Here is a 54,103-nt window from a genome sequence, read left to right on the forward strand (position 1 = left end):
GACCATGCCCCGCCCCCGCGCGCCCCGCAATTCGGACACCAGCTTGTAACCGGTCACACGATGGTGTATACTACCGTGTTAACGGTCACAAAAGACTGATGCCGGGTTCTGTCGGTGGTATGCGATCCACTCGCGTGCGGCCGAAGGAATCCGCGAACGAACAGACGGAAATCCCCCGTTCCGCCTGGATTCTCGGCGCTCTGCAATTGACGCATTGCAGAGCGCTTTCGTTTGTCGCAATCCCCCATCCATGACGCTCGATTCGTCTCTGCGACGAACTCGTTCCCCGCGATGCTGGGTGAACCGCCGACCGCGCCGAGGCCGATGAGCTTTCTCGCGAATCAGCCTTCGCCGGCCGCATTGGCGGCGACTCGTCATAAAACGTCGGCTGGGTATGAGGCTCGTGCAGAGTGACGGTGTCTCAAAGGCCGCTGCTGCCGGCGGTCTTGCTGACGGTCCGCTGATTCGCCGATGGTTTGAGCTTGTGACCGTGGTGCCGTCGGCTGCCTGAGTGGTGGTTTGAGGACATTCGGCGACTGACCCGCGCCCTTCACCACTGTGCGCCGCAGCGCGCGCAGAACCGTTTCGTCAGGCAACGCCGCGACCCGCAGACCGTGCAGAACATGGACCGCCGCCCGGCCTCTCCCCCGTTGTTGATTTCGGCTGATGTCCTTGCCGCCGGCGTGACACCGCGGCCGCCAAATGATACTCGCCATACCGTCTGCGCCGTTGCATAGGTTCCGTTCATGATTGCCTCCCGTGAGTCCGTCGCGGCCAATGCCGCACTCGACGGGAGGTATGTCGGGGAATCCGGCTGTTGGGATGTGAAACCGTGCGGCGACCGTTCACGATTTGCGCGGCCGAGCAAATCGTGAACGGCAAAGCGCACAAAACCACACATGCGCATGATGCAGAATGGCGGAATCAAGCGCTTGTGCATGTGCGAACGCACATGCGTCCGTTCACGATTTGAGGCCGGGAGAAAATCGTGAACGACCTCTGACCTCGCCATCCCTCGATGTCCCCTCCCTCTGCCTCGCGCATCTTCAGGTCGAAAACGACCGCCAGGAAAGCTCCCCCGATCCCCGACGCAGTCCATACAACAAGGCCGCTTCCGGAACATCTCGCGGATATTCCGACAGCGGCCTTCAAGAAGTGCGGATCCGAGCGCGCGACCTCCGCGGCATGTCATATGCTTCAGCGCCCAACGTCACGCTGCTCGCCCGAGCATAGTGACGCGTCGCTGAAATCCCTTGCAAATACTGGGTTTTCATACCTGTGTCACCATGCTCGAGCGAGCAGCGTGACATAGTGGGGCGCCTGGGCCCGATGGTGGTCAGAGTGCCCTGTCTGCCGGTCGGGCAATCCCAGCCGGTGGCTAGGCCGTTGCACGAGACAGCCCCTCCGGATCGTCCGTCCGGCTAGCCGCCTACGCGTGGGCTGGGTTGAGGATGCAGCCGGCCGACCGTCTGCTCGCGGACAGTGCGGCGGTCATTTCCGCGTGATCCGTCCGCGCTCGCGGACGCCGCGCAGCGCGACCGCGCCGCCCATCAGCATCGCGGCCATGACCGCCACGACGGCGGCCACGGAAGCGCCGGTCCGGGCCACGCCGTTCACGCCGCCGGCCTGATGATTGGCAGCCGGCTTGGTCGTGCCGCTACCGGCATTACCAGCGGCGCCAGCACCCGAGCCCGCACCAGACCCGGCCCCGGCACCCGGCTTCGTCTCCGCCGCAGCCGTCACGGTCACCGCACCTGCCGCAGACCAGGCCGACGCCGAATCGCCGTCCGTCAGCGCGCGCACGGTCACCTCATACGACCCTGCCGGCACGCCCTTGAACGTCGCCGTCAGAGTGTCGCCGTCCGTCTTCACGGTCAACGTCTTGCCGTCAGCCGCGCCGCCGTCGAGCCGCACCTCATACCCGGTCACGGCCACCAGCGGATCGTCGCCCGCCGACGTAGCCCACGTCACGGTCACGTCGCCGCCACCGCGCACCGGCTTCGACGTCGCCGAAACGCCGGTCGGCGCAGCGGCCGTCGCGCTCGTGCCCAGCGGCAGGGTGAGCCGCGCGTCGGCGGTCTTCACCGTGAAGTCGGACAGTGCGGTCTCGGCCAGACGCGACGACGTGTTGAAGATCACCAAACCCAGGCGATGCCCGGCCGGAACCGTGTAGTCGGTTGCGTACGCATCCCAGGAGATCGGGTAGTACTCGTTCACCGCGGTCGGGGTGAGCTTGGTCAGCGAATCCTTGTGCGCGGTGTTCACGTAACCACGCGTGATCACGTACGCGTCGGATGTCACCTTGCGTTCGGAACCGGTCGGCGAGCAGCCGTCGTCGTACTGGCCGACGCCGCCCACGCACAGCAGGTTGTTCGAGTCGTACTCGACGCTCGACAGTGCGGGCGTCGGCGTGATGCGCGTGCCCTTGCCGTAGTCGACGAGCGCGAACGAGAGGTTCGTGTCGGCGGCGCTCGCCTTGACCTTGAGCGACAGCTTCGGCGTGCCGGAGATGTGCGCGTCGGCGGTGAGCGGCTCGGTCAGGTACGCGAGGCGGTCCTCGGCGGGGATGGCCTTGGCGTCGTCGAGCGTGCGGCCGAGCTGGTCGGTCGACTCGTCGGCCGTGCCCTCGTCGACGCTGTATCCCTTGAACGACTCCTCGGTGCTGGCGGCCGAACCAGCCGCAGCCGTCGTACCGAGCGTGCCGGACGTCGACCCGTCAGCGGCCGCGCCGAGCGTGAGCGTCACGTTCTTCGCGTCCGGCGTCGGCCAGGACTGGTAGTCCTTCCACGTGCCGTCCGCCGACTCGACGGACGCCTGCGGCTCGTCCATGATGCCGTTCTTCACGCCGTACAGCCAGTAGTCGAACCACTTGTGGATGGTCGACCACCACACGTCGTGCCGGTAGTAGCTCGGGTTGTCGTGGCCGTCCTGCGTGACCCAGATCTTGCTCGGCACCTTGTACTTCTGCAGCAGCGCCCAGTAGTTGTCGACGTTGTTCATCTTCGTGTTGAGGTCGTTCACGCCCTGGATCACGAAGACGCTCGCCTTGAAGTCCTTGACCTTGTCCTCATAGTTGCGCTCCGCCCAGAAGTCGTTGTAGTTGCGGCTGGCGGCGTCCGCGCCCTTGTTCATCGAGTCCCAGTGGCCGGACGCGGCGCACTGCGCGTTCTGCTTGGCGTCGGTGACGAGCGAGTTGGCGAAGGCGTCCGGCTCCCACCAGTTGGCGAGCCGCGCGCCGTTGTTGCGGTACCACTCGTACTGGCTGCTGATGGACTCCTGCGGCACGATGGTCGTCAGGCCGTCCACGCCGGTCGCCGCGAGCGCGTTCGCCGCGGCGCCGTCGTACGAGCCGCCGATCGCGCCGATCTTGCCGCTCGACCACGTCGCCTTCTCCTCGTCGCCGGCCGACCGGTCGGTGAGCGAACGGTAGCCTTTCGTGCGGCCGTTCAGCCAGTCGACGACCGCCTTTTCGGAGGCGACGTCGTTCGGGCCTTCGATGTCGGTGCAGCCTTGCGACAGCGCGGTGCCTGTGATGTCAAGCATGATCCAGGCGTAGCCGCGCGGCACGAAGAAGTTGTCGAACTTGCCGCCGAACACGGTCTGCTTGCTGTTGGCCGGGTCGTTCATGTCCTCGTACTGCTTGGCCTGCAGTGCACCGTAGTAGGGGCTCGCGTCCATGATCGAGGGGATCTTCTTGCCGTTCAGCTGCGCGTCGCTCGGGCGGATGAAGTCGGCGCGCACGAGGTCGGTCTGGCCGTCCTTGTCGCTGTCGATGCCGGTGTCGATGTACACGTAGTCGCGCGTGGCGTCCTTGTAGTCATACTGCGCGGTGGTGCCGCCGTCGTAGTCGTATTCGGCGTCGCGGCGGGTCTTGGTCGGCGCGGGCGTTTCGCCGTCGTCCTGCGGCTTGGCGGTCGACTTGGTGGTTGCGTTGCCGTTGTTCTTGAGATAGTTGTCGGACAGCTGCAGACCGGTTTTGCCGTTCGCGTCGTTGCCGGGGCCGACGGTCAGCTGCGTGGGGGCGGATGTGGCGGCTGCGGGTGCGGTGGGCGCTGCGGTTGCTGTCGCCGCGGGGATTGCCATCGTGGTGCCGAGCATCGTGCAGGCGGCGATCAGCGACGCGGCGGCTGCGAGCCGGTTGTTGTGTTGGCCGTGTTGGCTGGTTTGCCGGCGGTTCGTGTGTTGCGGATTGCCGGGAGACTCAAGAGATCCCATGTTTCCTCCTCTGTTGCGGCGCTGGGTGTGGCGCGTGTGCGCTGAGGGGATGCGTCGTGTGTGGGGCGTTGCGAATTCGTGGGGCGTGGCTGGCTGACGGTGCGGTTGCTGGCAGTCGGGCCGCACCTGGCTGGCGCGCCGGGTCATTGACTTGGCAGGTTGCCCGCTGGTGGATTCGCGCGTTCCGGTTTTCTCCCTTCTTGGGGTCGGCAGTGTAGTGCGGGTCGCGTTTCCGGTGTGTTATCGCTGCCGTATGGTGAAACGATATAAATCGGAGTGGGGGGTGTTGTGCTGGGAGTGTTGTGTGGTTCGGCTTCGCTGATGTAGTCAGTTATGGCGGTATTGTCGTGTTTTGAGGCTGCGGGTTGCCGCTGCGCCCTGTCTTCGCTGAGATGTGGGTGTTTCGTTTTCGGGACCGTCGTCATGCGTGATACGCGTTTTGGCCATTTTCCAACGATTTCGCGTGTGCGAACATCGGACTGTCCTCGAAAACCGTCAAACAAAACACCCACATCTCGAAAAGTGTGCCCTCTGAGGTCGTTTTCAGGGTCATTCCATCGCACAGCGGGATTGTCGTGTGACGTATGCAGGGGGCGTCTTCCCGTCACTCTGCTCGCCCGTGCACGGTGACGCATCGTCGAAACCCCTTGCAAATACTGGGTTTTTGCGCCCGCGTCACTGTGCCCGGGCGAGCAGAGTGACGGGAGGCGTGCCTGTAGCGGTCTTGCCGTCGGCCCGGCCGCCGGTTCCGCCGCCGGGCCGGTTCCGCCGCCGGCCGGCCCCATGGACCACAGTCGGCAGACAAGCCGACCGCACGCGTGACGAGACGGTTCATACGCAACGGCCGCCGTCGGGGCGTAATCACCCCAGCGGCGGCCGTCCACATCAGTCGGTCATCGGCGTAATCGGCAGCCGGGCACTTAGTCGGCAGGTTGCCTTGCAGCCGATCGGCTGGGTGCGCTTAGTCGGCCGAGCCAGCTGCCCAAGCCGGCCATCCAGTCGGCCGACCGTATCACGCCAGCGTCACAGCACGCCCTGCGCGACCATCGCGTTGGCGACCTTCACGAAGCCGGCCGCGTTCGCGCCGAGCATGAGGTCGCCCTCGTGGCCGTACTCCTTGGCGGCGGCCAGCGACTCGGCCACGATCGTCTCCATGATCGACTTCAGCTTCGCGTCCACCTCGTCGAACGTCCACGACAGACGGTAGCTGTTCTGGCTCATCTCCAAGCCGGAAACCGCCACGCCGCCGGCGTTTGCGGCCTTCGCGGGGCCGTACAGCAGGCCGTTCTTCTGGTACACTTCGATGGCTTCCGGCGTCGACGGCATGTTCGCGCCCTCGACCACGACCGTGCAGCCGCCGGCGACGAGCGCCTCGGCCGAAGCGCCGTCGATCTCGTTCTGCGTGGCGCACGGCAGCGCGATGTCGCACTTGACGGTCCACACGCCCGAGCAGCCCTCGTGGTACTCGGCGCCCGGCACGCGCTCGGCGTACTCCTTGATGCGGCCGCGCTCGACCTCCTTGATCTGCTTGACCACGTCGACCTTGATGCCGTCCGGATCGTACACGTAGCCGTTGGAATCGGACATGGTGACGACCTTCGCGCCCAGCTGCTCGGCCTTCTGCGCGGCGTAGATCGCCACGTTGCCGGAGCCGGAGATCACGACCGTCTTGCCTTCGAACGAGTCGCCGCGCAGCACACGCAGCGCCTCGGCCGTGTAGTAGCACACGCCGTAGCCGGTGGCCTCGGTGCGGGCGAGCGAGCCGCCGAACTCGAGGCCCTTGCCGGTGAGCACGCCGGAGTATTCGTCGCGGATGCGCTTGTACTGGCCGAACAGGTAGCCGATCTCGCGGCCGCCCACGTTGATGTCGCCGGCGGGGACGTCGGTGAACTGGCCGATGTGGCGGCACAGTTCGGTCATGAACGCCTGGCAGAAGCGCATGACCTCGCCGTCCGAGCGGCCCTTCGGGTTGAAGTCGGAGCCGCCCTTGCCGCCGCCCATCGGCAGCGTGGTCAGCGAGTTCTTGAGGATCTGCTCGAAGCCGAGGAACTTGATGACGCCCTCGTTCACGGTCGGGTGGAAGCGCAGGCCGCCCTTGTACGGGCCGATCGCGGAGTTGAACTGCACGCGGTAGCCGCGGTTGACCTGCACCTTGCCTTCGTCGTCCACCCAGGCGACGCGGAACTTGACGATGCGCTCGGGCTCGACCAGCCGTTCCAGCACACCCGCCTTCTCATATTCCGGATGCTTTTCGACCACGGGCTGGATTGTTTCGAACACTTCGCGCACGGCCTGCAGGAACTCCGGCTGATCGCCGTCGCGCTGCTCGACCTGGGCGTAGACGCGCTTGACGTACTCGTCAGTGAGCATGGATACTCCTCTTTGGGTTTGGTTTACCGATAAGACGGTTTCATTGTAGGGGCGACGGCGTGGGCTGACAAGGGTTTTCCCGGATAGCGGCGGGGTGGTGCGGCGGCGCGGCGGCGGGGTGCGGCGGCGGGGTGCGCTGGCGGGGTGCGGACGTGCGGCGCGTTCGACTCCCCGGCGCAAGGATTTACGGCAATCAGCGGCGTCGTCCGTAATTTCTTGCGCTGAGCAGTTGTCAGCGCAAGGATTTACGGCTGGTGGTGCCATCGTCCGTAATAATTCGCGCTGAGTTGGCCGCAGCGCAAGAAATTACGGACGACGTGCGCGCGTCCGCGCTGTTCGGATACGGCCGGTTCCATTTGTTGAACGGACCGTACTCGTGGGGGTGTTGGAATACGGTCCGTCGATTATCGTCGACCGACCGTATCCGAGAGGTGGTTTTGAGTACTGTCGGTCGGGTTTTCTGACCGACCGTACTCGCGTGGTGCCGTTCGAGTACGTTTCGTTGGATATCGGTTGACCGACCGTACTCGGAATGTGCCGGTTGAGTACGGTCCGTTGATACTGTTGCCGGCCATAACCGGAGACGGAAGCCGCGGGGTCGAAAACAGGGACCGCGGCGCGGCCTGCGGGTAGGATTGGGCGTACGTCCCGGCGGCGAAGGAGCAAACATGATCGACGGATTCAAGAAATTCATCTCACGCGGCAACATGATCGACATGGCGGTTGGTGTCGTGATGGGCGGCGCGGTGACGGCGGTGGTCAATGCGATCGTCAACCATCTCATCAATCCGCTCATCGCCATGATCTTCGGCAAGCCGGACATGGACGGCCTGCTGGCGTTCACGTTCAACGGCGCAACCGTCTCGTTCGGCGCGATTCTCGGCGCGCTGCTCAACTTCCTGATCATCGCGGTGGCCGTCTACTTCTTCATTCTGGTGCCGATCAACAAGTTCCGTGACATGACCGAGGCGATGCTGGTCAAGGCGAAGCTCAAGGAGGCCGCGGACGCCAAGGCCGAGGCGGACGCGCAGGCCGAAGCCGCGCAGCCCAGCGCCGAAGAGCAGACAGTGGCGCTGCTCACCGAGATCCGCGACGAACTGGCGAAGCGCGGCGCGTGACGTTTGGTCGCCGTTCGCGCGGCGTCGGCGATTGGCCGGCGGGCAAGAGAAAAGCCCGGCGGGTTGGGCCGGGCTTCAACAGAGAAAGGAGAAGAGAAGAAGGGGGTTCAGTTATGGTTTTCGGCTTCCGGACCGCTTTCCCAGTGGATTGCGTTCCTTCCGTCGTTGACATCCATATAACCGCCTGATGCTTGGCGCAACGATGCGTTCGGCTGAAAATCCCGTGACAATCCATGCAGAGTTTGCCCCGAAAAACGGTTGCGCGGTTTCCGGAGGCCTGAATCTGGGCGGCACATGTGGCCGTTGGGGCGATTGCTGCCTTCCGCAAGATACACAATGTGCATCTTGCGGCAAACAGCAGGCAGATTGTGCGCCTTGAGGTACACAATCTAGTGTCATTGCATACAAGTTCTTCACAAATTTTCCCCAAGATACACATTGTGCATCTTGCGGACTCCGGGGATGCAGGATACGGGGCGGGACTCCGGGACTCCGGGGATGCGGGATGCGGGATACGGGATCGGCTCGGAAAGCGGTATTGCATCGGCTACAGCGCACTTAGCTAAGAAGTTAGCTAACTGGCACCATAACGGGACGGCCGGGCCGCATCGTCGCCGCCGAGTGCACCCTTCGTGCACCCCCCACGCGCCACTAGCCGCTCCAAAAACCCGCCAAATCAGCCGAAAATCGCCCGTTGCCCAGATAAACAAAAACCCTCGGAATCGTTGGAATTCCAAGGGTTTCATGAGTGGAGCATACCGGATTCGAACCGGTGACCCTCTGCTTGCAAAGCAGATGCGCTACCAGCTGCGCTAATGCCCCGAGCGCTTGCACGTCGCACGCCATCGGCGCGAGCCGCACGTAGGGAAAAAAAGAGCGGCTCAAATATGGCCGCTGATTTTTCCTGTGGGCCCGGGAGGACTTGAACCTCCGACCTCATCCTTATCAGGGATGCGCTCTAACCACCTGAGCTACGGGCCCGATTCGCACGCTTTCAAAAGCGCACAATCGACTAGATTACCAGAAAGCTTATAAACGTCAAATCGTGCGTGTCATCGGCGTGTCGCGCTTGATTGCCGCGCGCCTCCGCCGCCGTTCGACTACCCTGAAATGAGGTTTCATACCGCCGCCCGCGCAGGGACGGACGCCCGGCAGAACGTCGCCTGCCGCCCCGCTCCCGCGCAGCCGGCCGTCAGAAAGGGATACGATGCAGTACCAGTCCGATAACGGTTCCATCCAATTCGATCTCGTCCCCCAGCCGACTTCCGTCACGCTCGACCCTGCCGCGCCGCCCGTCGCGCTGCCGTCGCGCGACCGCATCGTCGAAAGCCGCGCCGTCGACGATCCGTCCGGCCTGCTCGCGACCCAGCTGGCCGACGACATCCAGGCGGTGACCGGCCTGCGCTGGGACGTCGCGAAAGACGGTCAGGCCATGCCGCCGGCCGCGTCGACCGGCCGTGGCGGCGTTGGTGAGCACGTTGCCGCCGCGCCGTCTGCCGCCGAAACGTCTGTCGCCGTTGCCGCCGCGACGTCCGCCGGCCTGCCGACTGCCGGCCTGTCGGCGTTCGCGTCGCCGCGTCACTGGCGTGCCTTCATCACGCTCACGCTGGACCCGGCCGGCACTCGGCCGCTTGCGTCGCCGGACTGCCGGCGTGCGGCGTCCATCGCCGCGCCGGCCACCCCCGTACCCGCCGCCGGGTCGCCTGACGTCGCTGAATCATCCGCCGCTACCCAGCCCACCCAAGCCGTCGCCGCGCAGGCCGCGCTTCCGCTCGCTCCAGCCGCAACCCCAGCCTCCCTCGCCCCGCAGTCGTACCGCCTGACCATCGCCCCGACCGGCGTCACCATCGTCGGCGCGGATGCGGCGGGCGTGCGCAACGGCGTGCAGACGCTGCGCCAGATCATCCGCCAGTGCGGCGCCGCGCTGCCGCAGCTCACCATCGAGGACCGCCCGGCGTACGCGGTGCGCGGCTACTATCTCGACGCCACGCGCGGCCGCGTCCCCACGCTTGCCTGGCTCAAGCAGTGGGCGGATCTGCTGTGTCTGTACAAATACAACCAGCTGCAGCTGTACATCGAGCACACGTTCATGTTCGACGGCCTGAGCGAGGCGTGGCGCGGCACGAGTCCGCTCAAGCCGGCCGACATCGTCGCGTTCGACGACTACTGCGCCGACCGCGGCATCGAACTGGTCCCGTCCGTCTCGACATTCGGACACCACTACATGGCGTTGCGCACGCGCGAGCTGCGCCGCCTCAGCGAGTTCCCCGAGGACGCCGACCGCGCGTACAGCTTCATCGAACGCCAGCGTCACCACACGCTCAACATCACCGAGCCGGACTCGCTCGCGCTGTCGCTGAAGCTGATCGACGACTATCTGCAGCTGTTCCGCACGCGCAAGTTCAACATCTGCGGCGACGAGACGTTCGACCTCGGCCGCGGCCGTTCGCACGCCGAAGCCGAACGCCGTGGCGTGGCGACCATGTACGCCGAATACGTGTCGACCCTGTGCGAGCATCTTTCGGAGCGCGGCTACGAGCCGATGTTCTGGGGTGACATCGCCGTCGAGCATCCCGAAATCCTCACTATGCTGCCGGCGAACGTCACGCTGCTCAACTGGCTGTACGCGCCCGCAATCGGCGACGACAAGGTGCGGCTCGTCGCGCAGTCCGGCGCCACGCAGTACGTCTGCCCGGCCGTGTGGTGCTGGAACGCGCTGCTGCCGCGGCTCGACGACGCGTGGAACAACATCTCGCGGCTCGCGCGCTACGGCGTCACGTACGGCGCGGCCGGCTACCTGGTGACCGACTGGGGCGACTACGGTCACGTGAACGACCCGCGCATGGCGGTGCCCGGCCTGCTGTACGGCGCGCAGGCCGCGTGGAACCCGCTCGCCGACGTGCGGTCGGGCGCGTGTGCGTGCGGCAGGGATGGTGCGTGCGGTTGCTGTGCGGCGGATGCGTGCGGTTGCGACGTTGCCGGTTGCACGTGCGCGGACGCGGCTGTCACGTCGGCGGCCGAACCTGTTGCGGCGACTTCGCAGACCGTGCCGTCGGCCGCTGTTGCCGCCGCCGCGCAGGACACTGTGACGGAGTGCGGCCGCGACGTGGACGGCATCGCCGCCGATGCTGCGGTGACAACACCCGGCGAGCCGGCTGACGACGAAACATTCGACGTCGGTGATGATCTGGCCGCAGCTGACCCAGCTGCCGCTGCCGACGCCCCGACCGCCGCGGCACCCGCCGGCGCGGTCGCTGACTCAGCCGCCCCCGCCACGAACCCGTCCAGTTCCGAAGGCGACGACTACACCGGCGGCACGGCAGACCAGTCGGCCGGCGCGCCTGACGGTCCGGCAGCTGCCGGCATCGTCGAGATGAACCGCCGCGTCGCCGCAGTCGAGTACGGCGACCGTTCCGGCGACCTGCTCGCCGCACTGCGCGACGCCTCGTGCCGCGTCGCGTTCGGCTTCGACGACATGGTCTGGTACTGCGAACTTGACGAGGGCGACGGCCGGTTCAACCGCGACGCCGCGTCCGCCGTGCACTTCAGCGTGCACGGCTTCCCGGGGAGGTACGCCGGCGAGTGGGGTGCGCGGCTCACGGCCTGCGAGGACCTTGCCGCCGCCCGGCGCACGGTGATGGAGGGGCTCTCGCCGCACATCGTGCGCGTCGGCGAGGCGAACGCGGCGTTGCGGGCGGACGCGCTGCGGCTGAGCGTGGCCGCCGCCCGCGCGTCGCGGCTGGGTTCGGCCGCGCGCGACCTGCCGGCGTTCTCGACCGCGATCGACGGGCAGCGGTGGTTCAACCTGGCCGGCCTGTGCCTGGCCGTGCGCGAGGGCGTGATGTCGTTCACCGACGTGGACGTGGCCGCCGCGACCGCGGGGCTGGTCGATGATGCCGTCGCGGGGCTTGGCGACGCGGGGCTTGGCGACGCGGTTGTGGAGCCGGTCGCCGTCCATGAACATGGAGCGCGTCCGGTTGCGGGCAGTGCGTTCGTGGACGGCAGGACGCTCGCGCGTGAGACGGCGCGCGGACTCGAGCGCTGGTTCGAGACGTATTGTGACGTGTGGCGTACGGTCAGCGCCGAATCGGAGCTGCGTCGCATCGCCTCGATCGTCTGGCGGATCGCCGACTTCCTGCGCGCCTGACGTCGGGTGTGGCCCGCGCGCGTCACCGTGCCCCGGTGATGTCACGTGGCTCGCCCGTCCTGCGTGATGCGGGTGTGGGACGGCCAGATGCAGCGCATCGTCGTCGCCCGCGCCGCCCGTCCCGAGTGATGCTCCCGCTGGCGGGAGCTGGACCGCGTAGCGGGACTGAGGGTGGTCGCCCGTGGTTGCGGCGTTTGACCTCGACGGTCCCTCCGCCGAGGGAGGGGGCCTGTGCGCGTCACCGTGCGCGGGTGCGATGTCACTCTGCACGGGTAGTGCGTCACCGTGCCCGCCCGTCCCGCGTGACGCGGATGCCCGACTGGAATGCGCTCTCGACACGCACCGAGAAAGTCCCCCCCCCGACGGATTCTGAAGGAGTTCGATATTGCCTATCAGAGGAGAGCATATGGCAAGGGGAATGAAGATGATGGCTGCGGTCGCCAGCGTGTGCATGCTTGCCGGCCTGGCCGCTTGCGGCGAACAGGCGACGAACGGGAACAAGACGGGTTCCAGCGGTTCGAGCAGCGCGAACGCGTCGGCTTGCGTGAAGCCCGAAGACGTGAAGTTCGGCAATGTGACTGGTGCGGCGGCCTCGCTGAGCGGCGAGAGGTGCTTCACCGAAGGTTCCGGCCATGTCGACAAGGCCGGCAAGGTGACTGTTACCATCACCGATGAGGCGTACAAGAACGATTACCTCGCCGCGGTCAAATACACGGTCAAGAACGACACCGATTCCACGCTGACCACGTCATCGACCGAATCGCCGGCGTACCCGGTGCCGGTGGTCCGGTCCGTCAGCCCGGATGCGTCGAAGTACTTCGATCTCGCCTCCACATCCATGAACAAGCCAGAAATCGAATCCGAAAGTCAGGAGGCTGATTTCGACAATGGCGACGTGACCATCCCGGCCCATTCGGAGAAGGAGCTGTGGGCGTACGAGCCGTACAAGAGCTCGGACGAGGATTCTCAGGGACTGGAAACGAACGCCACCGGCCTGTACGTTCTGGTCGCTGGCGCGGACACCCCTTACGTCATCTACAAGACCGTGAAGTTCTGAGCGGAGACTTGCGTATTCGTACCGGGGCGGATGTGCGATGAAGCGGGTGACGCTCCCCCAGTCGGCTTCGCCGACAGCCCCCTCCGCCGAGGGGGCCAAGGGAGTGGGATGATCGGCTTCGGCGGGTGACACTCCCGCTGGCGGGAGCTGGACCGCGTAGCGGGACTGAGGGTGGTCGCCCGTGGTTGCGGCATTTGGCCTCGACAGCCCCCTCCGCCGAGGGGCCGAGGGAGCGGGATGATCGGCTTCGGCGGGTAGCGCTCCCGCTGTCGGGCCACCCCACCCGCTTCGCGGGAGCCCCCGCCAGCGGGGCGAAATCATCACCTTTACCCGCTGCTCACCCCGCGCTCCCCGCGCCCCCGCGCCTAGCCTTCGTTGAAGGCGGTCATGTCGCTGGAGCCGAGGCGCGGGCTGCTGGTCGACTCGCGTTGCACGAGCTGCGGCGGGAACGCCACGTGCGCGGGCAGCCAGTGCTTGCTGCCGCTCACGTCGATGAGCCGCAGCGTCTCGTGCGCGATCAGGTGGCATGGCGGCCGGATCGAGGTCAGCGTGGGCCACGACGTGCCCGCCGCCGGCGTATCCCCCGACCCGATGATCTTCACGTCACCCGGCACGTCCAGACCCAGCCGCGCCAACGCCATCATCGCGCCGATCGCCACGTCGTCGCTCGCGCAGATCAGTCCGTTCGGCCGCGGCCCACGCCGTCCGAACAGCTCCATCGCGTCACGGTAGCCGCGTTCCGCCGTGCCGTCGCCGAACGTCGTCCAGCCGGGCTCGGTCATCATGGTCATCATGCTCACGCTGTTCTGGAACGTGCCGAGCAGCTGCGCCGCGTCGGACGAGTCGACCGCGCGGCTGAGGAACGCGACCGACGTCGAATTGTGCGCGGCGAGGTGCGAGAGCACGAGCTTCATCGCCGCGCTCTCGTCGACGCCCACCCAGTTCGTGTGCAGCGAAAGCGAGTGGCCGGATATCTGTACCAGCGGCACGTCGCCTACGTAGTCGTCGAGCGGCAGCGGCTCGCCTGCGTCGCTCGGCGGTATCACCGCAAGACCGTCGACGCGCCGCGCGAGCATCGCGTCGATGCGTTCCGCCTGCGTGGCCGCGTCCGCGCCGACGCCGATGAGCAGCTGCTTGCCGTCGTCGCTGACCATCGGCTCCAGTTCGGCGACCATGCGCGCGCAGAACGGGTCCAACGGATCGTGGATGACCAGGCCGATGATGTTCGTGGTGTCGCTGCGCAGGGCGCTCGCCGCCGCGTTCGCCTGATAGTTGAGCTGTTCCGCGGCCTGCCTCACTCGCCGGGCGATGTCGTCTTCCTTGTTGCGGCGGCCGGACAGCACGCGCGAGACGGTGGCTTTCGACACGTTCGCCTTGACCGCCACGTCGGTGATGGATGCCGCGCCCATGTTCGCCTCCTTGCTGCCTTCCGTGTTGCGGAATCGGGCTCTACCACTATACCCGGCTACGTCGGCGCCGTTTCTCCCGCATGTTCTCCCGCATTGCCTGCCGATGTTCGATTGACTGCGTCTGGCTGACGTATGCCGGTTGTGCAAGTGTCCAGTATACCACCGTTTCAGAAATTTTGAGAAATCGGTTTCCCGGCTTGACACATGGTTTCATGGGTGTATATTGATGAATTGAGAAACGATTTGCTCGCAACGGAGTCGACAAATCAGCAACCGCCCGGCGAAGGGCGGCGAGACGAAAGAGAGGCAGCATGGTCGCCGATATCGACGGGTTCCTTCCCGACAGCGCGTTTCTGCTGGACGTGCCCGCTTCCGATTGGAAGGACGCCATCCGACAGGCAGGCAAGGGTCTGGTCGCGGCGGGGTTCACCACCGACGCATACACGGATCAGATGATCGAGACGGTCGAGAAACTCGGCCCGTACATCGTCATCGCTCCCGGACTGGCCCTCGCGCACTCGCGTCCGTCCGACGCCGTGCTCAAGACAGGTCTGAGCTGGGTGCGCCTCACCAAGCCGGTCGAATTCGGCAACAAGGCGAACGATCCGGTCTCGCTGGTCATCGGCCTCGCCGGACACGACGAGAACGAGCACATCGCCGTGATGTCCGCCATCGCCGGTGCGCTCATCGACCCCAAGAAGACGGCCGCGCTCGCGGACGCCCCCACGCCCGAAGCCATCCGCGCCATCCTCAAGGGATGAGCGGCCGCTCGAGCGCAACGTCACCCACCATTCTCAACTCCCATAACTGAACATAACTGAACATCGATAACTGAACGTCCACCATCAAAAATCACGGAAGAAACGAGGAATCATGAACATTCTGTGCGTGTGCGGCAACGGCATCGGCACGTCCGTGCTGCTGAAGGTCAACGTCGAGTCGGTCGCGGCCGACCTCGGCATCGACGTGAACGTCACCACTTCGGACGCGGGCAGCGCCAAGGGCACCGCCAACATGAACGACCTGGTGCTCACCTCCGCCGAGCTCGCCCCCGAACTCGAGGGCACCACCACGCCCGTGGAGATCATCACGAACTTCATGGACACCAACGAAATCAAGGAAGTCCTCGAGAAGTACGCGGACTGAGCCGCGTGGGTGACGCCGCCGGAGTGGGCGGGCGTCGCCCAAGACATTCCCCAAGGAAGCAGTTAGAAAGAAGGGAATCATGAACGTAGTCGTTCAAGTGCTGAACTTCATCAGCCAGGAGATTCTGAACGTGCCGGCGTATCTGATCGGCATCATCGCCGCCATCGGCCTGATCGCACTGAAGCGCAGCGCCGGCCAGGTCATCTCCGGCGGTCTCAAGGCCGCCATGGGCTACCTGATCCTGGGCGCGGGCGCCACGGTCGTCACCTCGGCGCTGGCGCCGTTCGGCGACCTCGTGCTCAAGTCCACGGGCGCGCACGGCGTCGTGCCGACCAACGAGGTCATCACCGCGCAGGCGTCCAGCCAGTACGGCGCGTCGTCCGCGTACATCATCGTGCTCAGCTTCATCGTGATGCTGCTGCTCGCGCGCTTCACGCCGCTCAAGTACATCTTCCTGACCGGCCACCACATGGTGTTCATGTCCACGATGCTGGCCGTCGTGCTGTCCGTCGGCTTCGGCACCGACCACCAGCTGCTGATCGTCATCATCGGCGCCATCCTCATGGGCGTGATCATGGTGGTCATGCCGGCGTTCGCGCAGCCGTTCATGAATCGTGTGACCAACAGCGACAAGCTGTCCATCGGCCACTTCAACACGCTCGGCTACATCGTCTCCGGCGCCGTCGGCACCGCGGTCGGCAAGAAGTCCAAGTCCACCGAGGACATCAACTTCCCGAAGGGCCTGAGCTTCCTGCGCGACTCCATGGTCTCCACCACGCTGCTCATGGTCGTGCTCTACCTCGTGTTCTCCGTGTGGGCCGCGATCGTGCTGCCGGTCAAGACGCTGTTCAAGATCTTCCCGTCCGGCCCCGATAACTACGGCTCCTTCTTCATGGCCGCGTTCGCGCAGGCCCTGCAGTTCGGCATCGGCGTGAGCATCATCCTCTACGGCGTGCGCATCATCCTCGGCGAGCTTGTCCCCGCCTTCCAGGGCATCGCCAACAAGGTCGTGCCGGGCGCCAAGCCGGCCCTCGACATCCCGATCGTGTTCCCGTACGGTGCCAACGCCTCCCTGATCGGCTTCCTCGGCTCGTTCGTCGGCGGCCTCGTCGCCCTCGCGATCATCGCCGTGTGGCTCGGACCGGTCTGGGGCGTCGCCCTGATCCTGCCCGGCATGGTGCCCCACTTCTTCGACGGCGGTGGTGCCGGCGTGTTCGGCAACGCTACCGGTGGCCGTACCGGCGCGATCGTCGGCTCGTTCATCAACGGTCTGCTCATCACCTTCCTGCCGGCCGCCCTGATGACCGTCATGGGCAGCTTCGGTCTGGCCAACTCCACCTTCGGTGACGCCGACTTCTGCTGGTTCGGCACCATCACCGGCAACATGGCTCACCTCGGACCGGTGGGCGGCGCCATCTGCCTGCTCATCTTCGCCGCGGTGCTGTTCGCCGCCGCCTGGATCTGGCAGGTCAAGGTCGTCAACGCCGGATGGACCCCGGGCGCCAAGCACGCCGAGTTCATCGAGCAGGTGAAGGCCGAGGAGAAGGCCGCCAAGGAGGCCGCCCGCGCGGCCAAGAAGACCGCTGCCGCCAAGGCGTGAGTCTGGTCTCCGGCTGGGGTCTGATGGGTTTTGGGTCTTGATGGGTCGGATTTGGTGGTTCGGCCCGATGACCTGGCCCGGAGGCCTGAGTCCTGATAACTGAACAATGTCCCTCATCCCCCTGAGGAGATACGCGCCGGCCGGTGGCTGGCTGGCGGCCCTTACCTGGGTCGCCGGTCGGTCGCCGGCCGGCGTTTTTTGCGTTGGTGGGGTGTGATGTTGTGTGTCGGGGTGTGGCGTGAGTGGGGTGTGTCGGGGTGGTGACGCGTTAAGTGTTCCCTACCGTCACTCTGCTCGGGCGAGCAGAGTGACGCACGTTCGAAACCCCTTGGAAACGCTGGGTTTCCAGATGCGCGTCACTGTGCAAGGGCGAGCAGAGTGACGTGGGATGCTCCTGAGGAGGGGTTATTTGCGTCACTGTGCTCGGGTCGGGTGTCGCTGTGCTCGGGTTGTACGTCACGCTGTGCGGGTTGCTTGTCACTGTGCCCGGGTGCGACGTCACGCTGCTCAGGTCGTGCGTCACCCTGCCCGGGTGCGGCGTCACTGTGTGCTCGCCCGTGCAGAGTGACATCAGTATGCTGGCCTGGCCCACGTGACTAGGGAGCGCGACAAGGGGCGGGTGCCCCGACGCCGTGGCACAATGGCGTCTATGCCGAATCACCCATCCGCCCAGCCGGCCCGCCGCCCGGCCGCCGCTCCGGCCTCGCAGCCTGCCGTGCTGGAGGTGGACGGATTGACGTTGCACGTCACGCGCAAACCAATCAGGAATCTGTATCTGCGCATCAAACCGCCGACCGGCCGCATCGAGGTCTCCGCGCCGAAGCGTATGAGCGACCGCCACATCACCGAATTCGCGCGCGAACGCCACGACTGGATCATACGTCAACGGCAACGCATGGTCGACGACTACACGCGCTCGATGCGCGAGCTCAGTGCGCTCTCGCCCTCCGGGCAATCCTCGCCCGCGGGGCGCGCGATTCACAACCCCGCAGCCGACCGGCCGAACCCCAACGTCGCACCGGATCGCGCCGCCATCTGGACCGACGAGCGCAAGCACCAGGCCGCCGACGCCATCAATGCCGCACTGCCCGCACTGCTCGCCAAATGGACACCCGTCATCGGCCGTTCGCCGAGCCGCATCACGCTGCGGATCATGACCTCGCGCTGGGGGTCGTGCACGCCAAAGACCGGCCGCATCCGGCTGAACCTGCAGCTTGGTCTCATGGATCCGCGGTTCCTCGAGTATGTGCTCGTGCATGAGATGACCCACCTGTGGGCGAGCGGCCACGGCGCGGAATTCCAGCGGCGCATGAGCCTCTACCTGCCTGATTGGCGGCGGTTGCGGCGCGAACTCAACCGGCACGTCGTGTGGTGAGACGGTTTGAGATGCGAGCTGCGGCTTGAATGCTATTGGGTGGAGCCTGAAATCAAAATAATGCGACATATTGATTCACTGTGATGGGCTATTTGTCGCTATTGTCGCCGTCGTCTGCCCTATCCGGTGCCTTGGCTCGAGATGTGGGTGTTTTGTTTGGCGATTTTCGCGGATATGCAATGACGGAATATGTCCAAAACGGCGGAATGAAGCCGTTTCTTGATTTTAGTCTTGCGGTGATGTCGAAACCAAAACACCCACATCTCACGAATTGGGTTTCTTGGCGGCGTCAGGGCGGCCCCTTGCCGGCATAAAACAAGGCGGTGGATACTCGTTTGTCGAATATCCACCGCCTTGTTCTATGCCGTTCGGCGATTAAACGGCCCAAAGATCGCCCGCAGGCCCGCCGACCCTGTGCTCACGCGAGGTGCGAGCGCATGAACCACTGGAACTTCTCCAGCTCCTGCACGTGGTCCTGGATGATGTTGGAGCTGACCAGATCGAGCTCGTCCAGCTCGGCGATGGCCTTGCGGTCGTCGGCGATGAAGGCGTCGTAGTACTCGATGAGCGCTCCGAGATACTTTTCGGTGCCGGCGCGGCCCTCAAGGTCGAACGGCTTCCACGTGCGGGTGCGCACGATCGCGTCCGCGCGCCCGTCCGGCGTGCCGCCCAGCGTGGCGATGCGCTCGGCGGTCTCGTCGGCCTGTGCGAGTACGACCTCGACCTGCGGGTCGAGCATCTCGTGTACGGCGATGAAGTTCGGTCCGGTCACGTTCCAGTGCGCGTGCTTGAGCACCAGCGCGGCCTCCTGCTCCTGTGCGAGGCGGTTCTGCAGAATGGCGACGGCCTTCTCGGAGGCGGCTTCGTCCAGTCCGGGGACAATGAATGCAAGCGTCATGTTCGTTCCTTTCGACTTGCTGGCTCCTTGTGGGAGCCGGGTAGTCTCAACCTACCATGCCCACGCGATCGCCACCCGCGGGGTGCGTCCCGCGCCGGCGATCCGCGGTGTCGGTTGCATCACATGATCGCAGGCGGCCGCTCTCGATCGCACTGTCACAGCGTCGGCATCGCATAAGCGGAACCCTTTCTCGCCTACCTATAATCGGAGATAGCTGAGGAAGGATCCCGCATATGCATATGCCCCTTATGAAGTGTCGCTTGCGATTTCGCGCTTGCTCGGGAATTAGGCGCCTTGTATCGTTGCTGTTCGCCGCTTTTCTCGCATTCGCTTCCTGCTCTGTCCTCCCCCTGCCCGCGGCATCGGCGTCGGTGATCAAGGAAAACGGAATGACCGTCGTCTACGGAGACCCATGTTTCCGCGATTATCCGCCAACGGATTTCCTCGTAAGTCCGGATGGTTCCACGGCCTTTGTATTTACCGCAGGGCCGGTTTTGTGCGCAGTCGATACTGCGTCGATGAAGCCCAAGGCGGTGTCGCTCTCATGGCCGTTGACGGTTCCGGGCGATGACTATCAGCCTATGTTCACCGTGGACGGGTCTCGGCTGTTTTTCTCCGTCACGTATGCATCAGGCACCACAGGGATTGAATCGATAAATGTGCATAGCCTGACCGTGAAGGAATACCCGGAAAGCGCCTCCCGCACCATGGTTTCCAGCCCGGACGGGAAAACGTTGTATTCCATTGAGCAGAACACCTCGACGGCACCCAGTGATTCGAACGCCACGCTCATCGCCGTCGATGCGGCCAATGGTAGCCATTCATCCAAAACCACCATACGGATGGGCGGTCAATACGATCAGACGATACTGTCGAAGTATATAAAACCCTTGTCTGTATCGCATAACGCCCGGTATCTTTACGCATATTCGTCGGAGGAAGGTCTTCTTCTGTCCATTGACATCGCCACCGGCGCTGGCAAGGTCGTCACGGATGTCTCAGGGATGTCGTTTTCGGTCACCCGTGATTTTCGGATGATGTTTGCGACCGGTACGTCTGGTCGTGATATCAAGCAAATACAACTGGATGCCGGCACGGCGCAATCCGTAGATGTCGGCGGTTTGGCGGTCGTCCGGTCTGCGTCGGATGATGGCTCGCTGCTGCAGCTTGGCGACGGCAGACCTTCATTGCATGGCATGGGGAAGTCGGTGTTCGACGTGCGCTCGAAGCGGTTTATCTCATCTTTGGCGACCAATATCGCTCCTCTTCCGAGGCTGTCCGCCGACTATGTTTCGCCGGATGGGAAGCTGAAGGTGACCGTCACGACCGATTCTGGCTCGGACGGTGAGCCTTGGGATGGCTTGCTGCGCCTGTACGCCGGCAGCGAAGGATCGGGGAAGCCGGAGACAGAGCGGTCGCTGGATTTCGGCCGATTGCCGATGCGGTTGCGTACGCCGATGATGAAGTTCTCACCGGATGGGCAATCCATGTTCTTTCTCGCCATGTCGAACGATTCGAATACTGAATCATCCGGTTGCGGCGCGGAGGACGGGAACACATTCTCCTGTGCATCTACGCCGTCAGAGCATGATGAGGGAGTGTTCGCCAAGGCTCAAGTCAGCTGGCTGCTGCATCGGGATTCCTCTCAGCAGAACGATACCGTCGCGTCTCACCCCTCATGGGGAATATACGTGGTGCTGTTCCTGCTTGCTGTGTTGATCTCTTCCATCGCCACTTTGACGATATGGTATAAATTCGGCGGTCGTCGGTAGTGCGCCTCGCGCTGGTGGTCTGGTTCCGTCGCGGTGACGAGTAGTCGCTCCCGCGCGGGCGGCCGCGCCCTTCCTCGCCTACCTATAATCGGAGATAGCTGAGGAAGGATTCCGCACATGCATATGCCCCTCATAAAGTCATGTCGCTTGCGATTTCGCGCTTGCTCGGGAATTAGGCTCCTTGCGCTGCTATTCGCCGCTTTCCTTGCATTCGCACCCTGCTCTGTCCTCCCCCTGCCAGCAGCCTCGGCCAATCTGATTCGCGAAAACGGCATGCAGGTGCTGTACGGCGACCCCTGCTTCGACACCGAGCCGCCGATCGACCTTGCCGTCAGCCCGGACAGCTCCACGCTCGTCCTGTTCAACGGCTCTTCCGTCGACACGACGCTGCAGCTCCCCAGCGACGGCCTGCCGACGCCGAACACGCAGGCGTGCGTCATCGACGCGGCCACGATGAAGGTCCGCGGCGCCGTCGACCTCGGTTTTCCGCTCGATACCAGCCGTCCGTACCGCTTCTCCCCAGACGGCTCGCGCCTGTATGTCACGTCGTCGGCTCCCCGCACCCCGGCCGTCATCGACGTGCGCACGCCGTCCGTCCGCTCGCTTGGGCAGCTGGGCGCCGCCGAACTTGCGCTCTCCGCAGACGGCGCGCAGTTGCTGGGATTGCGCAACGCCGCCGCCACTCAGCCCATCCAGAGCGGCTCGAAATCCTGGGTGCTGTCGACGTTCACCGCCGATTCGCAGCGTCGGCTTGCGGACGTTCCCGTAATGTTCCCCTACGCCGTGACCGACGTTGACCTGGCGACCGTATCGCACGATGGCCGCACGCTGTACGCGTTCGCTGCCACGCCCATATCCACGTCGGCAACGCAACAGAACAGCTCGGCGGACATTTACCACGGCCGTCTTGCCGCCATCCGCATCGCCGACGGCTCGGTGACGGACCTCGGCCCGGCCGCATCGTCGCAGGCCGCCGTCACCGCCGATCGCACGAGTCTGTTCTACGCGGCCGGCGACACGGCTCGCGACCCTGATGACGTCGTTTCCGACGACACGCATCACCCGATCACGGTGACGTTCACGCAGGTGACCGCCGACACTCACGCTGCGCGGTCCGTCATCGCGGTGTCTGACGTCGACCCTGCCGACCTGACGCCGCTGAGCATCACCGACGACGGACGGTTCCTGTCCGGAGTGCCGGGCATGCGCGGCAACCTTGCCACGGCGCTTGTCGACGTGCGCGGCAAACGGTACGTGCACGCGCTGGACAGTGCGTCTTCGGCGAAGGACGACACGACCGCTGCGTCTGGCGGTGGGAACGTGCTCACGCCTGACGGTACGTTGCAGCTGTCGGCCAGTGCCGGCGAGTGGAAGAAACGCAAGGTGATACGCCTGAGTGCCGGGAACGTGGGCGGTTCGACGGTCCGCGGCCGGTTGTCGTTGGATTTCGGTCGTGTGCCGGTGCGTCCGAAAGAGCCGGTGATGACGGTCGCTCCGGACGGCAAGACCGCGTATTTCATAGCCGGCTCGGCCAAGGATGACGATACGGATGAGGACGGTACGTTATCGTCCGGCAGTCAGCAGGGATGCGGCGGTTCGGTCGGCGGCGGCGACTGTCAGAAGGTTGATCCGGTCAATCGTGGTTCCGGTTTGCTGGCGAAGGTGCCGTTGGACGGTCTGCGACGGCAGGTGCGGCAGTCGTATGCGGCTGCGTTGCAGCGCGGCATTGGCGTGGGGACATGGCTGAGCGGCGCGTGGGATTGGCTGCGTGGCGCGGTCGGCCGTGTGCCGGATCCCTTTTTGCTCGCGGTCGCCGGAGCGCTGGTCTGGGCGGTTGCGGTCACTGTCGCGCTGGTGGTCTGGTTCCGCCGTGGCGGCGGCCGGGACAACGAGTAGCCGCCCCAGCGTCGGTGCCGGCAGACACACTGGAAGCAAAAGCAAGACCTCGCGGCGAAAAGGAGTACGCATTATGGTTGGTTCGCGTCGGAGCGCATCGGGGCCGGGATTGACGGGCCGGAACTGGAGCCCCTCGGTGCGCGCCACCATGGTCGGTCTGATGGCGATTCTGCTGTGGAGTCTGATGACCGGTCTGGTCCGTGTGGTCGCCGACTCGTTCGGCGCGACGTTGGGGTCGGCGTTGATCTACACGTGCGGCGCGGCGCTGCTGCTGACGTTCCGGCGCCCCGCACCGCTGCGCACATGCCCGCGAATCTACCTGATCGTCGGCGGACTGCTGTTCGTGTTCTACGAGTCGTCGATTTCGCTGTCAATCGGCTTGGCGTCCTCGGCGTCATCGTCGGTGGAGGTCAGCCTGGTGAACTACCTGTGGCCCACGATGATGGTGCTGCTGGCGGCGGCGTTCGTGCCGGACGGCGGGAGACATGATGATGCCGAACCCGCCGGTGATGGCGAACCTGACGCGAACGACGCCGCGGCGAACGGTGACAGTAGCGACGGCGCGGCGAACGGTGACGCGGCAGCTCCGGCGGCAGCACAGGACGCTCCCGTCCGGCGCGATACGGTTCGCGGCGCAACGTCCCGTCATTCGCGTGGCCGTGCGGTGCTGCGCGTGCTGCCCGGCGCGATCATCGCCACCGCGGGCGTGGTGCTGGCGGTCGGCGGCAACAGCGGATTGGATTGGGCGCTCGCCGCACGGCATGTCGCGGCGAACCCGCTGCCGTATCTGCTGGCGTTCGCGGGCGCGTTCGCATGGTCGGTGTACGCGGTGTTCACGCCCGCGCTGTCCAAAGGCTATGACGGCACGTCCGTGTTCTTCCCCTTCGTGGCCGCGTCCCTGTGGATCATCCACTTCGCCTCCGGCCAAGGCTGGCCGTCGTCCGCGCCGTCGGTGTGGGGTTACGTGGCCGTGGTGGCGACCGCGGCGGTCATCGCCGGCGGATACGCCTGCTGGGGTTACGGCATACTGCGCGGCAGCATGAGCACACTGGCGATGGCTTCCTACGCCACTCCCGTCCTGTCCACGGCGGCCAGCGCCGTACTGCTGGGACTGTCGCTGGCGGTGCCGTTCTGGTGCGGCGCCCTGCTGGTCGCCGCCGGTTCGATCATCAACTGGTGGATTTCGTCGCATCGTCGCTGACCGGCGAGGTGCGTCGTCCGTTCCGGCGCTCGCGTCGACGGAGCGGATGGTACGCAATAGTGCGCAATGGTACGCATTCGTGTCATTTGGTGTCATTTGGTGTAACATGGTACGCATTCGTGTCAGATGGTGCGTGAATGCGACGGGAGCATGGTCATGACAGTCAATCCGTTCAAACCGACGGCCGGCAAGATGCCGCCGATTCTTATCGGCCGGCAGTCCATCATCGAAGACTTCTCCGAGGCTTTGGCCAATGGCGTTGGGGCTCCGGGCCGCATCATGCTGGTCACCGGGCAGCGAGGCTTCGGCAAGACGGTCATGCTCACCGAATTTCGGCGTATCGCCAAAGCGCAGCACTGGGAGGTCATCGCAGAGACGGCATCCGCCGGATTGGTGACGAGGCTTGTGGCCGCGTTGGCCCCATCGGGAATACGTTTGGATCAGGCTGACATAGGGCCGTCCGTAGCAATCCCCGGCGTCGTCAGCGCCAGTCTCGGTCAGGCTCGTTTTTCTGCGGAATCCAATCCGCTGACGTTGCGTAATGCGTTGAACAAGCGGCTTGGCAGCAGGAAAATCGGCAAGGGGAAAGGCATCCTCATCACCATCGATGAAACGCAGGCGGCCTCGCATGATGATCTGGTGGCCATTGCCACGGCTGTGCAGCACGTCATCACCGATGCGGATGAGAGCGACACCCCCGACGCCGACAAGAAGGGCGTTGCCATTGTGTTCGCCGGGTTGCCGTACATGGTCAACGATTTGCTGGATAACGAGGTGACTACGTTCCTGCGTCGTGCATTGCGCCGCGAATTGGATAACGTGCCGTTGCCGGACGTCAGGAATGCGTTTGTGGAGACGGTCGCAGATTCCGGTAAGACCATCAGCGAGGAAGACGCGCTCGAGGCCGCTCGCCGGAGTGAAGGATACCCATACATGGTGCAGCTCGTCGGCTACTACATGTGGCAATCCGCGCAGCGCCGAGGATCGGATGTCATTACCCCGGATGACGTGGCACACGGTGTTTCCGATGCGCTGCTCGCTTTCGATGATGCCGTGTGCGCTCCGGCATTGGATGGAACAACCAGCGCGGAGCGGTTGTTCCTGACGGCCATGGCCAAAGACTCGCCAAACCCTACGCAGGTGGGCGATTTGGCTGAGCGTACGCGCAGAAGCCGGAGCTGGGTGAGCAAATACCGCGCGATCCTCATCAAGGACAGGCTTATTCGTCCGTGCGGTCACGGGCAGTTGGAGTTTGCGGTCCCGCATTTGGGACAGTATCTGCAGTCGTTGTAACGTGGTCGTCGCGCGGCTGAGTCGTCTCCCGGCGCAAGGATTTACGGACGAAGTCGTTGATTTCCGTAAATCTTTGCGCTGAGTTGAGGTCAGTGCAAAGATTTACGGCTGATAGGACTCATTGCCGTAATTTCTTGCGCTGAGATGCCAAAGGTTTATGGGGTTTCGGAGATAGGTTCCTATCTAACGGCAATGGGATTTGTATCTAAGCGCCGTCGTCCCGAGTCGTCCGGCATCGTCCTGAATTCGCCGTCGTCACCAACGCCGCCGTCGCCAGCCGACTATTTCGCGCCGGACGAAGCCGCCGCCGCGCCGCCGTCACCCACCGGCGCGTGGTCGGGCGCGCCCGCACGCCGCACTTCGATGGTTTCGATGCGTCGGCCGTCCACCTTGGTGACGATCATGTCATACCCGTCGTCCGAGTGCAGCACGTCGCCCTCTGCACCCATCTTGCCGGTGTGTGCGAGGAAGTATCCGGCGACCGTCTCGTACGGGCCGTCCTCCAGCTCGATGCCGGTCAGGTCCGCGAAATCCTCGATGGTCATGCTCGCGTCGATGGTGGCCACGCCGTTGACGAACGCGGTCTTCGCGGTGCGCGCACCGCCCGGCTCGCTCGGCAGATCGTACTCGTCGCGGATGTCGCCGACCAGCTCCTCGGTCATGTCCTCCAGCGTGACGATGCCGTCCGTGCCGCCGTACTCGTCGATCACGACGGCCAGGTGGATGCCGCGTTTGCGCAGCAGTTCAAGGCTCGGCAGCAGCTTCGACGTGCCGGGCAGCGAGATGCCCTCGCGCGTCACGTCGGCGACGGTCTTCGCATTCGGATCGCGCACGTCGAGCAGGTCGCGCACGTGCACGAAGCCGAGCACGTCGTCGAAATCCTTGCCGGTGACCGGGTAACGCGAGTACGGCAGGTCGCGCACGGTGGCGGCCGCCTCGGCGATTGGCATCGCGCCGTCGAGGAAGGCGACGTCGGCGCGCGGGCGCATCACCTCGGCGACGATGGTTTCGGACGCGTCGAACACGTCGTCCAGGATCGTGCGTTCGTCCTTGCTCAGCGACGTGTTCGAGTTGACGAGCACGCGCAGCTCCTCGTCGCTCACTTCGCTTTCCGTCTCGTTCGGGTCGAAGCCGAGCAGGCGGACGATGCCGTTCGTGTTCTTGCCGATGAGCCAGATGATCGGCTTGCAGACCTTCGCGAACGCACTGATCGCCGGCACGACCGCGCGTGCGATCTGCTCGTTGCGCTGCATGGCGATGCGCTTCGGCACCATTTCGGAGATCACGATCGAGCAGTAGGAAATGATGAGCGTGAGCACGATGGTCGTCAGCGGTGCGGCGACGCCGGTCGGCACGCCCCAGCCTTCGACGATCGGCACCAGATACGGCGAGATCGACGATTCGCCGAACGACGCGGACAGGAAGCCGCACAGCGTCACGCCGATCTGCACGGTCGACAGGAAGGTGTTCGGGTCGCGGGCGATCTTCGCCACGCGAACGCCGCGCGCGTCCTCCTGCTCCATCTGGTCGATCTGCGAGCCGCGCAGGCTGACCAGCGCAAGCTCGGTGCCGGAAAAGATGGACCCCAGCAACAGGAAGACGAATATCAACGCGATGTTTACACCAATGGGCATGGTGACAACTCTAGAAGATTGGCACGTCAAACCGGGTGCGGCGGGTGCGAGGGTGAGAGGCGGCGGGGGCGGCAGGTGCGAGGTGCGGTGGGTGCGAGGTGCCGCGGGTGCCGCGCTGTCTGACCGCCGTGCTGCCGCGTGACGGCCGCCGTCGTGCCGCGTGACCGCACCTGCGCCGCGTGACCGCACTGCCACTGTGACGGCCGCCGTGCTGCGTGACGGCCGTCACACTGTCTGACCGCCGCCGAGCCGCGTGACCGCAGCCGCACGGCTCGGCGCCGCGCGCACTCAGAAGCTGAGCACCTCGACTTCGCCGGTCGTCAGCTGGTAGCGGCCGCCCACGATCATGAGCCGCTCGTGCGCCAGCGCGTCCTGGATCACCTCGCTGCGCGAGACCAGATCCTCGATGGTGTGCGCCACATGCACGCGCTCGATGTCGTCCTGCGCGTCGATATCCGCCTGCTGCGCCTGCCATACCGAGAAGCCGACCGTGCGCAGGATAATGGAGTCCGCTTCGGCGATGCGCTCCTCCATAGAGTCGATTGCGTCGGCGGCCTCCAGCGAGTCGAGCGCGTCGCCGGTGGTGGCGTCGAGCATGTCGTTGAGCTCGTCCATCGCGAGATGCACGGCGCCGCAGCCCTCGTGCCCCAGCACGACCAGCAGCCGCACGTGCAGGTGGTCGACCGCGTATTCGAGCGATGCGAGCACCGCGTCGTCCACGACCTGGCCGGCGGTCCGCACGGTGAACAGGTCGCCGAGGCCCGCGTCGAAGATGATCTCCGGGGGCACGCGCGAGTCGGAGCATGAGAGCACCGCCACGTTGGGGTTCTGCCGGTCGATGAGCGATTCGCGCGTCTGTGGGTCCTGCCACGGGTGCTCCGGCTTGCCTTCGGCGAACCGCCGGTTGCCGGCGAGCAGCCGGCTGAGCGCCGAGCTGGCGGTCGTCTCTTCGGGCTGGATGTCGGGCTCGGCATCGTGCTGGATGCCGTCGGGCGTGGCCTCGTCCGGGTGGGTGCCGGCCGGCTGATCGTCGTACTGGGTGTCCTCTGCCATGACGTCTCCGTTCCTGCTGCCGCATGCCGCCGGCTGGTCCGCCGCGGCCGCAGCGCGTTGTTGGTTGGGTTCGATGGTCTGAAGATTTTGTTGCGTACCAGCATAGTCGATATGACTTTGCCGCGAGGTGTCGGGTCGGCGCTGACGGCCTGTGACTCCGCTCACAGCGAACGGCGGGATGAGTTGGGCTGACCGGGATGGGTCGACAAGCTGCATCATTCCGCCAAGCTGGTTCGCCGCTCACAGCGAACGGCGGGATGACCGGGATGGGCGGTTGGCGGGTTGCCGGCGCGGGCACTGCGATGGGCATCGCTCCGACTCCGGGGCGGATGCGGCGCTGGCCGGCTTGTGATGAGGGGTCGGCCGCCGCTTCTGACGGTGCCCGATGGAAGTTCGGCCTGTTTCGGAAGCTATTCCGTATTCTTAGGTGCCCGAGTGCGGTATAACGGGCTTTTGCACCGTGGAATGTATTGGCATTAAGCGGTTTTCGGGAGTGCTTCATTGCGGTGTTGCTGCCGGACCTCCTAAGAATACGGAATATGGTTCGCATCAGGCCGTTTCTTCTCGGAGAGCACGATGTCTGGCGTCAAATCATCGCCCGACACGCCGGCGGCGAACAAAAACCGGTAGATATCTACCGGTTTTTCTGCGCGGTGGGAGACTGAAGCAACCAGCGCGGCAACGCGACACCGCACGTCATCCGTATGGTGGCCTCACAGTAGACTGGTGTGCTGATACTGGCGGTGGGGACGCCGGTCGGACGCCGGCTGATGCTGGCGGAGGCCGGACCTGCAGTGTGGTGGCGGACGCCGCGTGACGTGCATATGCATATACAGGACGAAATGAGTGCAGCTTGGGAAGGAGCCGATATGACTGCCGTGATGACAGCCATGCCGACGACCGAAAGGAGGTGGAGCGCATGGGAACGCCGATGAAGGGGGCTGTGGCGGCCGTGAAGTCCAGCAGGACCGGCGATGGCAAATCGGCCGCGCCGCGAGCCGGCAAGCGCAAAACCGTGCGGTTGAAGGACCGTCGGCCCGCGGACGTGGAGGCCGAACGCTACTGCCTGCACCGGGGCAACGTGCTTGACGTGTATGCGCGCTGGGCGGCTCCCGACCTGATCGTCAGCGACGGCGCGTACGGTGTGCGCGGCTTCCGCGGCGATACCGTCTCGGCCGAGGGGCTGGTGGACTGGTATGCGCCGCATGTGGCGCAATGGTCAAAGCACGCGAAACCGTCGACGTCGTTGTGGTTCTGGAACACGGAGGTCGGCTGGGCGACCGTGCATCCGCTGCTGGAGGCCAACGGCTGGGAGTACGTGCAGTTGGTCACGTGGGACAAGGGGCTCTCCCACATCGCCGGCAACGTGAACGGCAATACGATCCGGCAGTTCCCGGTCGTCACGGAGGTGTCCGCGCTGTACCGGCGCAAGCTGACGTTGCCGGCCGAGAACGGCGGGACGATGGGCGTGCAGGATTGGCTGCGCGCCGAGTGGAAGCGGTCCGGTCTGCCGTACTGCAAGGCGAATGACGCCTGCGGCGTGAAGAACGCGGCGACGCGCAAGTACCTGACGGGCGATTGGATGTGGTACTGGCCGCCCGGCGACATGGTGGAGCGCATGGCCGAGTACGCGAAAGCGCATGGCCTGCCGACGAACCGTCCGTACTTCTCGATCGACGGCAAGACGGAGATCACGGCGGAACGCTGGGATTCGCTGCGTGCGGTGTGGAACCACGTCAACGGCGTCACCAACGTGTGGTCGCGTCCGCCGCTGCATGATTCGGAACGGCTCAAGGGCACGTTGCAGCGCAGTGCGCCGCGTGTGTACAAGCCGTCCCGCCAGTCGGCCGCGCACCTGAACCAGAAGCCGCTGGACTTCATGTACCGGCAGGTGCATGCGGCGTCCAACGAGGGCGACGTGGTGTGGGAGCCGTTCGGCGGTCTGGCTTCCGCGTCGGTCGCGGCTGTGCTGAGCGGACGGTTCGCCTATGTGGCCGAGACCGACGAGGAGTTCCAGAACCTGGCGCTCAGTCGTCTCGCCGAGGCGCAGGACGAGTATCTGGGTTCCGGGGCGGCATCCGAAATGACGGTCACGTCGGCCGGCACCGGCATTGCGGGACGGCAGAGTGGCGTGGCAGAGGTTTCGCAGCCGCCCGAAGCGGGATTGGCTGTGGTGCCCGCCGGCGGCACAGCCGGATTGCAGCGCGAGAATGGTCGGACTTCCGCATCGCCAGCACTCCGTGGCCGCCGCAAGTCGACACGTGAAACATCGCGTGAAACATCCGGCGCGGCGCCCGGCGCGGTACCCAGTGAGGCACCCGGCGAGAGGAGGGCCGCATGACCGACTACGACGGCATGGCCCTGCCGAGCCATTACGCGCTGCCGGCGGACGACGAACGCACCGAACTGCGCAACGGCGTGGTGCGCGCGCTGTACGCGCTGCCCATGCACTTCACGTCCACCATCAACGTGGAGGGCATCGAGGTCAACGACCTGTTCTCGATCAACACGCTGCTCGGCGGTACGATCGAATCGCAGACGGTCGCGCTGCTCAACTCGCTGCGCAGCATCTGGGATCCGCAGGGCCGTTGGGCCGACAAGGAGTTCCGCCGCTACCCCGAATCGTTCCCGGACGTGCGGTTGGTCGGCTCCGGCCATGACGCCGCGCCGCTGATCGGCATCGAGCTCAAAGGCTGGTATCTGCTGTCCAAGGAGTCGGAGCCGTCGCTGCGCTACAAGGCGTCGGCGGATGCCGTCACCCCGTGGGATTTGATCTGCTGCGTGCCGTGGAGCCTGTCGAACGTGCTCAGCGGCAAGCCGATCGTCTACGAGCCGTACGTGGAGCAGGCGAAGTTCGCCTCCGACATGCGCACTTACTACTGGAACCATCGCAGGGGCAGCGCCGTGAACCGTGACTGCGGCATCCGACATCCGAGCACCACGCCGTATCCGAGGCCAGGCTCGCAGTACGTCGACGTGCCGAATCAGGATGGTGGCGGCAATTTCGGCCGTATCGCGCGCGTCGAAGGGCTGATGGCCGACTGGGTGACTGAGTCGATGGACACGCTGATGGCCGGCATCGCGGCGAAATACTGGGTCGCGTTCTTCCGGCTGTTTTCGGAAGGCCGGTCGCGCGACGAGATGGCCGCCGAGCTTGCCGAACTTGCCGGCAAAGTGCGTCGTTCGCGGCGTGTGACCGGCGTTGGGCGCGGCGGCGCACGCACGCTCGACCTTGATTTCGGCGACGAGCCGGACCGCGAGACCCAACTGCTCGAACATCTCACCGCCATCATCGACCTCGCCGCGAGGTAACACACGTCACTCTGTCCTCATCGCACGTCACCCTGCACAGGGCACGTCACTCTGCTCGCCCTTGCAGAGTGACGCGGGCGCGGAACCCCAGTGATTGCAAGGGTTTTCGAGGGTGCGTCACTGTGCAAGGGCGAGCACAGTGACGCACCACGTCCCCGATAAGGGGTTATTTACGTCACGCTGCCCGGGTTGCGCGTCACAGTGCTCAGGTCGCGCGTCACCCTGCACGGGGCGCGTCACCCTGCCCGGGTTATGCGTCACGCTGTTCGGGCTGTTCGTCACGCTGCGCGGGGTGAATGTCACGTGGGCCGTGCACAGTGCACTGCCGCCCGTCCTTCCTGCCCGGCCCTCACAAAACTGTGATGTTACTCATGGCGAAACGGGCGGTGTCTCGGTACCGCCGACCGCCGCTTGATGATACGATGGGAAGCGGGGACGCGGCCAGGCACGCCCACGCCGCGGTCCGACCGGCAATCCAGTCCCACGACTGACGCGTAATGACTGACGTGCAGATGGTATGAAAGGAACGATGATGACTCTTCTGCAGCACGAGCTTACCGACTTCAAGGTGCAGGCCTTCCAGAACAACGAATTCCACGAGGTGACCAAGGCCGACGTGCTCGGCCACTGGTCCGTGTTCTTCTTCTACCCGGCCGACTTCACCTTCGTCTGCCCGACCGAGCTTGAGGACCTCGCCGCCAAGTACGAGGACTTCAAGAAGATCGGCTGCGAGATCTACTCCGTCTCCACCGACACCCACTTCGTGCACAAGGCGTGGCATGACGCGAACGAGAAGATCGCGAAGATCCAGTACCCGATGCTCGCCGACCCGACCGCCCTGCTCGCCCGCGACCTCGACACCTACAACGAGGTGGACGGCATGGCCGAGCGCGGTGACTTCATCGTGAACCCCGAGGGCAAGGTCGTGGCCTACGAGGTCATCTCCTCCAACGTGGGCCGTAACGCCGACGAGCTGCTGCGCCGCGTCCAGGCCTCCCAGTTCGTCTACGAGCACGGCGATCAGGTCTGCCCTGCCAAGTGGCAGCCGGGCGAGGACACCATCGAGCCGAGCCTCGACCTCGTCGGCCTGCTGTGACGAGCTGCGAGCGTCGATAGCGTCGCATCGCATCATCACTGCGCCCCCGCTGGCGGGGGCTGTCGGCGGAGCCGACTGGGGGTGGGGTTCGGATAGGCATGGGCATAGCCCACGTCTTGAACCACCCCCACTCGCTTCGCGGGAGCCCCTGCCGGCGGGGGCGGTTCGTATGGTCTCTCGCCTCACCTGCCATCCACAGGCCGAGCACCCGCCCACCCCGCCGCCGGGGCGCTCATGTACAAGGAGCTTCTTATGACCCAATCCACTCAAAACGCCGATCTGTATGACGTCGTCGTCATCGGCGGCGGCCCCGCGGGCCTCACCGCGGGCCTCTACCTCGCGCGCGCCCGCTACCGGGTGCTCGTGCTCGAAAAGGACGATTTCGGCGGCCAGATCACCATCACCAACGAGGTCGTCAACTATCCGGGCGTCGGCCGCACCACCGGCCGCGCGCTCACCCAGACCATGCGCGAGCAGGCGAAGGATTTCGGCGCCGAATTCCTCTCCGCCGAAGCCACCGGACTCGACGTCGACGGCGACGTCAAGATCGTGCACACCACGCGCGGCGACCTGAAGACGTTCGGCATCCTCATCGCCACCGGCGCAAGCCCCCGCAAGCTCGGCTTCGAGGGCGAGGCCGAGTACGCCGGCCGCGGCGTCGCCTACTGCGCGACCTGCGACGGCGAGTTCTTCACCGGCAAGGAGGTGCTCGTGGTCGGCGGCGGTTTCGCGGCCGCCGAAGAGTCCGTCTTCCTCACCAAATACGCGAGCAAGGTCACGGTGCTCGTGCGCGAGCCCGACTTCACGTGCGACGCGTCGGTCGCGGCCGAAGCCAAACGCAACCCGAAGATCGAAGTGCGCTACCGCACCGAGCTGCAGGGCGTCACCGCCGGTCAGGGCGGGTTGCGTGAGGCGACGTTGCGCAACGCCGACACCGGCGAGACGACCACGTGGAAGCCGGCCGACGGCGGCACGTTCGGCGTGTTCGTGTTCGCCGGGTATGTGCCGGCGACCGACCTGGTGCGCGGCGTCGTCGAACTGGACGATCACGGCTACGTGGTCACGCACGGCTACTTGGAGACGTCCGTGCCCGGCGTGTACGCGGCCGGCGACCTGCGCGTCAAGAACCTGCGGCAGGTGGTCACCGCGACGGCCGACGGCGCGATCGCCGCGGTCGAGCTGGAACGCTACGCCAAGCAGATCAGCGAGAAGACCGACTTGGTGCCGCCGCGGCCGACCGCGTCCGCGTACGAGCAGGCCGAAGCTGAAGCGTCCGCCAAGACCGCGGCTGCCGGCACGACCCCGGCTCCCGCGCCCGCCAAGCGCGGCGCGGACGCGGCCGCCGCCGAGCAGGCCGCGCGCAAGCCCGGCGAACTGTTCTCCGCGGCCATCAAGCAGCAGCTTGGCGTCGTGTTCGGCCGCATGACCCGTCCGGTCACGCTTGCGCTCGAGCTGGACGATACGCCGCTGTCTGCGGAACTGCAGGGCTTCATCGGCGAGATGGTCGCCCTCTCCGGCGGCAAGCTGAACTCGGTGACCGTCGACGCGGCGGGCGTGATCACGGCGGTCGACGGCGAGAACGTGCCGGCGCCGCTGGTCGTCGGCGAACCGGCGGATATCGTGCTGCCGGGCGGCGGTGGTGACTCCGCCGCTACGTTGCCGGAGTACGGCACGCTCGACGACGCCGGCCGCGCGACGTTCGACGTCGACGCGTCGCTGCCGCTCGCCCGCCCGGCCGTGCGGCTGTGCGTGTGGGACGGTGACGTTGACGGTGGTGACGTTGCCGGTGGTGACGGCCGCCTGACGTTCACTGGCCTTGCGTTCCACGGTGTGCCGTCCGGTCACGAGTTCAACTCGTTCGTGCTGGGACTGTACAACGCGGCGGGCCCCGGCCAGCCGATCGACGACGACCTGAAGGCGCGCGCGGCAGCCATCGATACGCCGACCGACGTGATGATCCTCGTGTCGCTCACCTGCACGATGTGCCCGGAGACGGTGCTCGCCTCGCAGCGCATCGCCTCGCTCAATCCGCTCGTGCGCGCCGAGGCCTACGACGTCTCGCACTTCCCCGAGCTGAAGGACCAGTACGGTGCGATGAGCGTGCCGTGCATCGTCATCAGCAAGGGCGGCGACGGTGCCGGTGCCGACGGTGCTACTGACGGTGCCGACGTCGAGCGCAAGGTCGAGTTCGGCAAGAAGGGCATCGCCCAGATGCTCACCCTGCTCGGCGCGTAATCGCGGCGGCGTGACGATGGGCAATCCATCGTCCCGCCCCGCGTTTGTTTTTCCGCGTTCGCGGGTGTGTAAGGGGAGCATGGGTACGGCCGCCAAGGGCTGTGACGTACCCCACGTCACTCTGTTCGCCCGGGCACAGTGACGCATTGTCGAAACTCCTTGCAAACACTGGGTTTTCGCGCCCGTGTCACTGTGCACGCCCGAGCAGAGTGACGTGAAGATGCCAGTTACACACGTGTCCTTGGGGGATGGTCCCTAAGGTTGCCTCCGGTGGCTACCCCTAGTGGCTGCTCCTAGTGGCTACCTCTCGTGGCTGTCCTCAGCGCAAGGATTTACGGACGAAGCCCCCGATTTCCGTAATTTCTTGCGCCGAAACTCCCTGACCGACTCCCTGACCGGGTCGCTGACTGGGATTCCCTGACCGAAACTCCCCTACCGCGACTCCCCTAGGCGCCAGTCCGCCGCTCACTGCGCCGCTCACCTTTCATTTCACCTTGCAATAATCCTTACATGTTAGAACTCGGGAGTTAACATGTTAGAACTTCTGCAAGGGCGTGAAAGAACCCCGCCGCCCGGCGCGTCCCCGCCGTGCAGAAACAACGTAAGGAGCCGCCGTCATGGATGATGCGATGGACGATTCAATGGACGCTGCGATGCTGACCATTGCCGACATCAAACCGGGAGTCACGCTCTTTGGCATCATGCCCGGCCAGGCGGTGACGGTGGTGGCGGCCGCGCCGATGGGCGGCACCGCACTTGACGTGTTCTACACGACGGCCGATGGCGGCACCGGCCGTGAGATCATCGACGCCGATACGGTCACTCGTCTGAGTATCGCGCAGCCGGAGCGAAGCGGTCCCCGCTTCGACGCCGACCCTGACGAGTTCCGGCTGGCTGCGGAGGCGCTGCGTATCCGGTACGCCGCGTTGTATGACCCGATGGCGGCCGTGTATTCGTCGGATATCGACCCGCTGCCTCACCAGATTCGCGCCGTCTACGAGGATATGCTGCCCAAGGTGCCGCTGCGGTTCCTGCTGGCCGACGATCCGGGCGCCGGCAAGACCGTCATGGCCGGCCTGTACGTCAAGGAGATGCTGCTACGCTCGGCGGCCGAGCGCGTGGCCATCGTCTGTCCGGGTGGTCTTGCGGAGCAGTGGCGTGACGAGCTGGCGCAGAAGTTTTCGCTTGATTTCGAGGTGTTCGACCCGGCGATGCGTCTTGCATCGTCGTCCGGCAACCCGTTCCGCGATCATGACCGGCTCATCATCCGCATGGATCAGGTCGCGCGCAATGATGAACTGATGGGCATGATCGGCGAGGTTCGCTGGGACATCGCCATCGTGGACGAGGCCCATCGTATGAGCGCGCATTTCAAGACCCAATACGGTGAGGTGAGCCGCACGAGCCGGTTCCGGCTGGGTGAGACGCTGGCCGAGACCGCCGAGAATCTGCTGCTCATGACGGCGACGCCGCATTCGGGCAACGAACAGGACTTCCAGCTGTTCATGACGCTGCTTGACCGCGACCGGTTCGCCGGCAAGTACAGGCCGGCGCGTCACCGCAGTACCGACACGCATGGCCTGATGCGCCGCATGGTCAAGGAGGATCTGCTGACGTTCGACGGTAAGCCGCTGTTCCCCGAGCGTCGTGCGCAGACCGTCGCCTATGAGTTGTCTGCCGGTGAAGCCGATCTGTATCGTGCTGTGACGAACTACGTGCGTTCCGGCATGAACGCGGCCGCCCGGCTGCTGCAGGCCGATGGTCGTCGCGCCAACAGCATCGGCTTCGCGTTGACGATTCTGCAGCGTCGTCTGGCGTCCAGCCTGGAGGCGATTCTTCGGTCGCTGGTTCGCCGTCGTGACCGGCTTTCGGAACTGCTGCGCCGCATACAGGAACATCCCGAGTCCATCACGACCATATTCGAGCCGACTGGCAGCGAGCCGATCGGCCTTGACGACTATGACGACCGGTGGGACGAGACCGACGAGGACGATCAGGGCCAGCTTGAGCTTGAGCTGGATCAGGTGGTCGACTCCGCCACTGCGGCGCGCACCGAGCAGGAGCTTGCCGCGGAGATCAGCGTCCTCGACGGTCTGGTGGACAAGGCCAAAGCCGTTCGCATGGCCGGCGCGGATGCGAAGTGGTCGCAGCTCGCCGACATCCTCCAGCATCATGTGTTGGACGTCGGCACTGCCGAACAGCCGCACAAGATGATCATCTTCACCGAGCACCGGGATACGCTCACCTATCTGACCGGCCGGGTCGCCGCACTGCTGGGGCAGCCGGAGGCGGTGACGGTGATTCACGGCGGCATGAGCCGTGACGAGCGCAAGACCGTGCAGGAACGGTTCGTCAGCAATCCCGAGGTCCGCATCCTCGTGGCCACGGACGCCGCCGGCGAGGGCCTGAACCTGCATCGAGCCGACCTGATGGTCAACTATGACCTGCCGTGGAATCCGAACCGCATCGAGCAGCGTTTCGGCCGCATCCACCGCATTGGCCAGCTGCGCACGTGTTTTCTGTGGAATCTGGTGGCGAAGAACACCCGCGAAGGCGAGGTTTACGGCAAGCTGCTGGGCAAGATCGAGACGATGGGCAAAGCCTACAGCGGGCGCCTGTTCAACGTGCTGGGCGACGGCAAGGCGTTCGACGGCAAGCCGCTCAAAGATCTGATGATCCAGGCCATCCAATATGGAGACGACCCGCGCGTGCAGGCCCGGCTCGACCAGGTCATCGACAGCAGTGTGCGGCAGGGACTGGATGCACTGATCAGCGAACGTTCCGCCCACCCGGAGATGTATCCCAGCCTAGACGTGCGCGAAGTGCGCGAGCTCATGGAGAAGACCCGTGAACGCAAGCTCCAGCCGGGCTACGTTTCCGCGTTCTTCCTGCCGGCGTTCCAAAGACTCGGCGGTACGGCGCGACTGCGTGAGACGAACCGGTGGGAGCTGACCCATGTGCCGGCCGGCATCCGCAGGCGTGCGCAACAGCGTGACCGCCATCGCACGGTTGCGGACGCCTACGAACGTATCACGTTCGAGCCGGGCCGCACCCGTATAGGGCACGGCAGTCCGGATGCGCTGCTGGTTGCGCCGGGCGTACCGCTGCTGGATGCCGTCGCCGGTCTCATCATCGACCGGTATGGCGAGACGCTGGACCGTGGCACGGTGTTCGTGGACCGTACCGATACGCAGCCGGGTGAGCCGACGTTGATGGTGGCCGCCGAGCAGACCATCGAGGATGCTCGCGGCGATGCGGTCTCCCGGCATTTCGACTATCTTCAGCTTGCCGAACAAGGCGAGCCGGCGTTCTCCCCGGCGCCGCCGTATTTGGATTACGACGCTCCGCGCGATGACGAACGCGAAGCCGTGCTGGCGTTGCTTGATTCGCAGTGGCTGCAGGCCGACCATACCGACGCGATGCGCCGCATGGTGTACGAGCAGGGCACCAAGCCTCGTCTTGCCGAGCTGCAGACGCGCAAGACGGCGGAGAACGAGCACGTGCTCGCTCAGGTCAGGAGCCGGCTTGGCGCGGAGATCGACTACTGGTATGGCGAGTACAACAAGCTGCATGACGATGAGCGGAACGGCAAACGGAGCAAACGCATGACCCCGGGCAACGCACTGAAGCGCGCCAAGGAGATGGAGGAGCGCCTCAGCCGCCGCGAGCGGGAGCTGAGCGAGGATGTGCGGTTGCGGGCCAAGCCGGCGACCATCCGTGGCATGGCGCTCGTCGTTCCCGAACGGCTCGTCGCTGCTGCCGGCTCGGCGGAGCCGGTCGTGCAGTCGAGGCCGTTCGCCCGGCGGACCGAGGAGGTGGACCGCCGGGCGGTGGCGTTGACCATGCGCGTGGAACGGCTGCTTGGCCGTACGCCGACCGAGATGCCGCACAACAACAAGGGCTTCGACATCCGTTCCGTTGACGCTCAGGGCTACATGCATTTCATCGAAGTGAAGGGCCGTATCGACCTGCCCGAGGCGGATACGTTCACCGTGACCGCCAACGAGGTCGCCTTCGCCCAGTCGCAGGGCGACCGTCACCGGCTTGCGCTTGTCCGCGTGAGCCCCGACGGGCCGGAGCATGACCGTATTCGTTACGTGGCGCGCGCGTTCGACCACATTCTTCCCGCCCAATCCACGCGTTCGTTCAACGAGCAGTGGGCCAACTATTGGAATCAGGGCGAGACGCCGAGCGAGATATTGCCGTAGCGACAGTTTTGTGACACAATATTCGGTATGAATCTATTGCCATCAGCCCTCAAGCATGGCATCGACCCCGACGATGCCATGTATGTCGCGACCCATGCGATGCGCATGCGAACCAAATACGTGAAACTGATGGAAGGAGGCAGGCAATGGATATGAGCTACAACTACACCATGCTCTCATATGACGATCTGCCGGCCGACGAAGCGGCGATGCTCAAAGCCGATGCGGAGGAGGCAGAACGCGGCTACACGAACGAGCAGCTCGAGGAAGCCATGCGACGGGCTCCTGGGCGTCCGCTCGAAGTCGGTACGACGCCCGCAATCAATGTGATTCGAGTGCGTCTGGACGATGAACGTGACGCCAAACTGGAACGCTACATGCGCGACCACCACATGAGCCGCAGCGCGGCCGTGAGGACCTTGCTCGACAAGGCGCTCGCCGACGTATGATTGATATGGACGAGACGGCCATCTGCCGGTATATTCCCGCGGAATGACGGAGTATGCCGGCAGATGCATGAACAAGGAATGCGACAACTATGACGGAGACGCCACGCAGGAAGAAGCTGATCGAGACGGGGATCCCGCTGAAGGTCATCAATGAGGAATCGGCCCGTGAGAAGTCGTTGCGGCATGGTCTGCCGTCCACGTTGCATCTATACTGGGCCCGTCGCCCGCTGGCGACCACGCGGTCGATTCTGTTCGCCCAGCTGGTCGATGATCCGTCCGCACACCCGGAGCAGTTCCCCACGGTGGAGGCGCAGGACGCCGAGCGTGGCCGTCTGCATAGCCTGATGGGCCGTCTCGCCCGCTGGGAGAACGTCAACGACGGCGAACTGTACCGCGCTGTCCGCGAGGCCATCGCGTGGTCCGGAGCGGCGGATGCCCAGATACTCGACCCGTTTGCGGGGGGGGTCTATTCCGCTCGAGGCACAGCGGCTTGGGCTGGAGTCTCATGCCTCTGATCTGAACCCACTGCCGGTCATCCTCAATAAGGCGCTCATTGATTTTCCGGCGCGATTCCGTGGGCGGGCGTCCGTCAATCCGGATAGTAACGTCGACTCCCTCAACCGCGCCGAAGGCATGGCGGACGACATCCGCTATTACGGCCAGCTGCTGCGCGACAAGGCGTTCGCGAAGGTCGGCCACCTGTACCCCAAGGTCAAGGACGAGCATGGGGACGAGCATACGGTCATCGCGTGGATCTGGGCGCGCACCGTCACCAACCCGAACCCGGCGAATCCGGTGCAGGTTCCTCTAGTCCGCTCATGGTGGCTCAGCAAGAAGAAGGGCCACGAAGCGTGGATCAAGCCCATCGTCGAGGACGGTTCGATTCGGTACGAGATTCAGCATAATGCTGATGGGCCGAAGGGGGATGCGGACGGAACCATGTTGAAGAGAGGCAATGCTGTCTCTCTGATTGACGGTACGCCTATCCCGTCCGACTATGTAAAGTCCGAAGGCCGCAAGCACGGTTATGGAGCTGACTTGCTCGCTGTCGTGGCTGAGGGCAACCGCGCGCGCTTGTACATTAGCCCGTCAGAAGAACAGCGAGAGGCTGCTAAGCAAGCGTCAAAACCGGTTGAGATTCCTACTGAGTTGCTGGCGAACGACCCGAAGAATCTGTGGACGCCGGCTTATGGTCTTACCGAGTTCGCCGATCTGTTCACGAACCGGCAGCTGACGGTGTTGACGACGTTGGCGGACACCGTGGCCGAGGTGCGCGAGCAGGTGCTTGCGGATGCGCTGGCCAAGGCCGAGAAGGACCCGCGGTGGGAACTCGGCGAGCCGCTGGATGCGGGCGGCACCGGCGCGCAGGCGTACGCGGACGCCATCAGTGTGTACCTGTCCCTCGCGGTCAGCCGCCAGACCGACTACAGCTCCAGTATTTGCAGCTGGCACAATGGTCGTGACACCATCCGTAATGTTTTTGCTCGTCAGGCAATCCCTATGGCATGGGACTACGCGGAGGTCAATCCGTTCTCTACCAAGTCAGGCAGCTTCCTTGGCCAAGTGAATTGGGTAGCTGAAGCCATCCAGAACGTCCCGGCCCACCCCAAAGGCGAGGCGCAGCAGGCGGACGCGGCCACACGTGATTACAAGAACGTCGTAGTATCCACCGATCCGCCGTACTACGACAACATCGGCTACTCCGACCTGTCCGACTACTTCTACGTCTGGCTGCGTCGCATGTTGAAGGACATACTGCCCTCCACGGTGCGCACGACGTTGACCCCCAAAGCGCAGGAGCTGGTCGCCAACCCGTACCGTCACGGCGGCAAGGAAGGCGCCGCCGAGTTCTTCGTGGACGGATTCAACCACGTGTTCGCGCATATCCGCGAGACTGCGAACCTCGATGTGCCGATGACCGTGTACTACGCCTACAAGCAGCAGGACGAGAAGAGCGGCACCTCGACCGGTTGGTACGCGCTGCTTGACGGCCTCATCAAGGCAGGCTGGGAAATCACCGCCACATGGCCGGTGCGCAGCGAGCTGAGCAATCGCATGATCGCCAGCGGCACCAACGCCCTCGCCTCCTCCATCGTCCTCGCCTGCCGTCCGCGCCCAGCCGATGCGCCTTCGGTGACGATGCGCATCTTCAACAGCGTGCTGCGTTCCGAGCTGACCGAGGAACTGCGAACCCTGATGGCCTCGGGCATCGACCCTGTCGACTTGAACCAGGCGGCCATCGGCCCCGGCATCAGCGTGTACTCGCGCTATTCGCGCATCCGCGAGGCGGACGGCACCGACATGCCGGTGCAGAAGGCGCTGGAAGTCATCAACCGCACCATTGACGAGGTCATGGGCGACGCGGATTCCGATTATGACGCGGACACCCGTTTCGCCGTGAAATGGTACCAGTCGTACGGTTGGGCGCAGGAGAACACGGGCATGGCCGACCAGCTGGCACGTTCCTGCGGAACCTCCCCCGATGCGCTGGTGCGCGGCGGCGTATTCGAGGCCGCCGGCGGCAAGGCCCGCCTGCTCACCCCGGCCGAGATGAACGACAAGCATTGGCACCCGATGCAGGACGACCACGTGAGCCTGTGGGAGGCATGCATCCGCATGGCCGGCATTCTCGACGCGCACGGCGTGGACGCGGTCGCCCCGGTCATGGCCGAAGCCGGCGAACGGCTGGCGATGGACGACATCCGCGCACTCGGCTTCCGCATGTACCACGAGGCCGAAAAACGCAAGGACACCGAAGGTGCCATCCGCTTCAACAACCTCGTCTCCATGTGGGACGACCTGTCACTCATGGCGGACAAGGAGACCGTCGCACGCCCGGCGTTCCAAGGCGAACTGGACGTGTAGGCAACAAGTTTCGGGATAAAGGAGTTCCAACATGGCAATGAACAACCGAGACAGGGTCGGCAAGGCATTCGACTTCCTCTCCGAAGGATTGGTGGATCCGGTCGACGACGTGATGACGGACGTGTTCCACACGCCGAATTGGACGGACGCATGGGCGCTCGCCGACCATCAGAAATACGGTACGCCGTTGCGTACGCTCAACAAAACCGACGTGCAGGTGCAGCTTCGCGCCATCACCGAACACGGACGCGCCTTCAACGGCATCCTCTCACGCGCCCAGCAGTCATACGCGTCCGAACTGCGCGAAACCCGCAACCAGTGGGCGCACAGCCAGCCGTTCACCTCGGACGAGGCCATCCGCGCCCTGAGCACCATCGAACTGCTGCTGAACGCGGTCAACGCGCCGGACTCCGCCGATGACGTGCGCAAGCTGCGCGACACGCTGCAGCGCACCGTGTATGAGGACCACACGCGCAAGGCCAGCCAGCGCAAGATCATCTCCGTGGACCCCACGCAGGGCATGAAGCCGTGGCGTGAGGTCATCACGCCGCATGCGGACGTGGCCACGGGCCGGTTCACCGCATCCGAATTCGCCGCGAACCTGTACGACGTGGCGGTCTCGAAGACCGCGTGCGCGCCGGGCAACGCGTACGGCGACCCGGTCGAGTTCTACAACCGCACCTACCTGACCGAAGGCCTGCGCGACCTGCTCACCCGCGCCATCCGGCGACTCGTCGGCGACAACAGCGGCTCGCCCGTAGTGAACCTGCAGACCAACTTCGGCGGCGGCAAGACCCACTCGCTGCTCGCGCTCTACCACCTGTTCGGCAGCAAGCCGGTCGTCGACCTGTCGTCCGACGTGCAGAACCTCGTCGCCGGGCTCGGCATAGAGGCGTGGGATCCGGGTAAGGTACACCGCGCCGCCATCGTGGGCGACAAGCTCAACACCGCCAAGCCGAGCGTCAAGCCTGACGGCACGCAGGTGCACACCATCTGGGGCGAACTCGCCTGGCAGCTCGGCGAGGCGGAAGGCTACGCGATGGTCGCCGAAAACGACATCGCCGGCAAACCGCCGGCGGATTCCCTCAACCAGCTGCTGCACCGGTACAGCCCGTGCCTCATCCTCATCGACGAATGGGTGGCGTACGCCCGTCAGCTCGTAGGCCGCGACGACCTGCCCGCCGGCACGTTCGACGACCAGTTCACCTTCGCGCAGACGCTGACCGAAGCCGCGGCCTCGGTGCCGCACTGCATGCTCGTGGTCTCCATCCCCGCATCCGAGGACGGCGGCAAGGCCAGCAGCCTGGAAGTCGGCGGCGAGAACGGTCAGGAGGCTTTGAAGCGGCTGCAGATGATCGTGCGCCGCAAGGCCGACCAGTGGCGGCCGTCCACGCGCGACGAATCGTTCGAAATCGTGCGCAAGCGCCTGTTCGAGGAACCGGATGCGCAGGCGCAGGCGCAGATCGCGCTCACGGCCAAGCGCTTCGTGGACATGTACCGCGCCGACCCGAAGGCATACCCGACCGATGTGACCAGCGCGGACTACGACAAGCGCATCCGAGCCTCGTATCCGTTGCACCCGGAGCTGCTCGACCGCCTGTATGAGGACTGGTCGAGCCTGGAGAACTTCCAGCGCACGCGCGGCGTGCTGACGCTGGTGTCGTCCATCATCCACGAACTGTGGGCGGGCAATGACACGAACCCGCTGATCCTGCCAGGCAACGTGCCGTTGGATTCCGAAACCATCTACTCGAACCTCGCCCAATATCTGCCGGATTCATGGAAGTCCATCATCGACACGGACGTGGCCGGTCAGCAGTCCACTGCCGCACAGGTCGACAACGACCGTCCGGTACTGGGGCAGCGGCAGCTCACCCAACGCATCGCCCGGGCCGTGTTCATGGGATCCGCGCCCCGAGCCGGACTGCCCAACCGCGGGCTCGGCATGCAGAACGCCTGGCTCGGAACCGCCATGCCCGGCGACGTGTACGGCAACTTCGGCGTCGCCGTCAGCCAGCTCGAACAACGATCCACATACTTCTTCGTGGAAGGTTCCGCATACCGTTACAGCCTCCAGCCGTCCATCACCAAAACCGCGCGCGACAACGCCGAACGGCTGCGCGAGGATCCGGCGAGCGTCTACAACGAGATCGTCAGCCGCCTCCAGCCGGAAGGCGCGGCAGGGCGGCGCGGCAAGTTCCGCCGCGTCTGCGTCGCGCCGGAAAGCACGAACGGCATCCCGGACACCGATCAGGTCACGCTCGTCATCATGCACCCGAAATGGGCCGTCGCCAAAGGTGAGGGCGAATCGTCCGAAACCAAGCAGTGGGTGCGCGACGCCATCGAACATCGCGGCTCCGCGCAGCGAACCAACCGCAACATGCTCGCGTTCCTCGTAGCCGACCGCAACCTGCTCGGATTCGCGGAGGATGCCGCGCGGTCGTATCTGGGGTGGAAACGCGTGATCGAAGACGAAGTGCGGCTCAACCTCACCCGACAGCAGGTCGAACAAGCCAAGAACGCCGTGGCCGGATTAGACAAGACCCTGAACGAGCGCGTACGCAACGCCTACTGCTGGTGCCTCTACCCCGATGCGGAACTCGTCGCCGGGCGCCCCGATCCGACGAAACCGTACCGGCTGGCCGACATGCGCATCCCCGACAGCGGCGGCGACTCGATGGCCGAGCGCACCGGCCGCCGCATGCAGGATGAAGACGCGCTCAGCGACCGGTACGCGACCAGTACGCTCGGCTACAACATCCGACAGTATCTTGCTTCCGCATTCGTCGACGGCGTACTGCCGGTGAAGACGGTATGGGACTGTATCACGCGGTTCCCGTACATGCCGCGTATGGCCGACCGAGACGTGCTCGACCATGCGCTCGAAGATGCGCCCGGCGCCGCGCTGACCACCGAAGAGCGGTTCGCCATCGCATCCGGCCGGTATGAGTCCGGTCACTTCCAGAACCTCATCATTCCCGGCGTGACCCATACCTCTCTGACCGCGGTGCGTGTCACCGACTCCACGCTCATCGTGGACTGGGACACGGCGATGGCCGATCTGGAGGCGCTCCGCGCCGAGGAGGAGGCTGCCCGGCAGTCGCCGGTCACTGTGGCGACCGGCGAAATCGTGGCGCAGGGAGAGTCCTGGCAGTCCGACGGCCTGCCGGCCGCTCAGCCGGGCGATCATGCCCAGCCTGCCGAGTATGTGCCGCCAGTCGCGGGTAAGCCCGAGCCGGCGCCGATGGTGATGACACGGTACTACGGCACCGCCAAACTCAATCCGGATTCGTTGAACCGCGACCTTGCACGGCTCAACGAGGGCATCCTCGACCAGCTGCGGCTCGCCGGGGCGTCCATCTCCATCAGCGTGGAGATCCATGCCGAGGCCCCCGGCGGGTTCGACGAGAACACCGTCCGCATCATCGACGCCAACGCCAAGAACCTCAAGCTCGCTAACTCCGGCTTCGAGGAGGAGTAGCCGCCCCGCCGGCAGCGCCCGGTAACTTGCGCACTTTGGCCCTTCGCCCGTCCTTACGGCGATGACCACAGTGCGCAAGATTTCGGGCACTATCGCCCCGTCGGTCCCACTCTCCGTCAGTCCCCCACTCTCCGTCGGCCCGTTGGCCCGCCAGTCCCCACTTTCCGTCGGCCCCCAGGCGTTCCCCATGCTCCCTCCCCCTCTGTCACAGCGGGTAGCTACCCGCTGTGACAATTCCGGGCTCCAAACTCCCGGGTTTCTCCCATTTGGAGTGGCTGAGATGGGAGAAATCCGGGAGTTGAAACCCTCATCCCTCGTCTAATTCCCGGGTTTCTCCCATTCCGCCTGCCTCGGATGGGAGAAAACTGGGAGTGGGCTGCGGCTCCGCGCGGACCGCTGTCATAGCGGGGCGGAACGCTCCTGCGGGGGCGTCTGCGGGAGATGTGGGTGTTTTGTTTGGGGGGTTTGCGTGTGCCTGAATTGCAAAACGGCGGAATCAAGCCGTTTCTTCCGAGCGGCTCAGTGATGTTCCGCAAACGAAACACCCACATCTCCGACTTGCGGCATTGTTCCGGGTAGCTTCATCCCCAACGACGGCCAATACCGTACATTGTGCGGTAATGTGTTGCACCGCTCAGGCAGCAACCGTGGCAATCTAACCGACCGTACTCGTGCGCGCGCTTGGAGTACGTTCCGCCAGGAAAAAACGACGAACCGTACTCGAATGACCGCTACGAGTACGTTTTGTTGACAATTATCGACCGACCGTACTCTAACTCGGTCTCCGAGTACGTTTCGTCAGGAAAAAACGACCGACCGTACTCTATCGTGGTCTACGAGTACGTTCCGTCAGGAAATCCCAATGAACCGTGTTTGACAACTATCTTCGAATACGACCCGTCGACGATATGAGGGCAGTGGTATGCGATAGGGCCTGCGCCGAATAACGACGCAGGCCCTATCTGAGGCTGTCGGCGAGCAGGAATGCCGGCGGCCGTGTCAGCAAATGGGATTGAGCGGAGTTCGTATAGGCATCACCTCACTTGGTCGCTGCAGCAGTCGCCGCAGCGGTTTCGGGAGTGACCTGGACGTGGTAGATGCGGGTCGCGGTGCCGTCCTCGGAGGTGACGATCACCTGCGCCTCGCCGTCGGTCGCGGTGCGGTTCACCACGGTGATGGCCGCGTTGTTGCCGGCCGGCAGCACCTCGACACTCGTCCCGGCCCCCGCGGCGCCAGTACGGGCGGCGCCAGTACGGGCGGCACCCGAGCCCGCAACCTGATACTCCTCGACCGCCGGGTCGAACCCGTCGACCGTGGCGCCGTCCACGAACAGGCCGGCGATCGTCGCCTCGCCGTTGAGCGCTGGAACCTGCGCGTCGCCGCGTACCTCGGTGATCGCCACGACCGCGCCCTCGGCGGACGTGAACGTGATGCGGATTCTCGACGTGCGGACCATGTCGAACGTGTAGGTCGTCTCGTCGCCCTTCGACGACATCGACGAGCCCGGCTTGTCGCCCACGGTCGCGTACACCCACGCGGCGTCGTTCGTTTGCTCGACCGGGTGCGACGCGGCCGTCAGCCCCTGCACCGGCTGCCATGCGCCGTCGGCGTCGAGATACTCCACGCCGACCGACTCCGGCAGCGCGACGCCCTCGCCGTCAAGGCAGTAGTACACGGTGAACGAGTGCAGCATGAACGGCGTCTCCTCGCCGTAGCCGAAGCGGTACTCGAGCCATGCGGTGCGCGACGGGTTGCCGGTGGTGGACCAGCGGTTCTTCAGGTTGTAGCCCACGCGCGGCGTGTACGAGACGATGCCGTCCATGAGCAGCGACGCGTCCTCCTGCGCCTTCGGGTCGGGGTTCGTGTAGGAGGCGCGCACCTGCGGGTACACGTCGTTGCGGTACGAGAACAGGTCGCGGTTCTGCACGAACTCGTCGGTGACGCGCACGTGCGCGACGGCCTTTCCGCTGATGCCGTCGACCGTGCCCAGCAGCGTGAACGTGCCGGGGTTGCGGTACGTGGAGGCTTCGGGCGCGTCCCACGTGACGGCGCGCTGCTCCTTCGCGCCGTCGCTCCAGTAGACGGTCACTTCGGGCACGTCCTCCTGGATGAGCGGCTCGATGCCGGTGATCGTCGCCAGCGAGACCGACTGCACGGCGAGCACTTCGACCACGTGCACGGTGACGGTCACCGGGGTGCCGAACCGTGCGAGCGTGCCGCGCACGGTGACGTCGCCGGCGTGCGCGTACGCGGCGTCGGCGACCGGCTCCCAGTCGACCGGCAGCGGCGCGCCGAGGCCGTGGTCGAACGTCACGGCCGCGGTGGCTGGCAGCTGCGGCGTGGTGCCGGCGACGGTGCGCACGTCGGGCACGTGCACGCCGGCCGGCTTCTTCGGCGTCGCGCCGTCGGCGACGGTGACGATCGCCGGCGTGCTGGTCCGGGTCTCGCCGCCGTAGGCCACGGTCGCGGTGATGTTGGCGGTGCCGGGCAGCAGCGCGGTGACGGTTACGTGGTCCTGCGCGCCGGCGACGGCCGCGACGGACGGGTTACTGGACGTGTACGTCACCTTCGCGTTGTCCGCGGTGGCCGTGGCGACCGGGTTGCCGTTCTCGTCGGTGACGTGGATGCGCAGCGTCGTCGTCTCGTCTTCGGCCAGCGCGTGCGCCGGCGGTTCGATGGTGACGTCGGCGACGGGCGCAGGCGGCACGTCAAGGTCGAGCGCGTAGGCGTTGTGCTGCTCGCCGTCCTCGGAGGTGACGCGCACGACGTACGAGCCGTACGGGTAGTGGACCGGCGGCACGATGTAGGCGGTCGCGTTGTCGGCGGTGGCCACCTCGATGGCCGGCTTGTCGGCGGTGTAGGCGCGGTGCAGCGTGTAGCGGTGCGTGTCTGCGGAGAAGCCGTCCAGCGGCTTGCCGTCGACGGTGATCGACGTGACCGTGGTCGTGCCGTGGGCGAACGGCTTGGCGGCGGCAGCGTCACCATCACCAACGGCGACGAGGCGGACGCTCGCCTTGACCGGCAGCCCGTACCCCTCGACCGTGCCCTCGACGGTGACGTTGCCCGGCTCGGCCCATGCCGCAGCCGGCATGTCGGGCCACGTGACAGGCGCGTCGACGCTGCTGCCGTCATCGAAGACGACCATCGCGCGTTCCGGCAGCTGCGGCGCGGCGCCGGCTGCCGCGGCCAGCGACACGTCGCGCACGGACGCCGGCTTGGTGACGGTGACCGCCGCGCGCACCGGCAGGTCCGCGGCGCGGCCGTCGACGACGAACGTCTGCGCGTCCGGCTTGGCGGCGGCCTCGGCGAGCTTGTCGTTGAGATACGCGACATCCCACGTGACCGGCACCAGCGCGGTCGTGTTGTCGGCGAGCAGCGCGGTCACGGTGACGGGCAGGTCGACCTTCTCGCCGTCGCGCACGCGCACGGCGGTGTCGCGGACGGCGAGCACTTCGTCGCCTCGGCTCCCACTGTCGGAGGGGTTGGACGACGAAGCTGGATCGAGGGGCAGTGCGGCGTCAGACGCGGGCGCTCCCCCAGTCACGCTGCGCGTGACAGCCCCCTCCACCGAGGGGGCCGAGTTGGCTGGGCGGCGTGCGGACGCTCCCCCGGTCACGCCGCGCGTGACAGCCCCCTCCGAGCTGACAGTGAACACGTCGACCGAATCGGAACGCAGGCCCTTGGCGGTGGCGGTCACGCGGATCGGCTTGCCGGAACCGTCGGAGGCGACGATCGCCAGCACCTTGCCGGAGTAGGCGGAGTGGACCGGGGACTGCAGCGGCTCGGTGTTCGCCTGATAACCGTTGTCGGTGCCGAGCAGGCGGCCGTGTTCCACGTGGAACGTCAGCTCGTTGTCCGCGCGCGGCACGATGACGCCGGCGTCGTCGATCACGTCCGCCTCGATGAAGCTCAGGTCGCGCCCGTCGCCGTCGATGACGTGACGGTCCGGGACCAGCCGGATGCCTGCCGGCGCGGCGGCTGTCGTGATCGAGTCGCGCGCGACCACGTTGCCGGCCTTGTCGTAGGCGACGACCTCGACCGTGCCCGGCTCGAACGGCACCTCCCACTGCAGGGTCAGCTGCTTCGGCTCGTTGCCGTCCTTCTGGTAGCGGTACTCGAACGGCTTGTCAGCGTACTTGTTGCTCAGGTGGAAGCTCGCCTGATGCGGCTCGAACTCGCGCCTGCCCAGCGAACGGCCATTGAGGAACAGCTCGGCAGAAGCGGCATTCGTGTACGCCCACACGGCCACCGACTCGCCCTGATCCCAGTTCCAGTGCGGCAGCAGATGCACCATCGGCGCGTCGTCGGGGTCGGTCCACAGCGCCTTGTACAGCCACCACGGGTTCTTCGGGAAGCCGGCCGTGTCGACCATGCCGTAGTAGGAGCGCAGCGGCGCGAGCACGGAACCGTCGGATTCCGGCATCTCCGGCTTGTTCCAGTAGAAGTTCGAGATGTACGGCGCCGGCTCGCCGATGTAGTCGAAGCCGGTCCACGCGAACTCGCCGACGTTGAACGGCAGGTTCACGAGACGGTCGAACGCGATGTCGAGCGGGTAGCCGCGGTTCGTGGTGACGTTGTAGTCGGAGATCTCGTACGTGTCCTCCTTCCATGGGCGGCGGCCCTTGGCGAACGGGTAGTCGCGGCCGCGCAGCTGCCACTCGTCGGTGAGGATCGTCGGGTGCACGTAAAACCCGCGGCACGGCGTGCAGTTGCCGGATTCGGAGTTGAGGATGACGTCGTTCGGATGCTTCTCGTGCACCTGCTCCATCTGGTCGCGGTTGATGTACGAGTAGCCGCGCACGTCCATCTGCTCGTGGATCCGGTTGCCGATGCCGTCGATGCCTTTGGACAGGTACGACGCGTCGTTCACGGAGTTCGGACGGGTCGGGTCGAGCAGGTGGCACCGCCGGGTCAGGTCGGCGGCGATCGGGATCTCGGCCTCCTGCCAGGCGACCTCGTTGCCCATGCCCCACATGAACACGGCCGGCTCATTGCGGTCGCGCAGGATCATCGCGGCTAGGTCCTCGGGGTAGTCCTTGGCGAAGTAGTTGCTGTAGTCGTTGCGGTTTTTCGGGGCCGTCCACATGTCGGTCAGCTCCTCGAGCAGCAGGAAGCCCATGCGACTGCACTCCTCGGCCCACACCTTCGAGCACGGGTTATGGCTGGTGCGGATCGCGTTGACGCCCGCGTCCTTGAGGATCTCCAGCTGGCGCACGACCGCGCGGCGGTAGGTGGCTGCGCCCAGCGCGCCGAGGTCGTGGTGCATGCACATGCCGAGCGCGCGCATGTTCACGCCGTTCAGATACAGGCCGGACGCCGGGTCGAGGGTGATCCAGCGCAGGCCGAAGCGGGTTTCAGTGACGTCGAGCGCGGCGGTTGCGGCGTCGGCTGCGGCCGCGCCGTCCAGCACGGTGGTGCGCAGCGTGTACTGGTACGGGTCGGCGGTGCTCCACAGGTGCGGCTGCGGCACGGCGACGGTCTGCTCGTACCGGTTGGCTGCGTCGGCGTCCGCATAGTGGGACTCGGCCGCGGTCGTGTCCGGCGTGTTCGCCGGGACGACGACCGCGGTTTCGGCGGCGGCGGCGACGGTGCCGTCCGCGGCGACGACCTCCTGGCGGAGGGTCACCGCACGGTCTTCGGCGGTCTCGTTGGCGACGAGCGTGGCGACGTGCACGTTGGCCGGCCGACCGGCGGTGACGTCGTCCTCAAGGGTCGGCGTGGTGATCTGCGTGCCGAAGCGCGCGACGTGCACGGGACCGGTGACGGTGAGCGTCACGTCGCGGTACAGGCCGGCGCCCGCGTACCAGCGGGAGCTCGGCTCCTCGTTGGTGGTGCGCACGGTGACGACGTTGCGTTCGCCGAGCCTGAGCCGGCCGGTCAGGTCGACGCTGAATGCGGTGTAGCCGTAGTGGTGTTCGGCGACCTTCTCGCCGTTGAGCCAGATTTCGGCGCGGTCCATGGCGCCGTCGAAGTCGAGCGTGACGCGCTTGCCCGCGAGGGTTGCGGGGGCGGTGAAGGCCTTGCGATACCAGCCTTCGCCGACCTTGAGATAGCCGACGGTCGCGCGGGCGTTGCGCGAGAACCGGCCCTCGACGCCGTAGTCGTGCGGCAGGTCGACGTCGCGCCATTCGGCGTCGTCGTAGCCGGGCTTCTCCGCGCCGTTGGGTGTGCCGCGGAAGAACTTCCATCCGCGGTCGAAATCGTTCGCGCGCCGGGTGAGGGTGCGCTGTTGGGTGGGCGCCTGCGTGGCGGGCGCCTGTGCGCTGTCTGTCGTCATCATGAAGACCTCCATGACTTGTGATGACCGGGTTGCTGCTTTGCTGCTCATGAGTGTCGCCGTCCGTGCGGTTGGTGTCGCGTGGACAATCGGCGGCTGATCGTCGCCGGCTTCCCGCAGCCGTTCCTCCGCGGGATTGACACCAGCATATCATCTCAACGATAAGATTACTGAAATAAGCTGGATTTAGCTGGAACTGAAACGCCGCTGATGGCGCATAAATCTTAACGATGATATAGTGTTTGGCAACAGAACAACGAAATCCGCATACGGCGTGTCGCGATGTCGCGACGCAACCGGACGCGGCGCCGGGCCGCAGGCCGGCGACGCCGCACGCAAGGAAGCAGAAAGGACTCGGATGTCTCGCTCACTCCCACAAGGCTCTGACAAGACCCTGGTCAGGCCGCTGTCATGGAAGGCCAAGCTCGGCTACTCCACGTTCTCCCTGTCGTACGTCATGCAGACCATGATCGTCACCTGGCAGATGTTCTATTTCACGACGTTCCTCGGCGTGCCCATGTCCGTCACCGCCGTGATCATCGCCGTCGGCAAGATCGTCGCCTCCGTGATCGGCCCCGTCTGGGGGTACATCTCCGACCGCATGTACCGCAACGCGCTCGGCCGCAGGTTCGGCCGCCGCCGCTCCATCCTCCTGTTCGCCATCCCCGCGAACTTCGTCTTCTACCTGCTGCTGTGGATCCCCAACCTGTCGATCCCCGTGTACTTTCTCGCCAACCTGCTGTACTGGGCGTTCTTCGCCGGCATTACCACCGTGCAGTACGGCCTGCCCAGCGAGATGACCGAGAACCCCGGCCAGCGCGCGCAGCTCGTCGGCGTCAACCAGATCGCCGGCGCCATCGGCGGCACGTTCCTCTCGGTGCTCAACGTGTACCTGTTCACCATCTGGGGCAAGGACAACTGGGAATCGTACTTCAACATGGCCCTGCTGTACGGGCTCATCGGCACCGCCGTGCTCATGCTCGGCTTCCTGTCGATCCAGGAGCGGCCGTTCGACGAGTCGACCAATGTGTCCGACGCGGATGCGGGCGGCGGTGCGGGCGCTGCGGGCGCGGGTAGTGCGGACGCGGGCGCTGCGGGAGGGTCCGCCGCGGGCGCCGGGCGGATTGGCTTCGGCCGCCGCCTCGTATCGGTCGTATGGAACTTCCTCTCCGTGCTCAAGGTCAAGGAGTTCCGCAACTACCTCGGCCTGTACCTCTCCGAAGAATGCTTCCGCACCGTGCGCGGCACGCTCAACACGTATTTCGTGATCTTCGTGCTGCTGCTCGACCCGCAGACCGTCTCGCTCGCCACCGGCATCAACCTCACATTCGGCATCGCGTGCGTCGCGTTCTTCATCTGGCTGACCGCGCGCGTCGGCGGCCCGCGCGCCTACCGGATCGGCGGCGTCGAGGTGATCTGCGTGTTCCTCGCCATGTTCGCACTCGCCATGACCGCCGGCAGCCTGCCCGCGGCGACCCGGGCCGTGCTGTACATCGGTCTCGGCCTGTTCATGAACTTCGGCATCACCGGCGTGGTGAACGCCACGCAGTACACGTACACGTTCATCCCCGACGTCGACGAGATCATCACCTCGAAGCGGCGCGAAGGCCAGTACGCGGCCATCAACTCGACCATCGACGACATCTTCTCGTCGGCCGAGACGATCGTGATCGGCCTAGTGCTCGAGGCGACCGGCTTCATGGAAGGTGCGCAGACGCAGCCGCCGCAGACTGTGTTCGCGCTCGCATGCCTATTCTCGTTCGTGCCGATCATGATCTGTCTGGTCGGCATCGCGTTCACCTACCGGCTCAGGCTCAACCGCGAAAACCACGAGCTGCTGCTCGCCGAGATCGCCCGTCTGCGCGCGGGTGGCTCCATGGCCGACGTTACGCCCGAGACGCGGGCCATGGTCGAGTCGCTCACCGGCATGCCCTATGAGCGCTGCTGGGGGCATAACAATGTCATCAATGTGGCGCGCAAGGGGTGAGGCGGGGCG

30 protein-coding genes and 2 tRNA genes are annotated in these 54,103 nt (G+C 65.3%); 23 read left to right on the plus strand and 9 right to left on the minus strand.

Features of this window, described 5'->3' with window-relative positions; all coding sequences use genetic code 11:
• Positions 1 to 1,491: 1,491 nt before the first annotated feature.
• Both F7D09_RS06870 and gdhA read right to left on the minus strand, forming a co-directional pair.
• Positions 1,492 to 4,215: a CocE/NonD family hydrolase gene (locus F7D09_RS06870; protein ID WP_193312371.1), complete on the minus strand. Its 2,724-nt coding sequence runs from the start codon at positions 4,213 to 4,215 to the stop codon at positions 1,492 to 1,494.
• Between the two features lie 1,023 nt (positions 4,216 to 5,238).
• Positions 5,239 to 6,585, minus strand: a complete 1,347-nt coding sequence (gene gdhA / locus F7D09_RS06875) for an NADP-specific glutamate dehydrogenase (protein ID WP_152234669.1) — start codon at positions 6,583 to 6,585, stop codon at positions 5,239 to 5,241.
• A 668-nt stretch (positions 6,586 to 7,253) separates the two neighbouring features.
• Here gdhA and F7D09_RS06880 point away from each other — a divergent pair.
• Positions 7,254 to 7,703, plus strand: coding sequence for an MscL family protein (locus F7D09_RS06880; protein ID WP_152234670.1), 450 nt, complete (start codon positions 7,254 to 7,256; stop codon positions 7,701 to 7,703).
• 749 nt (positions 7,704 to 8,452) lie between these two features.
• On the opposite strand, the gene F7D09_RS06885 is transcribed toward F7D09_RS06880, so the two are convergent.
• Together F7D09_RS06885 and F7D09_RS06890 are read right to left on the minus strand one after the other, a co-directional pair.
• Positions 8,453 to 8,525: transfer RNA gene (locus tag F7D09_RS06885), tRNA-Ala, on the minus strand.
• 85 nt (positions 8,526 to 8,610) lie between these two features.
• Positions 8,611 to 8,684, minus strand: a tRNA-Ile gene (locus tag F7D09_RS06890).
• A 226-nt stretch (positions 8,685 to 8,910) separates the two neighbouring features.
• On the opposite strand from F7D09_RS06890, the gene F7D09_RS11435 reads away from it, so the two are divergent.
• Both F7D09_RS11435 and F7D09_RS06900 read left to right on the plus strand, forming a co-directional pair.
• The gene (locus F7D09_RS11435; RefSeq protein ID WP_226836050.1) at positions 8,911 to 11,850 is read left to right on the plus strand and encodes a beta-N-acetylhexosaminidase; all 2,940 of its coding nucleotides are present in this window, start codon (positions 8,911 to 8,913) and stop codon (positions 11,848 to 11,850) included.
• Between the two features lie 406 nt (positions 11,851 to 12,256).
• Positions 12,257 to 12,907, plus strand: coding sequence for a hypothetical protein (locus tag F7D09_RS06900; RefSeq protein WP_152234671.1), 651 nt, complete (start codon positions 12,257 to 12,259; stop codon positions 12,905 to 12,907).
• A 365-nt stretch (positions 12,908 to 13,272) separates the two neighbouring features.
• Here the strand turns inward: F7D09_RS06900 and F7D09_RS06905 are convergent, their stop codons facing one another.
• Positions 13,273 to 14,316 carry a LacI family DNA-binding transcriptional regulator gene (locus tag F7D09_RS06905; protein ID WP_152234672.1) on the minus strand — a complete coding sequence of 348 codons (1,044 nt, stop codon included), beginning with the start codon at positions 14,314 to 14,316 and terminating at the stop codon, positions 13,273 to 13,275.
• A gap of 311 nt (positions 14,317 to 14,627) precedes the next feature.
• Here F7D09_RS06905 and F7D09_RS06910 point away from each other — a divergent pair, with 311 nt between their 5' ends.
• The 4 genes from F7D09_RS06910 (at position 14,628) to F7D09_RS06925 (ending at position 18,437) form a co-directional block, all read left to right on the plus strand.
• On the plus strand, positions 14,628 to 15,077 hold the full coding sequence (locus F7D09_RS06910) for a PTS sugar transporter subunit IIA (RefSeq protein WP_152234673.1): 450 nt from the start codon (positions 14,628 to 14,630) through the stop codon (positions 15,075 to 15,077).
• A gap of 112 nt (positions 15,078 to 15,189) precedes the next feature.
• Positions 15,190 to 15,462 (plus strand): PTS sugar transporter subunit IIB, encoded by a 273-nt coding sequence (locus F7D09_RS06915; protein ID WP_152234674.1) that lies wholly within the window; start codon positions 15,190 to 15,192, stop codon positions 15,460 to 15,462.
• Between the two features lie 79 nt (positions 15,463 to 15,541).
• On the plus strand, positions 15,542 to 17,062 hold the full coding sequence (locus F7D09_RS06920) for a PTS ascorbate transporter subunit IIC (RefSeq protein WP_152234675.1): 1,521 nt from the start codon (positions 15,542 to 15,544) through the stop codon (positions 17,060 to 17,062).
• Positions 17,063 to 17,711: 649 nt separating this feature from the next.
• Positions 17,712 to 18,437: a M48 family metallopeptidase gene (locus F7D09_RS06925; RefSeq protein WP_152234676.1), complete on the plus strand. Its 726-nt coding sequence runs from the start codon at positions 17,712 to 17,714 to the stop codon at positions 18,435 to 18,437.
• A 418-nt stretch (positions 18,438 to 18,855) separates the two neighbouring features.
• Here F7D09_RS06925 and F7D09_RS06930 read toward each other — a convergent pair whose 3' ends face one another.
• Positions 18,856 to 19,335 carry a Dps family protein gene (locus F7D09_RS06930; protein ID WP_152234677.1) on the minus strand — a complete coding sequence of 160 codons (480 nt, stop codon included), beginning with the start codon at positions 19,333 to 19,335 and terminating at the stop codon, positions 18,856 to 18,858.
• A gap of 389 nt (positions 19,336 to 19,724) precedes the next feature.
• Here F7D09_RS06930 and F7D09_RS06935 point away from each other — a divergent pair, with 389 nt between their 5' ends.
• From F7D09_RS06935 to F7D09_RS06950, 4 genes are all read left to right on the plus strand, one after another.
• Entirely contained in the window at positions 19,725 to 21,107 is a 1,383-nt protein-coding gene (locus F7D09_RS06935) for a hypothetical protein (protein WP_152234678.1), read from the plus strand.
• 273 nt (positions 21,108 to 21,380) lie between these two features.
• Complete coding sequence (locus F7D09_RS06940) at positions 21,381 to 23,003, plus strand: YncE family protein (RefSeq protein WP_193312373.1); 1,623 nt, start codon at positions 21,381 to 21,383, stop codon at positions 23,001 to 23,003.
• 73 nt (positions 23,004 to 23,076) lie between these two features.
• Positions 23,077 to 24,204, plus strand: coding sequence for a drug/metabolite transporter permease (locus F7D09_RS06945; RefSeq protein WP_152234680.1), 1,128 nt, complete (start codon positions 23,077 to 23,079; stop codon positions 24,202 to 24,204).
• Positions 24,205 to 24,360: 156 nt separating this feature from the next.
• Positions 24,361 to 25,497, plus strand: a complete 1,137-nt coding sequence (locus F7D09_RS06950; RefSeq protein WP_152234681.1) for an ATP-binding protein — start codon at positions 24,361 to 24,363, stop codon at positions 25,495 to 25,497.
• A 281-nt stretch (positions 25,498 to 25,778) separates the two neighbouring features.
• On the opposite strand, the gene F7D09_RS06955 is transcribed toward F7D09_RS06950, so the two are convergent.
• Both F7D09_RS06955 and F7D09_RS06960 read right to left on the minus strand, forming a co-directional pair.
• A complete protein-coding gene (locus F7D09_RS06955) occupies positions 25,779 to 27,131 on the minus strand; it encodes a hemolysin family protein (RefSeq protein WP_152234682.1) in 1,353 nt (450 codons plus the stop codon).
• A gap of 288 nt (positions 27,132 to 27,419) precedes the next feature.
• Positions 27,420 to 28,049 carry a carbonic anhydrase gene (locus tag F7D09_RS06960; RefSeq protein ID WP_226836062.1) on the minus strand — a complete coding sequence of 210 codons (630 nt, stop codon included), beginning with the start codon at positions 28,047 to 28,049 and terminating at the stop codon, positions 27,420 to 27,422.
• A 674-nt stretch (positions 28,050 to 28,723) separates the two neighbouring features.
• Here F7D09_RS06960 and F7D09_RS11625 point away from each other — a divergent pair.
• The 11 genes from F7D09_RS11625 (at position 28,724) to F7D09_RS07000 (ending at position 45,830) form a co-directional block, all read left to right on the plus strand.
• The gene (locus F7D09_RS11625) at positions 28,724 to 28,849 is read left to right on the plus strand and encodes a hypothetical protein (RefSeq protein WP_264371983.1); all 126 of its coding nucleotides are present in this window, start codon (positions 28,724 to 28,726) and stop codon (positions 28,847 to 28,849) included.
• Positions 28,850 to 29,103: 254 nt separating this feature from the next.
• Entirely contained in the window at positions 29,104 to 30,525 is a 1,422-nt protein-coding gene (locus tag F7D09_RS06965) for a DNA methyltransferase (protein WP_226836052.1), read from the plus strand.
• On the plus strand, positions 30,522 to 31,496 hold the full coding sequence (locus F7D09_RS06970; RefSeq protein ID WP_152234684.1) for a hypothetical protein: 975 nt from the start codon (positions 30,522 to 30,524) through the stop codon (positions 31,494 to 31,496). The genes F7D09_RS06965 and F7D09_RS06970 overlap by 4 nt, the downstream gene beginning before the upstream one ends.
• 532 nt (positions 31,497 to 32,028) lie before the next feature.
• The gene (ahpC, locus tag F7D09_RS06975; RefSeq protein WP_150354234.1) at positions 32,029 to 32,592 is read left to right on the plus strand and encodes an alkyl hydroperoxide reductase subunit C; all 564 of its coding nucleotides are present in this window, start codon (positions 32,029 to 32,031) and stop codon (positions 32,590 to 32,592) included.
• 252 nt (positions 32,593 to 32,844) lie between these two features.
• Positions 32,845 to 34,827: an FAD-dependent oxidoreductase gene (locus F7D09_RS06980; protein WP_152234685.1), complete on the plus strand. Its 1,983-nt coding sequence runs from the start codon at positions 32,845 to 32,847 to the stop codon at positions 34,825 to 34,827.
• Between the two features lie 617 nt (positions 34,828 to 35,444).
• Positions 35,445 to 39,035, plus strand: a complete 3,591-nt coding sequence (locus F7D09_RS06985) for a helicase-related protein (RefSeq protein ID WP_226836054.1) — start codon at positions 35,445 to 35,447, stop codon at positions 39,033 to 39,035.
• 27 nt (positions 39,036 to 39,062) lie between these two features.
• Positions 39,063 to 39,191, plus strand: coding sequence for a hypothetical protein (locus tag F7D09_RS11630; RefSeq protein WP_264371984.1), 129 nt, complete (start codon positions 39,063 to 39,065; stop codon positions 39,189 to 39,191).
• A complete protein-coding gene (locus tag F7D09_RS06990) occupies positions 39,182 to 39,484 on the plus strand; it encodes a hypothetical protein (RefSeq protein WP_226836056.1) in 303 nt (100 codons plus the stop codon). Before F7D09_RS11630 ends, F7D09_RS06990 begins: the two co-directional genes overlap by 10 nt.
• Positions 39,485 to 39,573: 89 nt before the next feature.
• Complete coding sequence (locus F7D09_RS11440) at positions 39,574 to 39,999, plus strand: DUF1156 domain-containing protein (RefSeq protein WP_226836058.1); 426 nt, start codon at positions 39,574 to 39,576, stop codon at positions 39,997 to 39,999.
• 118 nt (positions 40,000 to 40,117) lie between these two features.
• Complete coding sequence (locus F7D09_RS06995; RefSeq protein WP_226836060.1) at positions 40,118 to 42,349, plus strand: DUF1156 domain-containing protein; 2,232 nt, start codon at positions 40,118 to 40,120, stop codon at positions 42,347 to 42,349.
• Between the two features lie 31 nt (positions 42,350 to 42,380).
• Entirely contained in the window at positions 42,381 to 45,830 is a 3,450-nt protein-coding gene (locus tag F7D09_RS07000; RefSeq protein WP_152234686.1) for a Swt1 family HEPN domain-containing protein, read from the plus strand.
• 1,039 nt (positions 45,831 to 46,869) lie between these two features.
• Here F7D09_RS07000 and F7D09_RS07005 read toward each other — a convergent pair.
• Positions 46,870 to 52,110: an Ig-like domain-containing protein gene (locus F7D09_RS07005; RefSeq protein WP_193312374.1), complete on the minus strand. Its 5,241-nt coding sequence runs from the start codon at positions 52,108 to 52,110 to the stop codon at positions 46,870 to 46,872.
• 355 nt (positions 52,111 to 52,465) lie between these two features.
• Here F7D09_RS07005 and F7D09_RS07010 point away from each other — a divergent pair, with 355 nt between their 5' ends.
• Positions 52,466 to 54,094, plus strand: a complete 1,629-nt coding sequence (locus F7D09_RS07010; protein WP_152234688.1) for an MFS transporter — start codon at positions 52,466 to 52,468, stop codon at positions 54,092 to 54,094.
• Positions 54,095 to 54,103: the final 9 nt, after the last annotated feature.

The organism is Bifidobacterium leontopitheci, from assembly GCF_009193355.1.
In the GTDB taxonomy this organism is placed as follows: Bacteria; Actinomycetota; Actinomycetes; order Actinomycetales; family Bifidobacteriaceae; genus Bifidobacterium; species Bifidobacterium leontopitheci.

Excerpts from the sequence above, each read along its gene's own strand:
- F7D09_RS06870 (WP_193312371.1), bottom strand. The coding sequence starts at position 4,215 with ATGGGATCTCTTGAGTCTCCCGGCAATCCGCAACACACGAACCGCCGG.
- gdhA (WP_152234669.1), bottom strand. The coding sequence starts at position 6,585 with ATGCTCACTGACGAGTACGTCAAGCGCGTCTACGCCCAGGTCGAGCAG.
- F7D09_RS06880 (WP_152234670.1), top strand. The coding sequence starts at position 7,254 with ATGATCGACGGATTCAAGAAATTCATCTCACGCGGCAACATGATCGAC.
- F7D09_RS11435 (WP_226836050.1), top strand. The coding sequence starts at position 8,911 with ATGCAGTACCAGTCCGATAACGGTTCCATCCAATTCGATCTCGTCCCC.
- F7D09_RS06900 (WP_152234671.1), top strand. The coding sequence starts at position 12,257 with ATGGCAAGGGGAATGAAGATGATGGCTGCGGTCGCCAGCGTGTGCATG.
- F7D09_RS06905 (WP_152234672.1), bottom strand. The coding sequence starts at position 14,316 with ATGGGCGCGGCATCCATCACCGACGTGGCGGTCAAGGCGAACGTGTCG.
- F7D09_RS06910 (WP_152234673.1), top strand. The coding sequence starts at position 14,628 with ATGGTCGCCGATATCGACGGGTTCCTTCCCGACAGCGCGTTTCTGCTG.
- F7D09_RS06915 (WP_152234674.1), top strand. The coding sequence starts at position 15,190 with ATGAACATTCTGTGCGTGTGCGGCAACGGCATCGGCACGTCCGTGCTG.
- F7D09_RS06920 (WP_152234675.1), top strand. The coding sequence starts at position 15,542 with ATGAACGTAGTCGTTCAAGTGCTGAACTTCATCAGCCAGGAGATTCTG.
- F7D09_RS06925 (WP_152234676.1), top strand. The coding sequence starts at position 17,712 with ATGCCGAATCACCCATCCGCCCAGCCGGCCCGCCGCCCGGCCGCCGCT.
- F7D09_RS06930 (WP_152234677.1), bottom strand. The coding sequence starts at position 19,335 with ATGACGCTTGCATTCATTGTCCCCGGACTGGACGAAGCCGCCTCCGAG.
- F7D09_RS06935 (WP_152234678.1), top strand. The coding sequence starts at position 19,725 with ATGACCGTCGTCTACGGAGACCCATGTTTCCGCGATTATCCGCCAACG.
- F7D09_RS06940 (WP_193312373.1), top strand. The coding sequence starts at position 21,381 with ATGCAGGTGCTGTACGGCGACCCCTGCTTCGACACCGAGCCGCCGATC.
- F7D09_RS06945 (WP_152234680.1), top strand. The coding sequence starts at position 23,077 with ATGGTTGGTTCGCGTCGGAGCGCATCGGGGCCGGGATTGACGGGCCGG.
- F7D09_RS06950 (WP_152234681.1), top strand. The coding sequence starts at position 24,361 with ATGACAGTCAATCCGTTCAAACCGACGGCCGGCAAGATGCCGCCGATT.
- F7D09_RS06955 (WP_152234682.1), bottom strand. The coding sequence starts at position 27,131 with ATGCCCATTGGTGTAAACATCGCGTTGATATTCGTCTTCCTGTTGCTG.
- F7D09_RS11625 (WP_264371983.1), top strand. The coding sequence starts at position 28,724 with ATGGTTCGCATCAGGCCGTTTCTTCTCGGAGAGCACGATGTCTGGCGT.
- F7D09_RS06965 (WP_226836052.1), top strand. The coding sequence starts at position 29,104 with ATGGGAACGCCGATGAAGGGGGCTGTGGCGGCCGTGAAGTCCAGCAGG.
- F7D09_RS06970 (WP_152234684.1), top strand. The coding sequence starts at position 30,522 with ATGACCGACTACGACGGCATGGCCCTGCCGAGCCATTACGCGCTGCCG.
- ahpC (WP_150354234.1), top strand. The coding sequence starts at position 32,029 with ATGACTCTTCTGCAGCACGAGCTTACCGACTTCAAGGTGCAGGCCTTC.
- F7D09_RS06980 (WP_152234685.1), top strand. The coding sequence starts at position 32,845 with ATGACCCAATCCACTCAAAACGCCGATCTGTATGACGTCGTCGTCATC.
- F7D09_RS06985 (WP_226836054.1), top strand. The coding sequence starts at position 35,445 with ATGGATGATGCGATGGACGATTCAATGGACGCTGCGATGCTGACCATT.
- F7D09_RS11630 (WP_264371984.1), top strand. The coding sequence starts at position 39,063 with ATGAATCTATTGCCATCAGCCCTCAAGCATGGCATCGACCCCGACGAT.
- F7D09_RS06990 (WP_226836056.1), top strand. The coding sequence starts at position 39,182 with ATGGATATGAGCTACAACTACACCATGCTCTCATATGACGATCTGCCG.
- F7D09_RS11440 (WP_226836058.1), top strand. The coding sequence starts at position 39,574 with ATGACGGAGACGCCACGCAGGAAGAAGCTGATCGAGACGGGGATCCCG.
- F7D09_RS06995 (WP_226836060.1), top strand. The coding sequence starts at position 40,118 with ATGGCGGACGACATCCGCTATTACGGCCAGCTGCTGCGCGACAAGGCG.
- F7D09_RS07000 (WP_152234686.1), top strand. The coding sequence starts at position 42,381 with ATGGCAATGAACAACCGAGACAGGGTCGGCAAGGCATTCGACTTCCTC.
- F7D09_RS07005 (WP_193312374.1), bottom strand. The coding sequence starts at position 52,110 with ATGATGACGACAGACAGCGCACAGGCGCCCGCCACGCAGGCGCCCACC.
- F7D09_RS07010 (WP_152234688.1), top strand. The coding sequence starts at position 52,466 with ATGTCTCGCTCACTCCCACAAGGCTCTGACAAGACCCTGGTCAGGCCG.